41 protein-coding genes are annotated in these 46,532 nt (G+C 50.4%); 21 read left to right on the top strand and 20 right to left on the bottom strand.

The window, feature by feature from the left end; translation table 11 throughout:
* Window positions 1-18: 18 nt before the first annotated feature.
* The 4 genes from cysS (at window position 19) to rarD (ending at window position 4,705) form a co-directional block, all read left to right on the top strand.
* Window positions 19-1,533 (top strand): cysteine--tRNA ligase, encoded by a 1,515-nt coding sequence (gene cysS / locus QUF18_RS05880; RefSeq protein ID WP_289386014.1) that lies wholly within the window; start codon window positions 19-21, stop codon window positions 1,531-1,533.
* Complete coding sequence (locus QUF18_RS05885) at window positions 1,515-2,003, top strand: GFA family protein (protein WP_289386015.1); 489 nt, start codon at window positions 1,515-1,517, stop codon at window positions 2,001-2,003. Before cysS ends, QUF18_RS05885 begins: the two co-directional genes overlap by 19 nt.
* A 46-nt stretch (window positions 2,004-2,049) precedes the next feature.
* Window positions 2,050-3,663 carry a citramalate synthase gene (gene cimA, locus QUF18_RS05890; protein WP_289386016.1) on the top strand — a complete coding sequence of 538 codons (1,614 nt, stop codon included), beginning with the start codon at window positions 2,050-2,052 and terminating at the stop codon, window positions 3,661-3,663.
* A gap of 118 nt (window positions 3,664-3,781) precedes the next feature.
* Window positions 3,782-4,705, top strand: a complete 924-nt coding sequence (gene rarD, locus QUF18_RS05895) for an EamA family transporter RarD (protein ID WP_289386017.1) — start codon at window positions 3,782-3,784, stop codon at window positions 4,703-4,705.
* A 53-nt stretch (window positions 4,706-4,758) separates the two neighbouring features.
* Here rarD and QUF18_RS05900 read toward each other — a convergent pair whose 3' ends face one another.
* Window positions 4,759-5,364 carry an LOG family protein gene (locus tag QUF18_RS05900; protein WP_289386018.1) on the bottom strand — a complete coding sequence of 202 codons (606 nt, stop codon included), beginning with the start codon at window positions 5,362-5,364 and terminating at the stop codon, window positions 4,759-4,761.
* A 217-nt stretch (window positions 5,365-5,581) separates the two neighbouring features.
* Here QUF18_RS05900 and QUF18_RS05905 point away from each other — a divergent pair, with 217 nt between their 5' ends.
* The 4 genes from QUF18_RS05905 (at window position 5,582) to pssA (ending at window position 10,754) form a co-directional block, all read left to right on the top strand.
* On the top strand, window positions 5,582-6,850 hold the full coding sequence (locus QUF18_RS05905; RefSeq protein WP_289386019.1) for a LysM peptidoglycan-binding domain-containing protein: 1,269 nt from the start codon (window positions 5,582-5,584) through the stop codon (window positions 6,848-6,850).
* Between the two features lie 212 nt (window positions 6,851-7,062).
* Window positions 7,063-8,949, top strand: coding sequence for an ABCB family ABC transporter ATP-binding protein/permease (locus QUF18_RS05910; protein WP_289386021.1), 1,887 nt, complete (start codon window positions 7,063-7,065; stop codon window positions 8,947-8,949).
* Between the two features lie 282 nt (window positions 8,950-9,231).
* A complete protein-coding gene (locus tag QUF18_RS05915) occupies window positions 9,232-9,930 on the top strand; it encodes a phosphatidylserine decarboxylase (protein WP_289386023.1) in 699 nt (232 codons plus the stop codon).
* The gene (gene pssA, locus QUF18_RS05920; RefSeq protein ID WP_289386024.1) at window positions 9,930-10,754 is read left to right on the top strand and encodes a CDP-diacylglycerol--serine O-phosphatidyltransferase; all 825 of its coding nucleotides are present in this window, start codon (window positions 9,930-9,932) and stop codon (window positions 10,752-10,754) included. The genes QUF18_RS05915 and pssA overlap by 1 nt, the downstream gene beginning before the upstream one ends.
* A 50-nt stretch (window positions 10,755-10,804) precedes the next feature.
* On the opposite strand, the gene QUF18_RS05925 is transcribed toward pssA, so the two are convergent.
* The 3 genes from QUF18_RS05925 to purF all read right to left on the bottom strand — a co-directional run bounded on the left by QUF18_RS05925 (window position 10,805) and on the right by purF (window position 14,041).
* A complete protein-coding gene (locus QUF18_RS05925) occupies window positions 10,805-11,347 on the bottom strand; it encodes an AAA family ATPase (protein ID WP_289386025.1) in 543 nt (180 codons plus the stop codon).
* 311 nt (window positions 11,348-11,658) lie between these two features.
* A complete protein-coding gene (locus QUF18_RS05930; protein WP_289386026.1) occupies window positions 11,659-12,399 on the bottom strand; it encodes an SDR family NAD(P)-dependent oxidoreductase in 741 nt (246 codons plus the stop codon).
* Between the two features lie 67 nt (window positions 12,400-12,466).
* Window positions 12,467-14,041, bottom strand: coding sequence for an amidophosphoribosyltransferase (purF, locus tag QUF18_RS05935; protein WP_374806782.1), 1,575 nt, complete (start codon window positions 14,039-14,041; stop codon window positions 12,467-12,469).
* 388 nt (window positions 14,042-14,429) lie between these two features.
* Between purF and QUF18_RS05940 the strand changes: the two genes are divergently transcribed.
* Window positions 14,430-15,047 carry a TetR/AcrR family transcriptional regulator gene (locus QUF18_RS05940; RefSeq protein ID WP_289386027.1) on the top strand — a complete coding sequence of 206 codons (618 nt, stop codon included), beginning with the start codon at window positions 14,430-14,432 and terminating at the stop codon, window positions 15,045-15,047.
* A complete protein-coding gene (locus QUF18_RS05945; protein ID WP_289386028.1) occupies window positions 15,044-16,234 on the top strand; it encodes a DUF418 domain-containing protein in 1,191 nt (396 codons plus the stop codon). The genes QUF18_RS05940 and QUF18_RS05945 overlap by 4 nt, the downstream gene beginning before the upstream one ends.
* Before the next feature lie 69 nt (window positions 16,235-16,303).
* On the opposite strand, the gene QUF18_RS05950 is transcribed toward QUF18_RS05945, so the two are convergent.
* From QUF18_RS05950 to rpsF, 9 genes are all read right to left on the bottom strand, one after another.
* Window positions 16,304-16,864: a CvpA family protein gene (locus QUF18_RS05950; protein WP_374806784.1), complete on the bottom strand. Its 561-nt coding sequence runs from the start codon at window positions 16,862-16,864 to the stop codon at window positions 16,304-16,306.
* A 267-nt stretch (window positions 16,865-17,131) separates the two neighbouring features.
* Complete coding sequence (gene radA, locus QUF18_RS05955) at window positions 17,132-18,535, bottom strand: DNA repair protein RadA (RefSeq protein ID WP_289386029.1); 1,404 nt, start codon at window positions 18,533-18,535, stop codon at window positions 17,132-17,134.
* Window positions 18,536-18,650: 115 nt separating this feature from the next.
* A complete protein-coding gene (locus QUF18_RS05960; protein ID WP_289386030.1) occupies window positions 18,651-20,162 on the bottom strand; it encodes a replicative DNA helicase in 1,512 nt (503 codons plus the stop codon).
* A gap of 300 nt (window positions 20,163-20,462) precedes the next feature.
* Window positions 20,463-21,131 carry a hypothetical protein gene (locus QUF18_RS05965; protein WP_289386031.1) on the bottom strand — a complete coding sequence of 223 codons (669 nt, stop codon included), beginning with the start codon at window positions 21,129-21,131 and terminating at the stop codon, window positions 20,463-20,465.
* 273 nt (window positions 21,132-21,404) lie between these two features.
* Window positions 21,405-22,694: a cyclopropane fatty acid synthase gene (locus tag QUF18_RS05970; protein ID WP_289386032.1), complete on the bottom strand. Its 1,290-nt coding sequence runs from the start codon at window positions 22,692-22,694 to the stop codon at window positions 21,405-21,407.
* A 596-nt stretch (window positions 22,695-23,290) separates the two neighbouring features.
* Window positions 23,291-23,860 (bottom strand): 50S ribosomal protein L9, encoded by a 570-nt coding sequence (gene rplI, locus QUF18_RS05975; RefSeq protein ID WP_289386033.1) that lies wholly within the window; start codon window positions 23,858-23,860, stop codon window positions 23,291-23,293.
* Window positions 23,861-23,903: 43 nt separating this feature from the next.
* A complete protein-coding gene (locus QUF18_RS05980) occupies window positions 23,904-24,863 on the bottom strand; it encodes a DUF2232 domain-containing protein (RefSeq protein ID WP_289386034.1) in 960 nt (319 codons plus the stop codon).
* 148 nt (window positions 24,864-25,011) lie between these two features.
* A complete protein-coding gene (gene rpsR / locus QUF18_RS05985; RefSeq protein WP_022712184.1) occupies window positions 25,012-25,260 on the bottom strand; it encodes a 30S ribosomal protein S18 in 249 nt (82 codons plus the stop codon).
* A complete protein-coding gene (gene rpsF / locus QUF18_RS05990) occupies window positions 25,260-25,685 on the bottom strand; it encodes a 30S ribosomal protein S6 (RefSeq protein WP_289386035.1) in 426 nt (141 codons plus the stop codon). The genes rpsR and rpsF overlap by 1 nt, the downstream gene beginning before the upstream one ends.
* A gap of 482 nt (window positions 25,686-26,167) precedes the next feature.
* On the opposite strand from rpsF, the gene fabD reads away from it, so the two are divergent.
* The 6 genes from fabD (at window position 26,168) to QUF18_RS06020 (ending at window position 33,034) form a co-directional block, all read left to right on the top strand.
* Complete coding sequence (fabD, locus tag QUF18_RS05995; RefSeq protein WP_289386036.1) at window positions 26,168-27,112, top strand: ACP S-malonyltransferase; 945 nt, start codon at window positions 26,168-26,170, stop codon at window positions 27,110-27,112.
* Window positions 27,113-27,249: 137 nt separating this feature from the next.
* Window positions 27,250-27,987, top strand: coding sequence for a 3-oxoacyl-[acyl-carrier-protein] reductase (gene fabG, locus QUF18_RS06000; protein ID WP_122004778.1), 738 nt, complete (start codon window positions 27,250-27,252; stop codon window positions 27,985-27,987).
* 449 nt (window positions 27,988-28,436) lie between these two features.
* Window positions 28,437-28,673: an acyl carrier protein gene (locus QUF18_RS06005; protein WP_113942744.1), complete on the top strand. Its 237-nt coding sequence runs from the start codon at window positions 28,437-28,439 to the stop codon at window positions 28,671-28,673.
* Between the two features lie 287 nt (window positions 28,674-28,960).
* The gene (fabF, locus tag QUF18_RS06010; protein ID WP_289386037.1) at window positions 28,961-30,223 is read left to right on the top strand and encodes a beta-ketoacyl-ACP synthase II; all 1,263 of its coding nucleotides are present in this window, start codon (window positions 28,961-28,963) and stop codon (window positions 30,221-30,223) included.
* 554 nt (window positions 30,224-30,777) lie between these two features.
* A complete protein-coding gene (mltG, locus tag QUF18_RS06015; protein WP_289386170.1) occupies window positions 30,778-31,986 on the top strand; it encodes an endolytic transglycosylase MltG in 1,209 nt (402 codons plus the stop codon).
* Between the two features lie 124 nt (window positions 31,987-32,110).
* A complete protein-coding gene (locus QUF18_RS06020) occupies window positions 32,111-33,034 on the top strand; it encodes a YicC/YloC family endoribonuclease (protein ID WP_289386038.1) in 924 nt (307 codons plus the stop codon).
* A 64-nt stretch (window positions 33,035-33,098) separates the two neighbouring features.
* Here QUF18_RS06020 and QUF18_RS06025 read toward each other — a convergent pair whose 3' ends face one another.
* Window positions 33,099-33,494: a PRC-barrel domain-containing protein gene (locus tag QUF18_RS06025; protein WP_289386039.1), complete on the bottom strand. Its 396-nt coding sequence runs from the start codon at window positions 33,492-33,494 to the stop codon at window positions 33,099-33,101.
* A 376-nt stretch (window positions 33,495-33,870) separates the two neighbouring features.
* On the opposite strand from QUF18_RS06025, the gene gmk reads away from it, so the two are divergent.
* Window positions 33,871-34,530, top strand: a complete 660-nt coding sequence (gmk, locus tag QUF18_RS06030) for a guanylate kinase (RefSeq protein ID WP_289386040.1) — start codon at window positions 33,871-33,873, stop codon at window positions 34,528-34,530.
* 52 nt (window positions 34,531-34,582) lie between these two features.
* Here the strand turns inward: gmk and rsmA are convergent, their stop codons facing one another.
* The 6 genes from rsmA to lptF form a co-directional block, all read right to left on the bottom strand.
* Entirely contained in the window at window positions 34,583-35,410 is an 828-nt protein-coding gene (gene rsmA / locus QUF18_RS06035; RefSeq protein WP_289386041.1) for a 16S rRNA (adenine(1518)-N(6)/adenine(1519)-N(6))-dimethyltransferase RsmA, read from the bottom strand.
* Window positions 35,411-35,464: 54 nt separating this feature from the next.
* Window positions 35,465-36,508, bottom strand: a complete 1,044-nt coding sequence (gene pdxA / locus QUF18_RS06040; RefSeq protein ID WP_289386042.1) for a 4-hydroxythreonine-4-phosphate dehydrogenase PdxA — start codon at window positions 36,506-36,508, stop codon at window positions 35,465-35,467.
* 129 nt (window positions 36,509-36,637) lie between these two features.
* Window positions 36,638-37,591 carry a SurA N-terminal domain-containing protein gene (locus QUF18_RS06045; RefSeq protein ID WP_289386171.1) on the bottom strand — a complete coding sequence of 318 codons (954 nt, stop codon included), beginning with the start codon at window positions 37,589-37,591 and terminating at the stop codon, window positions 36,638-36,640.
* A 570-nt stretch (window positions 37,592-38,161) separates the two neighbouring features.
* Window positions 38,162-40,507: an LPS-assembly protein LptD gene (locus tag QUF18_RS06050; protein ID WP_289386043.1), complete on the bottom strand. Its 2,346-nt coding sequence runs from the start codon at window positions 40,505-40,507 to the stop codon at window positions 38,162-38,164.
* Window positions 40,507-41,595, bottom strand: a complete 1,089-nt coding sequence (lptG, locus tag QUF18_RS06055; RefSeq protein WP_289386044.1) for an LPS export ABC transporter permease LptG — start codon at window positions 41,593-41,595, stop codon at window positions 40,507-40,509. The genes QUF18_RS06050 and lptG overlap by 1 nt, the downstream gene beginning before the upstream one ends.
* Complete coding sequence (lptF, locus tag QUF18_RS06060; protein ID WP_289386045.1) at window positions 41,592-42,797, bottom strand: LPS export ABC transporter permease LptF; 1,206 nt, start codon at window positions 42,795-42,797, stop codon at window positions 41,592-41,594. Before lptF ends, lptG begins: the two co-directional genes overlap by 4 nt.
* Before the next feature lie 278 nt (window positions 42,798-43,075).
* Between lptF and QUF18_RS06065 the strand changes: the two genes are divergently transcribed.
* The 4 genes from QUF18_RS06065 (at window position 43,076) to QUF18_RS06080 (ending at window position 46,518) form a co-directional block, all read left to right on the top strand.
* On the top strand, window positions 43,076-44,563 hold the full coding sequence (locus QUF18_RS06065) for a leucyl aminopeptidase (RefSeq protein WP_289386046.1): 1,488 nt from the start codon (window positions 43,076-43,078) through the stop codon (window positions 44,561-44,563).
* 211 nt (window positions 44,564-44,774) lie between these two features.
* Window positions 44,775-45,383, top strand: coding sequence for a hypothetical protein (locus QUF18_RS06070; RefSeq protein ID WP_289386047.1), 609 nt, complete (start codon window positions 44,775-44,777; stop codon window positions 45,381-45,383).
* 131 nt (window positions 45,384-45,514) lie between these two features.
* Window positions 45,515-45,964 (top strand): DNA polymerase III subunit chi, encoded by a 450-nt coding sequence (locus tag QUF18_RS06075; RefSeq protein ID WP_289386048.1) that lies wholly within the window; start codon window positions 45,515-45,517, stop codon window positions 45,962-45,964.
* Entirely contained in the window at window positions 45,964-46,518 is a 555-nt protein-coding gene (locus tag QUF18_RS06080) for a hypothetical protein (protein ID WP_289386049.1), read from the top strand. The genes QUF18_RS06075 and QUF18_RS06080 overlap by 1 nt, the downstream gene beginning before the upstream one ends.
* Window positions 46,519-46,532 lie beyond the last annotated feature (14 nt).

A 46,532-nucleotide genomic window follows, 5' to 3' on the forward strand; every position in this document is an offset into this window, starting at 1 on the left:
TCTTATGAGGGAAACCCGATGTCTGCCACAGAATTGCGTTTATATAATACGCTGACCCGCAGGAAAGAGGACTTTGTTCCGATCGATCCTGATCATGTGCGCATGTATGTCTGCGGCCCTACCGTTTATGATTTTGCCCATATCGGCAATGCGCGTCCTGTGATTGTATTCGACGTGTTGTTCCGCCTGCTGCGTCATGTTTATGGTGATGCGCATGTGACCTATGCGCGTAACCTCACCGATGTGGACGACAAGATCAATGCGCGTGCGGTGCGCGACTATCCTGATTTGCCACTTAATGAAGCGATCCGTAAAGTGACTGAAAGCACGGCGGCGCAGTTCCAGAGTGATGTGACAGCACTTGGTAATTTGGAGCCTTCCAGCCAGCCGCGTGCAACGGAACATCTAGAAGAAATGCGTCAGCTGATTGAGCGTCTGATTGAGCGCGGCCATGCCTATGTGGCGGATGATCATGTGCTGTTTGCGGTTAAATCCATGACAGGTGAACATGGCCCCCGCTATGGCGCGCTTGCCCGCCGTTCGCTGGATGAAATGATTGCCGGTGCGCGTGTGGACGTGGCTTCCTACAAGCGCGACGAGATGGATTTCGTGTTGTGGAAACCATCGAAACAAGGCGAACCGGGCTGGCCGTCTCCGGCGGGTATTGCGGTGAATGGTCGTCCGGGCTGGCATATTGAATGCTCCGCCATGTCGATGGCCAAATTGCTGGAGCCGTTTGGCGGCGGTCTGAAATGCGATGATCCGTTGAAGAATACTTTCGATATTCATGCTGGCGGCATTGATCTGGTATTTCCACATCATGAAAATGAAATTGCCCAGTCATGCTGCGCCTTTGGCTCAGAACGTATGGCCAATATCTGGATGCATAACGGTTTTCTGCAGGTCGAAGGTCAGAAAATGTCCAAATCTCTGGGCAATTTCATCACCATTGACGATGTGTTGAAATCGGAACTGCCGCAATTGGCGGGTGTTGATGCACCGGAGAGTTTCCGTCGTCGTTGGACAGGTATGGCCGCACGTCTTTCCATGTTGCAGACCCATTACCGTGAGCCGATCAACTGGACACAGCAGCGTCTGCAAGAATCCGGTGATGAACTGGCCAAGTGGTATCAAATTATTACTGAACAACAAGCTGAGCCGGATGCTGCAAAGGCTTCGGTCTTTGCTGATGCCGTTGGCGATGATCTGAATACTTGGGCAGCGCTCACCGAGTTGCGCAAAGCCTATAAGCAGGGTGATGTGCGGGCACTGGTTTCCGGCCTCAATCTGCTTGGCCTTTATGATGCACAATTGCTGGCTGAAGCTGCACAATATTTGTTCAGCAATGCGGCAGATGTCGACACAGCGGATGTTGAAAGACAGGTCGCTGAGCGTCTGGCATTCATTAACGGGAAAAATTGGGCGGAAGCTGACCGTATTCGTGACTCATTGCTGGCACAGAATATTCAGCTCAAAGACGGCAAAGATCCGGTTAGCGGAGAACGGGTGACAACATGGGAAGTGAAACGCTGAGTGAAATACCCGACGCAAGCGGCGGCTGCCAATGCGGTGCTGTACGCTTTCGCGTGAAAGGGCAGTTGGGCAGTGCATCTATCTGCCATTGTCGCATGTGTCAGAAAGCCTTTGGCAATTATTACGCGCCGCTGGTTTCCGTTGAGGAAGGCACATTGGAATGGACACGCGGAACACGCAAATTGTTCCGCTCATCCAACCATGTCGAGCGCGGTTTTTGTGCGGATTGCGGTACGCCGCTGACCTATGAAGCGCCGGACGGTATCGCATTGTCGATTGCCGCCTTTGATCAGCCGCAAGAGATTGTGCCGGTGGTGCAATGGGGGCTGGAAGGCGAATTACCCTATCTGGATCAGCTCAGCACTTTGCCTGCACATACCACAGAGGCTGATCCGGAAAGCATCGAATTTGTACGCACATTGGTGTCTTACCAGCACCCTGATCACGATACAGAGACGTGGCCGAAGTAAGCGACAAACAAGGCGCATAAATACGGATATGGAGGATATAAGAACAATGAAAAAAGAGCGTATCTATATTTATGATACCACCTTGCGCGATGGCCAGCAGACACCGGGAGTTGATTTTTCTGTTGCTGATAAGAAAGCCATAGCCGCCATGCTGGATGATTTCGGCATGGATTATGTTGAGGGTGGTTATCCGGGTGCAAACCCGACAGATACGAGTTTTTTTCAGCGCAAACATACCTCACGGGCAAAATTTGCTGCCTTTGGTATGACCAAGCGTCCGGGCGTTTCCACCTCCAATGATCCGGGCATGTCTGTGCTGCTGCAAGCTTCGAGTGATGTTATCACCTATGTTGCCAAAAGCTGGGACTATCATGTGCATCTGGCACTGGGCTGTACGCTCGAAGAAAATCTGGAATCGATAACGTCTTCGGTCACAGCTGCCCGTATGGCAGGTAAAGAATGTATTGTTGATTGCGAGCATTTCTTCGACGGTTTTAAAGCCAATCCGCAATATGCATTGGCCTGTGCCAAAGCTGCCTATAGTGCCGGTGCACGTTGGGTGGTGCTGTGCGATACCAATGGCGGCACGCAGCCGAGCGAAGTCGGCGATATCGTCAATGCCGTTAAAACTGTTGTGCCGGGGGAATGTCTCGGCATTCACGCCCATAATGATACCGAACAGGCCGTTGCTGTATCCTTGGCGGCAATTGATGCCGGTGTGCGGCAGGTGCAAGGTACGCTCAATGGTATCGGCGAGCGCTGCGGTAATGCCAATCTTGTCACGCTGATCCCGACATTGATGCTCAAGCCCTATTGGGCAGACCGGTTTGAGGTTGGCATCAGTTTGGATGCATTGGCAGGTATCACAAAACTGTCCCGTACTTTTGATGATATTCTCAATCGTGCGCCCAACGATCAGGCAGCCTTTACCGGCAGTTCTGCTTTTGCCACCAAAGCCGGTATTCATGCCTCAGCTCTCCTGAAAGAGCCGAAGACTTACGAACATATCCCGCCGGAAATGGTTGGCAATCATCGCCGTGTGATGGTCTCCGATCAGGGCGGCAAATCCAATTTTATCGCTGAACTTAAAAAGCGCGGTATTCAGGTGGCCAAAGACGACCGGCATTTGGATACACTGATCGCGCTGGTCAAAGAACGTGAAGCCGAAGGCTATGCCTATGAAAGCGCTGATGCGAGCTTTGAACTGCTGGCACGTCAGCAACTCGGCGCTGTGCCGCAGTTTTTCCGTGTTGAAGCGTTCCGTTGTATGGTCGAACGCCGCTATGACAGCAATGGCTGCCTGAAAACTGTGTCGGAAGCGATTGTAAAAATCATCATTGACGGTGAAGAGCACTTGTCAGTAGCTGAAGGTCATGGTCCGGTTAACGCACTTGATCTTGCACTTCGTAAAGATCTGGGGCGTTATCAGGAAGAGCTGGCCGATCTCGAACTGGTGGATTTTAAAGTCCGTATCCTCAATGGCGGTACAGGGGCGATCACCCGCGTTCTGATCGAGTCGCATGATGCAAGCGGTCAGCGCTGGCGCACAGTTGGTGTATCCGATAATATTATCGACGCATCCTTTCAGGCGCTGATGGATTCGGTTGTTTATAAGCTGATGAAAAACCGCGAGCTTGCGGGACATATAGCAGCAGAATAAAATTTGCCGTTTGCGGATGAGGTAAAACGGGAGTACCGATTGTTACAGATAAGAATGTAATGAACGGCTCCCGCTGCCTATACTAGGCCCGAGACCGGAAATCTGAGGACAACTTGTTATGAATGACCGGTCTCAACAGGCGATGCCGGAAGCAACGCGCGGGTTTATTTTCGCGATGCTGGCCTATGTATTTTGGGGGCTTTTCCCGTTTTATATGAAGGCCGTCGCCCATATTCCGGTTGTAGAGGTGCTGGCGCACCGTGTGATCTGGTCATTGCCGGTCGCAGCCGTTATTCTGGTCTTTATGGGGCGCACCAAAGATGTCGCCGCGGCTTTGCGTAATCCGCGCACACTGATTATGGCCTGCCTGACAGCCTCGTTGATCACACTGAACTGGGGCGTTTATGTCTGGGCGATCTTCAATGATCACGCACTGGATGCCGCGCTCGGCTATTATATCAACCCGCTGGTCAATGTGCTTCTCGGTGCAGTTTTCCTCAAAGAACGCCTGAACAGAGCGCAGCTGATTGCCGTATTCCTTGCCGCTGCCGCTGTTGTGTTGTTGACGGTAGAGCAGGGCGGCTTGCCTTGGGTGTCGATCATTCTGCCACTGTCCTTCGGCTTCTATGGCTTCTTCCGCAAATCTTTGCCGATCGGCCCGTCGCAGGGCTTTATGCTGGAAGTGATCATTCTGTTCATTCCGGCTAGCGCTTATGCAATCTGGCTCTATTCTCAGGGGCAGGATCACTTTGTAGCCGGTACGTCTTCCGACGTTGTTCTGCTGATGCTGGCCGGTGTTGTCACCGCCGTACCGCTGATTATGTATGCGACCGGTGCGAAACTGCTGCGCTACACCACGCTGGGGCTGATGCAGTATATTACGCCGACAATGCTGTTCCTGATCGCTGTTTTCGCTTTCAAAGAACCGTTTAATACAACGCAGCTTTATGCTTTCGCGCTAATTTGGGCAGGTTTGATCCTCTATACGTGGTCGATACTCAAAGAGGCGCGTGCGGATAAAGCGATTGCCGCTAAATCTTAATCAGACACATAAAAAAGCCCCTCACTGAGGGGCTTTTTGCTTGTGTACTCTACTTACATGCGGGCAATGATCTCTTCATCACCGGATGCATCGCCTTTGGCAGCTGCATCAAAGATGTAAGGAATAATTTCTTCAACAGTATCAAGCATTTTCGGCTGTACGCGATGGCCGGTATGGATAAAGCCTTCGCTACGCATATGATCGAGCATCGCGATCATCGGCTCCCAGAAATGATTGATATTGGCAAATACCATCGGTTTTTTATGATGGCCGAGCTGGGCCCAAGTCATCATTTCCACGATTTCTTCAACAGAGCCAATGCCGCCCGGCAGTGTGACAAATGCATCCGAGCGTTCAAACATCAGCTGTTTACGCTGGTGCATGTTTTCCGTGATGATCTGCTCATCAAGCATTTCATTCTGCTTGCCGTCAGCTTCTTTATTGAGAAGGAAAGTCGGGATAATACCGGTGACTTTGCCGCCGGCTTTAAAAGCGCCTTCAGCAACAGCACCCATAATTCCTTTTGTACCGCCGCCATAGATCAGGCGAAGGTCGTTTTCTGCAATGGAGCGGCCAAGAGCCAGTCCTGCTTCCCGGTAAACGGGATTATTGCCGGTTGAAGAACCGCAATAGACACATATTGATCGAATCTTGCTCATTGTTTCTTTTTCGCGCGCGCGCTGTTTGCCGTCAAGTTTTCTGCACCATATCGCGTAATATGTGACAAGAATTTTAGCGCCGATATGTGATATTCTTGCTGAGACAGTAAAAACACGCTAGTTGTTGGTTCTGTGCTGATAATTCGTTTGGATTTATAAGCAGACACAACATGTTATAATATTTTTTTAAGCTCGGTGTTAAAAGGGGCGACCCCGTATGCAGAATAGTCGTTATGCGCTTGCCGGTTTTGCTGCCGTTGTTATCATCGGCGGTCTGGTCGCTTATTGTAGTATGGCACCGCAAAAAACGGAACAGCCGCAACAAGCGCCTGTGGCTCAGCCAGCGCCCGCTGATAAACCGGAAACCAAAACAGAGGCAGCACCAGAGGGTAAGACTGAAGCTGCGCCTAAAGTTAAAACTGAAACACCTGCTGAAACGAAACCAGCCGAGCCGGAAAAACAGGCTGCAACACAAGCTGTAACAGTACCAGTTTTTGATGTGTTACGCCTTGAAAGCAACGGTTCTCTGGTAATTGCCGGTAAAGCTGCACCAAATTCTCAGGTCGATCTTCTTTCCAAAACCCGTGTCCTTGGTTCTACTAAGGCTGGTGAAAATGGCGATTTTGCGATTATTCTGGATCAGGCGTTGAAGAGCGGTGATTATCAGTTGGTATTGCGTGCGACCAGCGGAGAAAATTCTGTTGCCACGTCGCAGCAGACCGCAATCCTCTCCGTTCCGGCCACACCGGAAGGGCAGGTTCTGGCATTGGTTGAAGAACCGGGTCAGGCGAGCCGAATGATTACCACGCCGCAGGCAATCCCGGTTGCACAGCAGCCGGAGGGCTCCGATGTGCCTGTTGCACAGCACGGCAACACTGCACCATATTCTGTTTTGCCGCCGGAAAGTGTGCAGGGCGGTTCAGCTGCAGGAAAAGAGAAAAGTGATATTAGCATTGCTGTAGAAGCCGTTGAGATTGAAGGCGCTTCCGTCTTTATCGCAGGGCATGCACGTGGCGGTCAGACGGTCAATATTTCAGCCAATGAACTTCTGCTTGGCACCGCAGTCATTACGCCTGAAGGGCGTTTCCTGTTACAGACACAGCAGCCTCTTGCCGTCGGGGATTATATTATTCGCGCCGATCTGATGGATAAAGGCGGTAAAGTTCTGGCAACAGCGCGTGTTCCGTTCCGCCGCGAGGCTGGAGAGAATATTGCGGCCGTTGCACCAACTGTTACCACGCAGCCTGAAGTGCAAGAGACAGAAGCACAGCCTCTTGAAAAAGCGGAAGGCTCGGTGATTATCCGTAAAGGCGATAATCTCTGGACAATTTCCAAGCGCACTTATGGCAGCGGTATGCGCTATACAACTATCTATCTGGCAAATTCGGATCAGATTAAAAATCCGGATCTGATCTGGCCGGGGCAGGTCTTTGTTATGCCGAAAGAGCCTTTGAATAATCAGGATGTGCAGCAGAAGCAGCCATAAGGCGATCAGCTAAAACTTATGCAGCGCATCAATCGAGATGCGCTGCATATTCCATCCCAAGGCGTTTTCACAACATTGTGCAGGAGTTTTGTTCGTATCATGACAGCAGACATGATAGGACAAGCATAAATCCGCAGACAGCATTGCGGAAACAGTAATGCTTAAAGAATAAGGACGACGACAGCGGGTCGTCCATGGCGTTAAAAGAAATTATGAAAAAACAAAAAACAGTCTCAGCAGAATCTGGTCAAACTCTGAAAACATTGGCGAAACTCTGGCCCTATATGTGGCCAAGTGAGCGGCATGATCTCAAAATGCGGGTCGTATGGGCGACTTTCTATTTGGTTATTGCTAAATTTGTGCTGATGCTGGTGCCTTATTTCTTTAAATGGGCAACAAATGCACTGGATGGTTCTTTCACGCCTGAAAGCTGGGTGCCGCAGATTTTTGTCGGCGCTTTGATGCTGGTCGTTGCTTATAATCTGGCGCGTTTGATTCAGGCTGGTTTCAACCAGTTGCGCGATGCGCTGTTTGCCAGTGTAGGGCAATATGCCGTGCGCCAGCTGGCCTATCGCACCTTTGTACATATGCACAAGCTGTCGCTGCGCTTTCATCTTGAGCGTCGCACCGGTGGTCTTTCCCGCGTTATTGAGCGTGGCGTCAAAGGCATTGAAACCATTGTGCGTTTTACAATTCTCAGCTCGGTTCCGACGCTTCTGGAATTCGCACTGACTGCCGCAATTTTCGGCTTCGCCTATGGCATCAGCTATTTGATCGTCGTGGCTACTACCGTCTGGCTCTATATGTGGTTCACAGTTAAGGCGAGTGACTGGCGCATCAACATCCGCCGTGAGATGAACGAATCTGATACGGATGCCAATACCAAAGCGATTGACTCATTGCTGAATTTTGAAACGGTCAAATATTTCGGTAATGAGGCGATGGAAGCCGAGCGTTATGACCGCTCAATGGCGCGTTATGAAAAAGCAGCAACTCAGACATGGACATCGCTTGGCTGGCTCAACTTTGGGCAGGCTTTGATCTTCGGCGTTGGTATGATGATCCTGATGGTGATGTCTGCCCGTGAAGTGCAGGCAGGCACGCATACGCTTGGCGACTTTGTGTTCATTAATGCGCTGCTGATGCAGTTGTCGCTGCCGCTGAATATGATCGGCTTTATTTATCGTGAAATTCGTCAGGGACTGACCGATATCGAGCAGATGTTTGATCTGCTTGAGGTTGAAGAAGAGGTGCAGGATAAGCCGGATGCACAGCCACTGACTGTCTCGCAGGGCGCAATCCGCTTCAATAATGTCAGCTTTGCCTATGATCCTGCACGCCCGATCCTGCGCAATATCAGTTTCGAAGTGCCGTCAGGCAAAACGATTGCTATTGTCGGCCCGTCCGGCGCGGGTAAATCAACAATCTCGCGTTTGCTCTATCGTTTTTATGATGTGCAGCAAGGCTCGGTTACGATTGACGGGCAGGATATCCGTGATGTGACACAGGTCAGTCTGCGTCATGCAATCGGTATGGTGCCTCAGGATACGGTGCTGTTCAATGATACCATCGCTTATAATATTCGTTATGGCCGCCCGAGCGCGACAGAGGAAGAGGTTGAGCAAGCTGCCAAACTGGCACAGATCGACCGCTTCATTCAGCTGCTGCCGGAAGGTTATCAGGCAATGGTGGGTGAGCGTGGGCTGAAGCTCTCCGGTGGTGAGAAACAGCGTGTCGCCATTGCCCGTACGATTTTGAAAGCACCGCCGATTCTAATCCTCGATGAGGCAACCTCGGCGCTGGATACGGCAACTGAGCAAGATATTCAGCAATCGCTCGATGTGGTCAGCCGCGACCGCACGACTCTGGTGATTGCACACCGCCTGTCCACAGTCATCAGCGCTGATGAAATCATCGTGCTGAAAGATGGTCAGATCGCGGAACGTGGCACCCATCGTGATTTGCTCTTGCAAAGCGGGCTTTATGCATCGATGTGGGATCGCCAGCGTGAGGCTGACGAGGCCGAGGCACGGCTGCGTCAGGTGCGTGAAAATGACGAACTGGGCATTGTCATTCGCGGTGCGCCTGCGGGTGAATGACAGAACCCTGCTGATCCTCTATGATGGGATCAGATATTCGCGCTTGCTGTGAATGAGGGTTACAAACAGAAGAGCGGTTCCGGTGAAGTATTGTCACCAGAGCCGCTTTGATTCCATAGAGACTGAGGGTTTAAAAGACCTTATAAGGTCTTCCGGTCTTCTTCTGTCCGCATTTTGTCAGCAGAAAGTATGAATATTATCAAATTTAGTGCGCTGATTGCGCTTAATCATTTTAAACGCTGTTATTTTGCGTTATTGAAGCGGAAAATCTGAGGAAAACCGATGAGCCTGTCCGATACTATTCGCAATACTTTCGTTCCTATCCATCGTGAGGGTTATCCCTTCATTGCGGCATTTTTTGTTGTGTCGCTCTTGCTGGGCTGGCTGTGGGAACCTTTGTTCTGGGTAGGGATGGTGCTGACCATCTGGTGCATATATTTCTATCGTGATCCGCTACGAATTACGCCGCTGGATGATAATCTCGTCATCAGCTCTGCAGATGGTAAGATTTCTGCGGTCGGCATGTGTGTGCCACCTGCAGAACTCGACCTCGGCACCGAACCAATGCTGCGTATTTGTGTGTTCATGAATGTGTTTTCTGTTCACATCAACCGTGCGCCGGTGCGTGGTAAAATCACTTCCGTCATGCATCGTCCGGGCAAGTTCCTGAATGCCGAACTGGATAAAGCAAGCACTGAGAACGAGCGCAACAGCGTGCTGATCGACAGTGAACATGGTACAGTTGCAGTCGTGCAGATCGCCGGTCTCGTCGCGCGTCGTATCGTTTGCTGGTCTAAAGCCGGTGAAGATCTTTCAACAGGTGAGCGCTTCGGTCTGATCCGTTTTGGTTCACGTAATGATATCTATCTGCCAAAAGGTGCTGTTGCCCGTGTGGCTGTCGGCCAGACTTCTGTGGCAGGTGAAACCGTTCTGGCCGAATTCAATGATGCGCGCACTGCGCCAACCGTGCGGATCGCCTGATGCTTGAAGCACCTTTTCCGCCGCTTGATCCGAATGGCAATACAGAGGGGCGCGGTCCGCGCCTTTCTGAAATCCCGATGCGGATTGTTATTCCCAATCTGATTACCGTTCTTGCGATCTGCGCAGGGTTAAGCGGTATTCGTCTTGCCATTGAGCACCGTTTTGAACAGGCCGTAGCCATGGTGCTACTGGCTGCTTTTCTCGATGGCATTGACGGACGGATTGCGCGGCTTCTGAAAGGTTCTTCCAAATTCGGCGCCCAGATGGATTCGCTGGCTGATATCGTCAATTTCGGTGTGGCGCCGGCATTGGTGCTCTATCTGTTTATGCTGGATCAGGCTGGTTCATTCGGCTGGATTGCAGCGCTGATCTATACAATTGCCTGTTGCCTGCGCTTGGCGCGTTTTAACGTCATGCTGGAAGACCCTAACCAGCCGGCATGGCAGGGTAATTACTTTGTCGGTGTTCCGGCACCGGCCGGTGCAATGCTGGTTCTGTTGCCGGTCTATGCCGGTTTCCTTGGCGTGATACCAAGCAAAGCTCTGGCCTATGGGACAGCAGGCTTTACAATTGTGATTGCGTTTTTGCTGGTCAGCCGCTTGCCGGTCTATAATGGCAAAACCGCAGGCAGCTTTATCCGCCGTGATTTTGTTGTACCACTGATCCTCGGCGTTGTGATCTATGCCGGTTTTCTGATGAGTTTCACATGGCAGACGCTGACACTGACCGCATTGGGATATCTGTTGTTCCTGCCATTCAGTGCCATGGCATGGAAGCGCCGCTTCGCGGCAGAAGAGCAAAAATCATCTGAAACGCAAGCGTAATCGATTTCAGGTAAATCAAATAAAGAGCCCCTCAATGAGGGGCTCTTTTATTATGCGTATATGTGACCGAGAATAAATTCAACTCGGGTTTGCACGTTGGCTTTGGGTAATTCACGAAGTGTAAAACCGTAGGCCTGATAGGTTCGCACCATGGCATCAAAAGTTCGTTTAGCTTCATCGGCAGATTGTTTGCGCTCTTCATCACCCTGATAAATCTCCGGCCAATGCGGGGCAATGAAGACTATCTTGTTATAGGCATATTGCTGCACTGCCTGATGTACGTGATCGGGCACAGAGACGCCAGAGAGCGTGAGATAACCGGCAATATCGGTCATGCCTCGGTCAAAGAAGTAAGGCCTGTCAGAGGCAATCTCTGTTGCTAATAAATGCGAACGCATTTCCCATGACAGCATCATCTCTGCAAAGAATGCCGGATCAAGCCAGGGCAGCGCTTTGCCGCCGATTTTAACCTGATCCTGAATGATATGTCGTCCGGCTTCCTGACTATGCTGATAGCCATGAGCCTTCAGGCTGTTGAGCAGAGTGGTTTTACCGGAACCTGGGCCACCGGTAACTATATAAAAATGATCCATCACAGATCCTTCTGTGTTCAGAAATTAAAAGGTTCAGATCGTCACGAGGGGAAAAAGCGGCAGAAAAATAAAAGCTATGCTTAGGTGCATGCGAAAAAGAACAGGCCGCGAGATAAAGTGAGTATTACAAAAGTGCTTTGAAAAATCTGGAAGAAAATAGACATCCGGCCGCTAAAATATATTCGGCCGGATGTGTTAAAACCTACAGCATAATTCCTTAAACTTGAAACAGTCTAAGGTAAAATTATGCGTAAATATAAAGTGTTAGAGCGACCTTTATGCGCCCGAGAGGACGCACGGCGCTCTAATGCTTACGACGGCATATGATAGTGCAGGAATTTATCCTGACGTACATCATAGAGTTGACCAGTAATAGTCAGAGCCGGATCAGCAAGCTGCACGATTTTAGCCGCCACATCTGCCGGATGCGGCAGGGTTTCCGGATCTTCACCAGGCATTGCCTTGGCACGCATAGCAGTGCGTGTTGCTCCCGGATTAACGGAATTCACACGCAGCGGCATTTGCTTGGTTTCTTCAGCCCATGAGCGTCCCATAACTTCCAAGGCAGCTTTGGAAGCCGCATAAGGAGCCCAGAAAGCGCGTGCTGTATGGGCAACGCCGGAAGACATAAGAATGGCACGTCCCGCATCGGAGCGGCGCAGCAGCGGGTCAACCGAGCGGATCAGGCGCCAGATGCTGGTGACGTTGGTGTTGATCACATTGTCGAAGACCTTGGCTTCAACATGGCCAACCGGAGAAATCGTGCCAAGCACTCCGGCATTGGCAACCAGAATATCCAATTTACCCCAGCGGTCATTGATCGAGGAGCCGAGCAGATCGAGAGCAGGCATGTCTTTAAGGTCGAGCGGAACGAGTGTCGCTGTATTGCCCATCGCCTGAATTTCATCATCCAGTTCTTCAAGGCCGCCGACAGTACGGGCAACGGCAATCACATGCGCGCCGCGTTTTGCCAGTTCCAGTGCCAGAAAATACCCGATGCCGCGGGATGCACCTGTTACCAGTGCAGTACGTCCGCTCAGATCAAAACTCATTACATCCACCCGTTTTAGTCTGTATAATTTAAAGGCGACTACGTTGCCATAGTCGCCTTATCTGATCTTAGCCGTTGCTGGAGAGCAATGCAAAGTTATGAATATTCGACAATTCTTCCTGATCGACCAGACGGGTCGGATAGTCACCCGTGAAGTAATGATCGGTGAACTGCGGTGCCTTCGGATTGCGTTTTTCGCCGCCGACAGCTTCGTAAAGTCCGTCGATGGAGAGGAATTCCAGCGAATCCGCACCGATATAATCGCACATGGCCTGCAGATCAGGATATTGATTGGCCAGCAGCTTGTCAGCATCCGGCGTATCAATACCGTAGAAGTCAGGATGGTGGATCATCGGGGAGGCGACACGGATATGCACTTCTTTTGCACCTGCATCGCGGATCATACGCACGATCTTCATGGAAGTGGTGCCGCGTACGATGGAATCATCCACCAGCACAACGCGTTTGCCCTCAATAATTGCACGGTTGGCTGAGTGCTTCAGCTTAACGCCAAGGGCGCGAATCTGCTGGGTCGGCTCAATAAAGGTACGGCCAACATAGTGATTGCGGATAATGCCAAGTTCAAACGGAATACCGCTGGCTTGTGCATAGCCGATTGCTGCCGGTGTGCCGCCATCCGGCACAGGCACAACAACATCTGCTTCAACCGGAGCTTCTTTTGCCAGATTAATACCCGCATTTTTGCGTGCGATGTAAACATTGCGGCCGCCGACAACAGAATCAGGACGGGCAAAATAGACATATTCAAACAGGCACAAGCGCTCAGGCTTGCGGTTCGGCGCTTTGATGGATGTTGTGGTGATGGAGCCATCCGGTTGTGTTTCACAGACAATGACTTCGCCGTTTTCCACATCGCGGATATATTTTGCACCGATAATATCAAGCGCACAGGTCTCGGAACAGAAAATCGGTTTGCCGTCGAGTTCACCCATGACCAGTGGTCGAATGCCAACCGGATCACGCGCTGCAATCAGCTTGGTGCGGGTCATAGCGAGGATCGAGTAGCCGCCTTCAAGCTGGCGAACAGCATCAACAAAACGATCGCTGGACGAGGCCAGACGCGAACGGGCGATGAGATGCAGCACAACTTCTGAATCAGAGGTGGACTGGCAGATCGCACCGGATGCAATCAGATGACGGCGCAGGCTCAGACCATTGGTGAAATTGCCGTTATGGGCGATAGCAATGCCACCGACTTCCAGTTCAGCAAACAATGGCTGCACATTGCGCAGCGCGGTTTCACCCGTTGTTGAGTAGCGCACGTGACCAATCGAAAGATTGCCCGGAAGCTGCTTCAAAGTCGCCGGATTGGTAAAATGGTCGCCGACCAGTCCCATATGGCGTTCAGAGTAAAAACGCCCTTCGTGGAAGGAAACGATACCAGCAGCTTCCTGACCGCGATGCTGCAAAGCATGGAGGCCAAGCGCTGTCAGCGTTGCGGCATCCTCATGGCCAAGAATGCCAAAGACGCCGCATTCTTCATGCAAGGCGTCTTCATCAATGGAAAATTTTGAGGAGTTATCAAACGCTTCTGTGCTGCTTTTCTCTCCGTGCTGAGAGGCAGAGATCATCTGAGAATGATCTGACGAAGCAGGGGCGGTTTCACCGGAATGACTGATCATAGCCGCTGGGCCTTTCGATTGCAGAGCAATTAAAAATGCTCTCTATCATAAGAGTGCTTTAGCTGCATAGTCCCTAAAAATCTTAGATTTTTAAGTCAGGAACTACAGAAGAGTAACAAGTCAGAGTGTGAGGCAGATATTGCAACTGCTATCTCTGATGAAAAACCGGATCGAACGTCAGGTCTGAACACATGGTGTGGTTGCTTGTTTTTGTTGTCTCTGATTTTCAGCCTCATATATGGCGATTGAGATCGGGACACAACAGTCAGGCTCAGATTTTAAACAATAGCACATTTTGGTCGCAGGCTTCGCGGGTTATTTTATCGCTTGCGAAATTTCGTAGACTACAATATTAAACCGAGCGCTCAGTCTAATTTAGAGGTGCGCTATGCGCGTGACAGATCCTGAAAAACATCAGGCAAAGAAACAGACGATACTCGATGCTGCAAAACTTTGCTTTGCAGAGCAGGGGTTTCATCAAACCAGTACGGCACAAATCTGCACTGCGGCGCAGATCAGCACCGGCAGCCTGTTTCATTATTTCCCAAGCAAAAAATCAATCATTGCCGCCCTCTTTGAAGAGGACCGGCAACAAACGCAGGAACTTGTTGCCACGTTGCGCGAGCAGGATGATCTGGTAGCAGCGTTGAATGCTTTTTTCGATGTAGTGCTGGATGTGGCTGGCGATAGTATCTTATCCGCATTGGCGCTGGAAATCGCTGCCGAAGCCGGACGTGATGCCGAAACCGGAGCCCTGTACCGCCTGAACGATAAAGTCATGCGTGAAGAGTTGGAATATCTTATCAGTGTTGGCATTGAGCGTCGTCAGATTGCGGGGGCGTTTCCTGCGGTCGTGGCGGTGAATTGTCTGATGATAATTGTGGACGGTATTTTTAACCGTGTTGCACTTGATCCGGCTTTCAAACCTCAGGAACACCGGTCTGCGCTCAGAGCTATGCTTTGGGGTGTGCTCGGACATACAGCGGATGCGGGAGCAAAATCATGACTTCAGCATCTCAGAAAGTAACGCGCATCGCAGATGTTGATGCGCTGCGTGGATTTGCCCTGCTGGGTATTTTGCAGGTCAATATTATGGCATTTTCATCTGTCATGTATGGCATACCGTCAAGCGGCACAGAGCAGAGTTTCGGGTTTAGTGACCTGGTTCATCTGTTTATCTCCACGATCTTCGAGATGAAATTCTATCTGCTGTTTTCATTTTTGTTTGGCTACAGCGTGACTTTGCAAATGCAATCGGCAGTGCGTGCCGGAGACGCTTTTGTTCCGCGCTTTTTACGTCGCCAAGCAGGGTTATGGGTGATTGGCCTGCTTCATGCGGTTCTGTTGTTCCATGGTGATATTCTTTCAACCTATGCTTTGCTCGGAGTAGTGTTACTGCTCTGGCGCAATAGTCCTGATCGTGCATTGGTCAAGAGTGCGATCTGGCTGATCGGCATAACCGCTGTGCTATGGGCTTCACTCGGCGTATTACTCTGGAATTATCCTGAACAGCCGGATACTGCGCAACTCTTGTCCGAAGCACAGCTGGCTTACACTGCCTATACCGGTAGCTTTAGCAGCGTGATAATGCAGCATCTCAATGAGTTGAAATTTATGTGGCTGATTTTGCTGCTGATACAGGCGCCTTGTGCTTTGGCAATGTTCCTGCTTGGCTTTCTGGCAGGAAAACATCAATTTCTGGCACAACCCGATCAGTACCGGCCATATCTGAAACCGGCAATCACAGCGGGACTGTTCATCGGTCTGCCTGCATCCTTTATTACTGCGCTGACTGCCTTACTGGCAGCCGGAACGCATTGGGAAATGTTGGGGCTGGCATTGAGCCTTGCAACCGCGCCTTTGCTGACCTTTGGTATTATTGCAATTATGTTGAAATTTTTCAGCACAGAGCGCGGCCTGTTCTGGCGTGATGCACTGGCACCGGCAGGACGCATGGCTTTGTCAAATTACCTGCTGCAATCTCTGATCTGTGGTTTCGTCTTTTATGGTTACGGGCTTGGCCTGATTGATCAGATCTCAGCTTTCATCAATGTTCTGATTGGCTTGGCAATTTTCGCATTCCAGCTTGTCTTCAGCCGCTGGTGGATGAAGCATTATTATTACGGGCCGTTGGAATGGTTGTTGCGAGCGCTGACGATTGGTCATTGGTCTGATTTGAAACGCAAAGCTTAAATCAAACACAACAAAAAAACCGCCGCAGAATCCTCTGCGGCGGGTTTTTCAAATGAGATAAGTCTTGGTTTAGTTTGCCGGTGCCGGTGCTTCATTCTCAGGCGTTGCCTGTGTGCCTGTATGCGGCTTGATGCGATCGATGAAAGTTTTTTCAGGATCTTCCGGCAGCATTTGTACCAGTTGCTCACCAAGGGAATCCAGCATTGGCTTGGATTTTGCATTGGTGATCCAGCTTGGCTGATCGGTTGTCACCAGCCAGTTGAAGAACAGCATGGCGACAACAACCAGCAGAACACCACGTGCTCCACCGAAGAGGAAGCCGAGCGTGCGGTCAAGCGCACCGATACGGCTGTCGATAATGAAATCCGCAATTTTCATGGTGATAATCGAAACGATAATCAGCGTGACCAGAAAAACCGAACCGGCAGCTGCAATATTCAGAATGGTTTCATTGCTGATATATGGCTGGAGATAAGGCACGACAGGCTTATAGAAGAAATAAGCTGCCAGCGCGGCCGCTGCCCAGGATGCGACCGAAAGGACTTCGCGCGAGAAACCGCGTACCATGGCGAGAATTGCCGATACGAGTGTTACCCCGATAAGAATTCCGTCTAGCAATGTAATCGGCATCCTGCCTTGTTCCTCTGTGTCGTTTATGCCTGTGGGGCATATAATTTTGTGCGGGGCATACTGCCCGCCGCTCTGCAATTTACAGCGTCTTCCGCGAGCGCGATAGGCTGCGACAATTCTGTCGCGGAAAAGTAACCCGAATATCTTTCACAAATCACTAATTCGGGAGCTGCTGTTGATTAAAAACAGCCATAGCCCGTAAAATCTGTGAGGTAAATGCGGTCAGTGATATTTTGCCACATGATTTATACAAACGGTATTGGTCGATTAATCTCGATTTTGCGCATTCTTGCCGGGGCCGGAGGCTGCAATCTGTGCCACCAGATCGGGCAGGGAGCCGGTTTCGGTTAATGTGAAATTGCGTGGCTTCGATAATTCACCACCTCCAACGGGCAGCACTGCTTGCTTGAAACCGAGTTTCTCCGCCTCTTTGATGCGCTGTGCTGCATGAGCCACGGCACGCACGGCACCCGACAGGCTGACCTCACCAAAATACACGCTGTTGGCAGGCAGCGGAATACCGGCAAGCGAAGAGACCAGTGCAGCCGCCACAGCCATATCGGCTGCCGGTTCGGAAATGCGATAGCCACCGGCCACATTGAGATAAACATCATGCTGGCCGAAACGCACACCACAATGGGCTTCAAGAACCGCAAGGGTCATGGACAAGCGGCTGTTATCCCAACCGACAACAGCACGGCGCGGTGTGCCAAGTGTTGACGGGGCAACAAGTGCCTGAATTTCAACGAGAACAGGGCGCGTGCCTTCCATGCCGGCAAAGACCGCAGCTCCCGGCGCTTTCTCATTGCGCTCACCGAGAAACAGCTCTGACGGGTTGTTAACTTCACGCAAGCCCTTGTCAGACATTTCAAACACGCCGATTTCATCGGTCGGGCCAAAACGGTTTTTGACAGTACGCAAAATGCGGTAATGATGTCCGCCTTCACCCTCAAAATACAACACGCCGTCAACCATATGCTCAACCACACGCGGGCCTGCAATCTGGCCTTCCTTGGTGACATGGCCGACCAGCACTACAGCAGCGCCGGTTGATTTTGCATAGCGGATCATGGCCTGAGCGCCAGCACGAACCTGCGTCACCGAGCCCGGTGCGCTGTCCGCAGCATCTGTCCACAGGGTCTGGATGGAATCAATAATCACCAGATCAGGACGTGGCTTGGTATCAATAGTGGCGAGAATATCCTCGACATTGGTTTCCGCAGCCAGTTCCACAGATGTATCGGCGGCATGCAATCGCTGCGCGCGCAGGCGAATCTGCGCTACCGCTTCTTCACCCGACACATAGATGATGCGGTTGCCGCGTCTTGCTAAAGCCGCAGCAGCCTGCGTGAGCAGCGTTGACTTGCCGATGCCCGGATCGCCGCCCACCAGCAAAGCAGAACCGCGGACAAAACCGCCGCCGGTTACACGGTCGAGTTCACTGATGCCGGATTGAATGCGCGGCGCTTCTTCAATCTCGCCGGAGAGGGTGGTGAGCGCAACGGCACGGCCTTTGCGCATCGCCATTTTACCCGGACCTGAGCCGATGCCGCCGGATGTACCTTCTTCGACAAGTGTATTCCACTCGCCGCAGCCGTCGCATTTGCCTGCCCAGCGGGAATGCGTGGAGCCGCAATTCTGGCAGATGAACTGAATCCGGTTTTTAGCCAAACTATTATCTCTTAAAGCATGTCGCAGCAAAATGGGATCATGTAGCGTCCGTGAGCATGCGACAATTAAAGGAATCTCGAGCGAGCGTCACGGTTGAGATTGAACGCGACACGCTCTAGTGATCGTCATATTGTTCTGGCAGATAGGTACCTTCGGCCAGATCGGTAAAGCGGGTAAACTCCGACTGGAAGGCCAGCTTAACAGTACCGGTAGGACCGTGACGCTGCTTGGCAATAATCACATCCGCGGTGCCTTTAACCTTCTCGAACAGCATTTTCCATTCGTCATATTTCGGGTCGAATTCATCACGCGGTTCAAGGTTTTTAACGTAATATTCCTCACGGAACACGAAGATAACAACGTCCGCATCCTGCTCGATGGAACCCGATTCACGAAGATCGGAGAGCTGCGGACGCTTGTCTTCACGGCTTTCTACCTGACGGGAGAGCTGTGACAGCGCAATGATCGGCACGTTCAACTCTTTACCCAAGGCTTTGAGACCTGTGGTGATTTCCGTGATTTCCTGTACGCGGTTTTGCGAGGACGCTTTGGAAGAGCCGGTCATCAGCTGAATATAGTCGATCACCAGACAATCAAGGCCGCGCTGACGCTTGAGGCGTCGCGCACGCGCTGATAGCTGCGCAATAGAGATACCACCGGTCTGGTCAATATAGAGCGGAATACGCTGCATGGTCTGCGTGCAGGCGATCAGCTTTTCAAAATCGGTCTCGGAAATATCACCACGACGGATTTTCGAGGAGGAGACTTCAGTCTGCTCGGAAATAATACGCGTTGCCAGCTGTTCAGCCGACATTTCGAGCGAGAAGAACCCGACAACACCACCATTGGTGGCCTTCATCGAGCCATCAGCTTGTTGTTCACCCTGATAGGCTGCCGCAATATTGAAGGCGATGTTGGTGGCGAGCGAAGTCTTACCCATACCCGGGCGACCGGCCAGGACGATCAAGTCGGAAGACTGCAAGCCACCCATTTTGCCATCCAGCGAGTGGATGCCGGTGGAAACACCGGAGAGATGGCCGTCACGCTGGAAAGCAACGCCTGCCAGATCAATCGCGGTCTTAACCGCTTCATTGAATGGCTGAAAACCACCATCATAGCGGCCGGTTTCGGCCAGTTCGAACAGGCGGCGTTCGGCATCTTCAATCTGTGAGCGCGGCGCCATATCAACCGGCGCGTCAAAGGCGACATTGACCATTTCTTCGCCGATACCAATCAGCGAGCGGCGTGTTGCCAGATCATAAATCGCGCGGCCATAATCTTCGGCATTGATAATCGTTACTGCTTCGGCAGCCAGACGAACCACATATTGAAACACCGTCATGTCGCCGACTTTATCATCGGCAGGCAGGAAGGTTTTCATCGTCACAGGGTTGGCCATTTTGCCGACGCGGATGAGTTCTGACGCCAGTTCATAAATACGGCGATGGAGCGGGTCGTAAAAATGCGGCGGCTTCAGAAAGTCTGAAACGCGGTAAAATGCATCATTATTAATCAGGATCGCACCAAGAAGTGCCTGTTCCGCTTCGATATTATTCGGGGCTTCGCGGTAAAGCGAATTTTGAGTGTCCCGTGTATCTTCAAGTTTGTGAACCGTCGCGTCAGCCATAAAGTTCTGAATCCTTTGCCGCAATCAGCGGGAATTGTCCGGCACTAAGCCAGACATCAGAGTCTGTTAAAATATGAGTGTAAACAATCTGCCGGTGCAGTTGAAGCGGCTATACCATGATTCACAATGATTCACAGGCCAACACTGTGGAGAGCCTGTGCACCTTTAGAGCGCCGTGCGCCCTCTTGGGCGCAAAAAAGGTCGCTCTAACATTTTATATTTACAGCATAATGTTACCTTAAATTGATTCAAGTTTAAGGAATTATGCTGTAAAAACGGTGTGCTAAACTGATATAAGGATCAGTTTCCGGACATCAAGACTGACTGATGATAACGGATACGCAGCTGGCCGGTCAGCAGGAAAATATAGGCGGCAAGCTCACTCAGTTCTTCCAGATTTTGCGCGGCAGCACCGGTCAGGCCGGTTGTAAGGCCAAGATGCTCTTCTGCAGCGGTTGAAATCATCATGCACAGCGTTGCCAGTAAAAATTCGATCCATGGCAGACCGCCGGAGCGCTGCAAAGGGTTGAGCAATGTCTGGGAGCCGTTTTTGAGCATCAGCACAACCATTAGCAAAATCGATGTGATCAAAGCAGGCATAATAGCCGGTTTGTACCAAAGCTGACGGGAAGAGAAAAACGGCCCTTCTTCAGACATGCCAATCGGATCAAGCAGCGTTGCGCCCCAGCTGAGTTCACGCATAGCGCAGATAAACCAGATCAGTGCTGCACCACGCCACAACCATTTCCAGTCAGGCGAACCATATTTTTGAAAAATCAGTGCCTGTAACATGCCAAAAAACAACACAGCAGCCTGCGCATTTTCAACCGGACCATTCTCCCACGAGACCCATGAGGGCAAGATAAGCGCCAGCGGATAAGATACGACTAGGATCAATAAACCGATAGCTAAGGATATCAGTGTGGTTTTGTTCAGCCGTGGTTGTAGTTTGACATTCGCGCTGGGCATTAAATTCTTATCCTCTCAGATATTTCTAATGAGAGAAATGTCTGATGCAGGATAACAGTACAACCATTGAGGCTTCACAAACTCTTGATAAAACCTTCATGAGTTATGAGGTGTAATTAATTTACAACAAAGGAATGGAATAAAGAGATTCCCCGCTTAGAGCGCCGTGTGCCGTGTGCCATGTGCCATGCTTGGCACACAAAGGTCGCTCTAACACTTTAAAGTTAGAGCATAATTTTACCTTAAACTGATTCAAGTTTAAGGAATTATGCTCTAGTGCCTCAATTGTGCAGCCGTATTTTCATTGGCATAACGCTCCCTTACAATTTTGAACCGGCAGCTCTCCAGTTTTTTCAGGCGTTTCTCCTCTTGTTCAATGTAACTGCGGGTAAGAGGCACAGCATCTTGCCGGTGCGCGAGCTGAATTTGAAACACCATCATATTTTGCCAGCGGAATGCGGATTCTGAACCGGCAAGATAAAACTCCCACATCCGGCAGAAGCGCTCATCATAGAGAGCTTTGGCTTTGTCGCGATTGACGATGAAGGCTTCACGCCATGCTTTCAGCGTTTCTGCATAATGCAGGCGCAAAATCTCGATATCGGTAATGACCAGACCGGATTGCTCAATATGCGGCAGTACCTCTGACAATGCGGGTATATAGCCGCCGGGGAAGATATATTTACGGATAAACGGATTGGTTGATGAAGGCTCATCACTGCGGCCGATAGAATGCAACAGCATGGAACCGCCGGGTTTCAGCAGCCGTGCAACCTGCCGGAAAAACTCTGCATAATGGGTAACACCCACATGCTCAAACATGCCTACAGAGCTGATCTTGTCGAATTGCTGATCAAGGTGCCGGTAGTCCTGTAGTAAAAAGCGTGCCTGATGGTGCAGCTCTTGCGCTCTCGCCCGCTGATTAGCGATCTGGTATTGCTCCTGAGACAGCGTAACGCCGGTCACATCCGCATCGAGCATTTCCGCGAAATAAAGTCCGAGACCACCCCAGCCGCAGCCGATATCGAGCAGCTTGTCGTCAGGGTGAATTTGCAGTTTGGCGGCAATATGCCGTTTCTTTGCCAGTTGCGCATCAGCGAGGCTGGATTTTGGCGTTTCAAAATAGGCGCAGGAATATTGTTTGTCGGGATCTAGAAACAGGTCATAGAGATCGCCGCTCAGATCATAATGGCGCTGCACATTCTTAGAGGAGCGGGACAGAGTATTCATCTGTTGCAGCGGGCGAAAAATCTTGCGTAATTTGGCCAGCACGCGCATCCACGGTTCTTTGGCAGCAATCGCGCCGGTATTTTCAAAGACCAGTTGCAGAAAGCTGTAAATATCGCCCGTTGGAAAGCTGATCTCGCCATCCATAAAACATTCGCCGAGCTTCAGTTCCGGATCAAGTGCAATGGCGCGTTCCGCAGCCTTCGTATGGAAAACCAGAACAACATGCGGCGGCGAACCATTACCATAGGTCTCCATGTGATTGTCCGTATAATGCACTTTGAGATCGCCGCTTGTGATCAGCTTGTTCAGAACGGAATGCAGCATGCCACTCATTGCTTTTCCTTCTCCGCTTTGGAGCATATCCTGAAAACTGCGAAGCTCTATGTAAGGCAATCAGTTCACTAAAATGATTGTTAATCCTGCTTCGACCGGAACAAGATACGCATAAATTTCACAAATAGAGCATTTCCAAAGTGTTCCCGTTTCAACCGGAAACGCTCTCGAAGTAATAATGAATATGCGGATGAAGCAGAAAAATGGTGCCTGTATCCGCTAAAATATATTGCGTTTAAATGCTGGCAGCAGATGTTGTTAGTGCATCTCCGGCAAAACTACGAAGTGGTTTTACGTTGGATATTGCGTAAAATTAAACAGTTGCATCGGCTCCAACGTTTCAGTCTTAACTTGATCCGCTGTATGTAAAAATCAGAGCGGCTATTGAGCACGTGATAATAAAACGCGCTTTTGAAATATGAACTGCTTTAAAAGAATAGCGGGTTTTCCTGTTCTGGAAAGAGCGGGAACATAAATAATTATCAACGGGCTGATCATTTCCCCGTGATAAACGAAATAAATATTGGGCAATAAAAAAGGCTGCACCGGAGTTCCGGTGCAGCCTTTCAGATACGAGACCTGTAAGAAAACGCTGATTATGCGTTTTCTTCGTCGTCGAAATCTTCGTCTTCTGGTTCGTCTGCAAGAGGCTGTTCTTCGATGCCGTAGATTGCAGCAGCAGTCGACAGATCTTCACCTTTTTCCTGACGCAGAGCTTCTTCAGCAGTACGTGCAATGTTGATGGTGATTGTAACGGAAACTTCCGCATGCAGAACGATCGAGATTGTGTGAATGCCGATTGTTTTGATTGCGTGGTTCAGGTCAACCTGGTTGCGGTTTACCGAGAAGCCTTCTGCGGTCACAACATCAGCGATATCGCGTGTGGAAACCGAACCGTACAGCTGACCGGTTTCACCAGCCGAGCGAACAACGATGAAGCTTTTGCCGTTGAGCTTGTCAGCAACAGCCTGAGCTTCGTTCTTGCGTTCCAGATCGCGGGCTTCAAGCTGAGCGCGCTGGGATTCAAAACGAGCCATGTTGGCTTCGTTGGCACGAAGTGCCTTACCCTGCGGGAGCAGGAAGTTACGGCCGAAACCGTCTTTAACAGTAACAGTATCACCCATCTGGCCGAGGCGGGCGATGCGTTCAAGCAGGATAACTTTCATAGGTCTATTCCTTAAGTGTTTAAGTTCTGAATGTGTGGTTATGTTATGAATTCTGAGAAGGATCTTTGGAGAGCGGAGCGCCGCGCGATGTGTCGAGCAGCCCGAAGACCAAAAATACCAATGCAGAGAATGCGAAGATGATGAGTAGAAAATAGGCAAGCCACAGCGCAAACGGACGCCATGTGGCACCGCGTGTCCGCCAGTGAATAATTGCTAAGCCTGCCATGATGAAGCCAGCGGCCAGCGCACCGGCAAAAGTCGTGGCAATCATGCTTGCAGGACCTGACAGGAACATGGAACCGGCAAAAGTCAGTGCAAAGATCAGCAGAGCAGGGCGCGGCATACGCAGTGTCGCAGGCCAGTTATCACGCGGACGGCGCAACACGCCGGAGCGTTCAGTGATACGCAGTGCCAGATAGAAATTTGCAGTCAGGAACATCAGGCTGGTAGCGGCCTGAATAGCTGGCAGACCAAACAACAGGAACTGTTGCAGCATGGCACGGAAATCGTCACTGGCGCTGAATTCAGGATCAGAAGCCTGCAGACTTGCAATCATCGCGCCGGTCAGTTCCCTCACCATTTCTTCGCCATAGCCGATAATAGCGCCGACAATGATAAAGCTGACAGCAATCAGAAGAGCGAGACGGAACATAATGTCCGGCAGCGGATACCAGACCAGTGCATCTTTTGGCCCGCCCAGTTCCTGAGCAGGACGCGCAAGACCGGCAAGATAGGCGCCGGTTGCAGCAGGGATAAAACTGGTGAGGGCAATCAGAACCGCAACCATCGGGGCGGCGAAAATCGCAACAGCAATACTGGCTGTGGCAGCGGCAATCAGGCCGGCAGCAGTGCCCCAGCCAAGTGCGGCGATAAAAATAGGAAGAGGGGTGAGGACATAGAGAACCATAGCAAGGCCGGATTGAACCAGCACACCAGATGCCAGCAGCGCGGCTGCAAGGCCCGCCAGAACTCCGGTTCCGATATGTTTGCTGTTGTAATTCATCTTAATCCTGCTGTCCTGCCCGGAGGTTTCCGGTTGCAGTTAGAGAACGATCGCTCCAGCGCTCTGTTCCCAACCTGACCTTACGGCCACTTAATCATTTATTCGAAGAACAATTCGGGATGTGAGAACACACCCCGAATCAGAAGTCTTATTTCACTACATATGGCAGCAGGCCGAGGAAACGTGCACGCTTGATCGCTTTTGCGAGTTCGCGCTGTTTCTTCTGGCTTACAGCTGTAATGCGGGAAGGAACAATCTTGCCGCGTTCAGAAATGTAACGCTGCAGGAGTTTGATGTCCTTGTAGTCGATCTTTGGTGCGTTAGGACCTGTGAATGGGCAGGTCTTACGGCGACGGTGGAACGGACGACGGGTCGGGATCTGATTGATATCAACCATTATTCTTCTCCTTCGCCAGAAGTTTCATTGTCGCGTGGACGACGTGGACGACGCGGACGATCATCGTCGCGACCAAAACGGTCTTCACGTTCACGACGGTCATCACGACGGGTCAGCATAGCCGACTGGCCTTCTTCGTGTTCTTCAACGCGAATGGTCATGAAACGAAGAACGTCTTCGTTAATACGCATCTGACGTTCCATTTCAGCAACTGCAGCAGCAGGAGCATCGATGTTTACCAGTGTGTAATAAGCTTTACGGTTCTTCTTGATACGATAAGTCAGAGGACGCAGTCCCCAGCTTTCGATTTTCCCGACTTTACCACCATTAGCTTCGAGAACGCCTTTGTACTGTTCTACAAGTGCGTCTACCTGCTGCTGCGAGATATCCTGTCGGGCAAGGATCACATGTTCATAAAGAGCCATTGTCTTGCCTTTCTTCCAAAATCCACTGTCCGTATCAACGGCTAAGCCTCTGCGACTTGTCTATTCCATGTAAAACGGAGAAGAAAGGACGCGAGTCGAGACGATCGAGAGCGGAGACACGGGAGGTTGAAATAATACTATTTCTCCGGATGTTTAAATCCGGCCTCCGTTCAGCCCCCAGCTGATGCCGGACAATGATGTTGTGCCTATTAGTGTCTTTTGGGAAAAGTTGCAACCGTTAAAGTCATTTTAAACGGCCTGTGAATATGGCAATAGAAATACCTGCGATTTACTTTTCATTGCAGCGCGATAGCATATTCCTGCGCTAAAATACCGGTTTCCCCAGTGAAAGCTTGACTTGAAACGCGCTGAAAGGCACATGCCTTCGCAATTATAGATAGTTTTCTGTCGTAACGCGTGTGGCATTATTATATATAGGCGCAAGTTATGACATTCGACGGATATTTGAGAGAGAGGCTTTCATGACTGTAGCATTTACATTTCCGGGACAGGGCAGTCAGGCTGTCGGTATGGGCAAGGCCTTGGCTGAGACCTATCCGGAGGCACGCGCTGTTTTTGAAGAAGTTGATGATGCGCTCGGTGAGAAACTCTCAACTCTGATGTTTGAAGGGCCGGAAGACCAACTGACCCTGACCGCCAATGCCCAGCCTGCCTTGATGGCGGTCTCCATGGCAGTGATGCGCGTGCTGGAATCACAGGGTCTGAAACTTCAGGATAAAGTTGCCTATGTGGCCGGTCATTCGCTCGGCGAATATTCGGCACTGTGTGCAGCCGGTACATTTACGATCTCCGACACAGCGCGTTTGCTGCGTATTCGCGGTAATGCAATGCAGGCTGCTGTTCCTGTTGGTCAGGGCGCTATGGCTGCGATTATTGGCCTTGAACATGCTGATGTTTTTGCGATTTGCGAAAAAGCCGCTGCTGAGGGTTCCTGCCAGATCGCCAATGATAATGGCGGCGGGCAGCTGGTGATTTCCGGTTCCAAGGCTGCTGTTGAACTTGCTGCGAAGCTGGCATCAGAAGCAGGCGCAAAGCGTGCAATTATGCTGCCGGTATCGGCACCGTTCCATTCCAGCCTGATGGCACCTGCTGCCAATGCCATGCGTGAAGCGCTGGCAAGCGTTAATAAGCAGGCTCCGGTTGTGCCGGTCATTGCCAATGTGCGCGTTGCGCCGGTTAAAGACCCTATTGAAATTGCCGATCTGCTGGTTGAGCAGGTGACAGGTCAGGTGCGCTGGCGTGAAACTATTGAGTGGTTTGCCGCTCATGAAGTGACCACATTGTACGAAATCGGCTCCGGCAAGGTGCTGACCGGTTTGGCGCGCCGCATCTCCAAAGATGTGAGCGGTGTGACTGTCGGTACGGCTGAAGAGATTGATGCGTGCCTGCAAGCTTTGCTTGCGTAAGTAAAATCTACAAGCTTTGCTTGCGTGAGTTTAAAAAGCAGACGCTGCTTGGTTAATCGCACAGATTTTGATGTGTTGAAAATAATGGTATAAAAGGCGGATTAAAATTGTCCGCATATCAGATTCAAGAGGATTTCATGTTTGATCTGACTGGCCGTAAGGCTCTCGTAACCGGTGCAACCGGCGGAATTGGTGAAGAAGTTGCGCGCGCTCTGCATGCTCAGGGTGCAATCGTTGCTCTGCACGGTACCCGCGTTGAAAAGCTGGAAGCGCTGGCCAATGAGCTTGGCGACCGCGTTCATATCTTTCCTGCCAACCTCTCCGACCGTGAAGAAGTGAAGGCGCTGGGTCAGGCTGTGGAAAAGCAGCTCGAAGGCGTTGATATTCTCGTGAACAATGCCGGTATCACCCGTGACGGCCTGTTCGTGCGTATGAGCGATGCAGACTGGGATGCCGTTATTGAGGTTAACCTGACGTCCGTGTTCGGCCTGACCCGCGAGCTGACCCATCCGATGATGCGCCGTCGCTTTGGCCGCATTATCAATATTACATCGATTGTCGGTGTAACCGGCAATCCGGGACAGGCAAACTATTGCGCTTCCAAGGCCGGTATTATCGGCTTCTCCAAGTCGCTGGGGCAGGAAATTGCTTCGCGCAATGTGACTGTAAACTGCGTGGCTCCGGGCTTTATTGAGTCGGCAATGACCGATAAACTCAATGAGAAGCAGAAAGAGACAATCATGTCTGCTATCCCGATGAAGCGCATGGGGCAGGGCTCGGAAATTGCTTCGGCAGTTGTTTATCTCGCCAGCAATGAAGCTGCTTACGTGACAGGCCAGACCCTGCATGTAAACGGCGGCATGGCGATGATCTGATGTAAAACCAGCTGGATTTGTGTATAATCCGGCTGATGATGTCTAAATTAAAAGGGCATAAAAAGCTGATAATGCAGTCATATTGCCCTTTTTCTGCTGTTTTGTAAGGATTGGCACTGTTTCAGTGTGGCGGATTGTCGAATTGGACTTTGCCAAATTGCAGAACCGTGATAATGCCCCGCATATTGTTGTGCTGCATATTTTGTGCATCGCGGCGGCGGTAGTGATAAATAGCATTGCGCTTCATCGGCGCAGCAGGTAAATCGCTGCAACTGAAATATATTGTATAGTCTGTCTGAAACGCATTTCTGTTTGAGGCATTATGCAGTAGGAATATCCACGGGATAGTTTCATTGTGACAATCGTCATAATGTCAGGCTATCTTAAAACTTGATTACAATCAGCCATGCCGCTACCAAGGCTATGGTATTAACAGGTCGAGGTCCGACATGAGCGACACCGCAGAACGCGTCAAGAAAATCGTTGTTGAACATCTGGGCGTAGATGCCGAAAAAGTAACTGAAGGCGCAAGCTTCATTGATGATCTGGGCGCAGACAGCCTGGACACCGTTGAGCTGGTAATGGCTTTCGAAGAAGAATTCGGTGTAGAAATTCCTGATGATGCAGCTGAAACCATCCTGACCGTTGGCGATGCTGTTAAGTTCATCGATAAAGCAGCTGCCTGATTATTGTTATAATCGGCATGCAGATATCGGGCCGGAAGATCATATCTTCCGGCCCTTATCGTTTGAACTAAGCTATAGATTTAAACAGTCTGTGAGCCGGTCATGCAGTTCTATTTGCGGGGCTGTAATTAAATACTCCACAAAAGCACTGTAACAATCTATTAATTCTGCGTAATTCTAACGCTTGATCGATTCCGGTCGGGATATTACGCAGTTGATTAATCTGCGCTGCCTGCAACTGATATTAAATCAGTGAGAGACAGGATCAGCCGCGGGGAAGGATACATATGAGAAGAGTCGTCGTTACCGGTCTTGGCCTGGTGTCACCTTTGGCTAATGGTGTTGAAGAAACCTGGAAGCGTTTGCTCGCTGGTCAAAGCGCAGCGCGTCGGGTAACCGAATTCGAAGTTGACGACCTTGCTTGTCAGATTGCCTGCCGTATTCCTGTCGGCGATGGCACAGATGGTACATTCAACGCCGATCTTTATATGGAGCCAAAGGAACAGCGTAAGGTTGATCCTTTCATCGTCTATGCGGTCGGCGCTGCCGATCAGGCACTGGATGATGCCAACTGGCATCCGCAAAGCGATGAAGACCAGATCCGCACCGGCGTGCTGATCGGTTCGGGTATCGGCGGTATCGAAGGTATTGTTGAAGCCGGTTACACGCTGCGCGACAAAGGTCCGCGCCGTGTTTCGCCTTTCTTCATTCCGGGTCGTCTGATCAATCTGGCTTCCGGCCATGTATCCATCAAACACAAATTGCGCGGTCCTAACCACTCTGTGGTAACAGCTTGTGCAACCGGTACGCACGCTATTGGCGACGCGGCCCGTATGATCGCTTTCGGCGATGCGGATGTGATGGTTGCCGGTGGTACAGAATCACCAATCAGCCGTATTTCGCTGGCTGGTTTTGCCGCCTGTAAGGCGCTGTCCACCAAACGCAATGATGATCCGACAGCAGCATCCCGTCCTTATGACGATGACCGCGACGGTTTCGTAATGGGTGAAGGTGCAGGCGTTGTGGTTCTGGAAGAGCTGGAACATGCGCTGGCACGTGGTGCGAAAATCTATGCGGAAGTGATCGGCTACGGCATGTCCGGCGATGCTTATCACATCACTGCGCCAAGTGAGAACGGTGAGGGCGCACAGCGCTGCATGGAAGCAGCGCTTCGCAGCGCCAAAATCACACCGGATGCGATTGATTACATCAATGCGCACGGTACTTCGACCATGGCAGACACACTGGAACTGGGTGCTGTTGAGCGCGTTGTGGGTGACTCGGCCTCTAAGGTTTCGATGTCCTCGACGAAATCTTCGATCGGTCACCTGCTCGGTGCAGCCGGTGCGGCGGAAGCGATTTTCTCGACATTGGCAATCCGCGATAATATCGCGCCTGCCACGCTCAATCTCGACAATCCGTCGGTCAGTACCAAGATTGATCTGGTGCCGCATAAGCCGCGCGCCCGTCAGATTGATGTTGCTGTGTCGAACTCGTTCGGTTTTGGCGGCACCAACGCATCGCTGGTTCTGCGCCGCTATCAGGCCTGATAGAGCGAAATCGTTGATTTAATAGAAGGCCGCTTTCTGAGAAGGCGGCCTTTTGTTGAAAAGTCCTTATTCTGTTTCATTCAGACGGAAATAGCTCTGAAATATGAGTTCTTTCTGTCGAAACCTGTGTTCATGGGTTGCGATATCCGTGCTTTTGCCGCAATTATTGTGCCCAATAAACATGAAGACTGTTTGCTGCTTGTTTGCAGATAATGGCTCAAATCTGAAACAGTTCAGCAATTTGGTGGCGGGTTTTCTTTGAAAACTGCACCAATGCAATAAAATACCAATCCGGAGCAGCGCTGTATTACAAAATAGCGTCAATGTTCCGGTTAAACCGGAGTGAAAGTGTGACGTCAGACCAATCATCTGAAAAAAAATCTGCTGGCCAGCCTGTTGTATCTGATGGTGCTGATCAGAATAATGCGTCACCATCTTCGGCAGAAAATGCAGTTTCTGAAAATGCATCCAAGCCTGTTACATCTGATGAAGCGGTTGTTGTAGCGCCGGTTTCACCGGAAATCGCTGAAGCACCGGCAGCACCTGCGGCTGCCATGGAGCCAGTTGCAGCACCTGTTGCGGCACCGGCACCGCAGCCTGAATCGGAAGTCGCGGCAGCACCTGCACCGGAAGCTGCAAGCGGTCCGATTGTTCTGAAATCAGCCAGTGAAGCTCTGCGTCCGGAGCCCGGCACACCTCCGCCACTGCCGAAAAAGCGTAAACGCTCGCGTCATGCCCGCAGCCAGATTGTGGTTTTCGCAAATTTCATGCTGTCTCTGCTGGTGTTTCTGGTTATCGGCATGGGTGCATTGTTCTATTTCGGTAAAGTACAGTTCACATCCGAAGGGCCGCTGGAACAGGATTCGACATTCTTTGTGAAGCGCGGCAGCGGGATTGTTGAGATTTCCGATCAGCTGGAGCGCGCTGACCTGATTACTGATGCTCGTATTTTCCGCTATGGTGCGCGTGCTTATGGCATGGAAAAGAGCATGAAAGCGGGTGAATACGCTATTCCGGCTCATGCCTCGATGCGAGACATTATGAATATCTTTGCTGAAGGTAAGTCGCTGATGCATCAGGTGACTATTCCTGAGGGGCTGACCGTTCAGCAGATTTTTGATCGTATTTCCAATAGCGAGCTGCTCTCCGGCAATCTTCCGAAAGAACTGCCGGCTGAGGGCAGTCTGATTGCGGACACGCTGAGCTTCACACGCGGTACGACACGCGAAGAAGTGGTTACGCGTCTGAAAACAGCACAGGCCAAACTGGTTGATGAAGTTTGGGCAAAGCGCCGTGATGGTCTTCCGGTAAAAGACAAGAACGAGTTTGTGACACTGGCTTCGATCGTTGAAAAAGAAACTGGTGTGGCATCGGAACGTCCGCATGTGGCTTCGGTTTTTGTAAACCGTCTGAATACGGGCATGCGTTTGCAGTCCGATCCGACGATTATTTATGGTATTTTCGGCGGTCGCGGTAAGCCATCGGATCGCCCGATCTATAAATCGGATATCGAAAAAGAAACGGCCTATAATACCTATATTATCAAAGGTCTGCCGCCGACACCGATTGCTAATCCAGGTCGTGATGCACTCGAAGCTGTTGCCAATCCACTGGATACAAAAGACCTGTATTTCGTGGCAGACGGTACTGGCGGGCACATCTTCGCGGCAACGCTGAAAGATCATAATGATAATGTGCGTAAATGGCGTGATATTGAACGTCAGCGCAAAGAAGGTGCCACTGGCGCACCGGCAGCACCATAACCACATAGTTGTTATGGATTTGCTGTTTCAATAAATATTACAATATGGTGCCGTCCGGTTCTCCGGACGGCATTTTTGCAAAAGCTGCTATAAGCATATAAGCGGCTTGGAAATGGACTTGAACATGACAGTACAGAGCATGACCGGCTTTGCCCGTCACACGGCAACATTCACACCGGAGAATGGTGCGGAGACACGGATCAGTTGGGAAATCCGCTGTGTCAACGGCAAAGGGCTTGATGCGCGTTTTCGTACGCCCAATGGCTTTGATGATCTCGAGCAATTATTACGCGCTGCGCTGGGGCGTGTGTTCTCGCGCGGGTCTTTTCAGGTCAATGTGACTGTTGAAGAACCGGAAGCGCAGGTCAAACTGGTTATCAATGAGGCATTGCTGAGCAAGGTCATGCAGACCGCACTGCAATTGCAGAACCAATATGGTCTTGCTCCTGCCAGTGTCGATGCCGTGCTTAATCTCAAAGGTATTCTTGAGCCACCGCAGACAGAGGCAGATGAAGCGGCGAAGGCTGCGCTAAAAGCCGCGTTATTGTCGTTCTTTGATGAGGCGCTGGAAGCTCTGAAGCAGATGCGCTTGCAAGAAGGCAAACGCTTGTCTGATCTGCTTGGTGGTCATGTTGATCGCATCGCGGAGCTGGCTGTTCTGGCGCGTCAGGATGGTTCGCGCAGTGCAGATGCCATTCGTGAACGTCTTGCGGGGCAGGTGGCTCTGTTGCTTGAGGCCGTCAACAGTAATCGCAGTTCTGCACTTGTGCTGGATGAGCAGCGCCTGCATATGGAAGCTGCGTTTCTGGCAACCAAGGCCGATATTCAGGAAGAGCTTGACCGGTTGGATATGCATGTGGCGGCAGCACATAAACTACTGACGGATGGAGGGCCTGTTGGCCGTAAGCTCGATTTTCTGTCGCAGGAATTTAATCGCGAAACCAATACGCTTTGTTCAAAATCCAACGCAGCATCGATCACGGCGATTGGTCTTGAATTGAAAGCGGTTGTCGATCAGTTCCGTGAGCAGGTTCAGAACCTCGAATAGATGTGGTTATAAAATTAAAAAAGCCCTGCATGTAGCAGGGCTTTTATTTGAATGGTACAAGAGGTTAGCGACCCCAGCGGCCTTCATATTTAAATTCAGGTGCGGTTTTCAGCTGATCCTTGGTCGCGGTCATTGTAGCGATCCATTTTTTATCGGCTTCGATATAGTCGACCTTCACAGCGGCTGGTTCGACGATCACATAGCGCTCTCCCATACCGAGAAAGCCACCCACAGAAATGATATAGCCGGATAATTTACCATCGGAGATAATCAGATCCTTGATCTCACCGATATTTTCATCTTCAGCATTGGTAATATTCAACCCGACAAGATTATAGCTCAGCACATCAGTCGGCTGCGCGGTAACGAATAGCTCAGGTGTCGTTGTTACTGCGGTCTGGGCGTAAGCTGCACCCATGAGAGTGCCGGATGCGACAAGTGCGATAATAAGACGACGCATGATCTTCTCCAATTTTTTAATTTCAAGTTACTAAAATAAAACGCAGCATTGTTGATATTGTTCCGAAATTTTTATGAGAGAACATTCTGCTTTGGTTTGAATGTACGATTTAAGCCTGATTTTACGGGCAAAAAATTTGAGGCAAAATCTCAATTGGTAAAACTTTAATAACTAAAAAAGATAGACAATAGCGGGATTATAGATAACAACGCAGACATGGAACCGGCAGGGTGATATCAGTCGTGCCGGAGTGCATCCGCAAAAGCGGAAACCGTTTTTGATAAGATGCATATCCGTATTTAAAAGAGCATTTCTAACAAGCAGACTGAAACGGGAAATGCTTTTAGCGAGTTCAGAATCTGGAGCAGAATAGATTATGGCCATCTCCTTCGTGGAAAATGCTGTTGCACGGCGCGGTCTTATGTTGGTCATTTCCTCACCGTCAGGCGCGGGCAAATCAACGATTGCGCGACTGTTGCTTGAAGATCGTGACATGGATCTTTCTCTCTCTGTCAGCGTGACCACTCGTCAGCGTCGCGCCAGTGAGATTGAGGGTATTCATTATCATTTTAAAAGCGTGCGTGAATTCGAGCGTCTGCGTGACAGCGATGCGCTGATCGAATGGGCAGAAGTCCATAGCAATTATTACGGTACTCTGCGTGAGACTGCGGAAAATGCTCTGGCCGACGGCCGTGACATGTTGTTTGATATTGACTGGCAGGGTGCTGAGCAGCTTCAGGCTAAAATGCCTGCTGATGTGGTTTCAATCTTTATTCTGCCGCCGACCATGAAAGAGCTGCAGATGCGTCTCAACCGCCGTGCGGAAGACACAGCGGAAGTGATTGAGACCCGTCTGAACAATGCGCGTTTTGAAATCCAGAAATGGAGCAAATACGACTATATCGTCATTAATGAAGATTTGAACCAGTCTTATGCAGCGGTCAAATCCATTGTTATGGCAGAGCGTTTGCGCCGTGATCGTCGTCCGGGCCTGTTTGAATTCGTCAACGGATTGCTGGAAGAGCAACCTTCCTGATTTTCATTGAGTACATAAAGTAAAACCGCCGTAAGGCGGTTTTTTTTATAGCTCATAATTGATTGGCGAGATGCACAAACTCCTCAACGCTAAGCGTTTCCGCGCGGCGTGTCGGGTCAATACCTGCTTTGTTGAGCAGCGCTTCACCGCCAAGCGGTTTGAGGCTCTGACGCAGCATTTTGCGCCGTTGGCCAAAGGCTGCCTGTGTCACGCGCTCCAGCAGGTGCGGCGGGCATTCCAGCGGCTGTTCACGCGGTATCATATGTACCACGGCAGATGTCACTTTCGGCGGTGGTGTGAACGCCTGTGGCGGCAGATCAAAGGCGATTTTCGACTGGGTGCGCCATCCGGCCAAGACGCCAAGGCGGCCATAGGCATCGTCACTCGCATGAGCAACAATACGCTCGGCCACTTCTTTCTGGAACATCAGCGTCATCGAGCTGTAAAACGGTGGCCACGGATCACTGAGCAGCCAGCCAATCAGCAATTGTGTGCCGACATTGTAAGGTAGATTGGCAATGATCTTCGGCTTTTTTATCGGATCAGGAAACAGGGTGGTAAAATCCTGCTGCAAAGCATCACCGGAAATCACCCGTAAGCGTTCCGGATATTCGGCCGCAATTTCCTCTAAGGCTGGCAGACAGCGCTCATCACGCTCAATAGCCGTAACAATGCCACCCTGAGCCAGAATAGCGCGTGTCAGGCCACCGGGGCCGGGGCCAACCTCAATCACCGGCTGATCTTGCAAATCTCCGGCCTGACGGGCAATTTTAGAAGTCAGATTAAGATCGAGCAAAAAATTCTGGCCGAGCGATTTCTTGGCGTTCAGTTCATGACGTTCGATCACATCACGCAGGGGCGGCAGATTATCAATGCTCATAGAGTGTCTCTGTTGATTTTTTATCAGCGAGCCTGCCGAGGACAGGATTGCTGTTTATTTGGAAAATGTTTGATTATTCGCAGCCAATTCTGCTGCCAGTTTAAGTGCGGCGATCAGGCTGTCTGGTCTGGCAATGCCACGACCGGCAATATCAAAAGCGGTGCCATGATCGGGAGAAGTGCGGATGAAAGGCAGGCCGAGCGTCACATTCACAGTCTCGTCAAACGCCAGCGCCTTGGCCGGAATCAGCGCCTGATCGTGATACATACAAATGGCTGTGTCATATGTAGTTAGCGCCTGTTTGTGAAACATCGTATCGGCAGGCAAGGGGCCGCGGATATTCATACCTTCCGCTTTCAGAATCTCAACTGCAGGACGGATCACCGCATCATCCTCATGGCCGAGTGCGCCACCTTCGCCCGCATGCGGGTTGAGGCCGGAAACTGCAATACGCGGGTTTTTAATGCCAAATCGTGTACGCAGATCATGTTCGGTAATACGGATTGCTTCAAGAATTGCATCGGTGGTTAGTTGTTGCGGCACCTGATGCAGCGGAATGTGAATAGTCACCGGCACGACACGCAATTGCGGGCCTGCAAGCATCATCACGGGGCGGACTTCAGTTCCGAGATGGCGTGAAGCCAGATGGGCAAGAAATTCTGTATGCCCCGGAAAGCCGAAACCTGCTTCATAAAGCGGCTTCTTCGCAATCGGACAGGTTGTGACAGCGCTGGCCTGACCATTGAGAACATAAGTCGTCGCCCGCTCAATCGCCTCAATAATACCGGCAGCATTTGAAGCTTGCGGCACACCGGGCTTGTCTGTCAGGCGATTGGCAAGAGGAACAACAGGCAGATAATGGCAAAAACGCTGAACGGCTTCTGAAGGCTGGCAGATACTAAAAGGAATATCAAGGTCAAGCTGTCTGGCTCTCGCCGTCAGCAGCGCCGGATCGGCCAGAATGAAAAAGGGCGGCAGCGCATGTTTTTCGCGCAATGACCATGCAGCAAGCGCAATGTCGGGACCAATACCAGATGGATCTCCGATGCTCAGAGCAACCGGAGCTATGGAAGCCTCTCCATGATGCGGAAAAACCATTTTATGCTCCGGTCTTGTGTTGGGTAATGCGTAAAAACAGAGAAATAGAGCGGTTCTACAATTCAATTTTAACTGGAACCGCTCTAAAGGCGGATAATCGCGCAAGTGGTGTTTTGCGCGAAATATGGTTTAGCGATTAACGATTTTCGCTTTTTCGCGCAGTTCTTTCAGATATTTCTTGCTAATTTCTTCAGCCTTTTTCTCCTGATCGGAGTTGTTGCTTGTGCCTTCCATGGAGAAAGTCAGCTGAGCAACACGGTCATCAGAAACGCTGCGCTTGGCGCAAACAGCAAGGAATTCAACGCCCTTGTCGGTATCCTGCACCGCAGTCGCACGGCCAACAGCGGTGGCTTTCAGCTGTGTTGTCCATTCCGGCGGCAATTGCAGTTCAAGATGTTTGCCGAGGTCACGTACGGTCACATCCATCATGCCTTTTGTCAGCGAACGGGTATTCTCACAGCCGGAGAAACGGTTACGCAGAGCATTGGCTTCCTGACGGCGTTTGGCCAATGTGCCGGCTGAACGGTTTGCGGCAGGTACAACAAAAATCACCTGCTGGAGCGTGTATTCATTGGACGAAGGCTTCTTGCCACCGTCTTTCAGCATACGCTGTACCGCATCCTGCTCGGTCATCATACCTTCTGAACGGAAGCGGGCGCCGATGGCGCGGTTCCAGCCCATCTGTACCATAACGAAGGTTTTAAAATGCTTCGGCGTAATGCCAGCCTGATTCATCAGCTGATTAAGCTGTGCAATGCTCATTTTATTGCGCGATGCAAAGCCGGCATAGGCGGTTTCAACTTCCTGATCGGAGACGACAATACCGCGTGATTTCATTTCCACACGCTTGAGCATTTCTTCCACCAACTCGTCTTGTGCAATCTTGTTCAGATTGCCGGTACGACGTTGCAGCTTGAGGAACGCGGCGCGATTGGCGATATCAATATTGGTAATCGGGTTGCTGTTAACGATCACTTTAATTTCGGCGGCATGGGCTGCGCCGGTAAATTCTGTGATGCTGAGGGCAGTGAATGCAACTGTACCGGCAATCAATGCAGCCAGAATGCGTTTATTCATATTCATGCTCATGGTGGTAAGTTTCATACTGGTTTCCCGTTACGCTTTTCAGGATGCGCTCATCTCCGAATGCGGAAAAATAATAGATAAAACGCTCTGCTATGTCACATCCTGTCAGGATTTTCGTTCTTGTATAAATGAGCAGGTGCAGTGAAACAATCTCTCATATGATGAAGAACGTATGAAAACTGCAAATTTTAATCCCGTTATGCCTGTTTTGTGTCATTTAGGCTGAAGAAACGACATATCCAATCTTTGTATTCTCTAGAGCGTGTTGTGTTTAATCGTACCCACTGCGCTCGCTCTAGATTCTTTTAATTGTCGCATGTTCGCGGTAGCTCAAATGAATACATTTGAGCCAGACATGCTTTAGCCATGCTCATATGAACAGAGTCTCTCTGCAATTTGCATGATGTATAATGATCACTATACATGGAAATGGCTTTAAACTGTAAATCGTACGATTTTATGTTGCGTTTGTGGCTCGTCACTATGCTGATTGAATGATTGAAAGAGCGTGAATAAAATTACGGCTCGCATAGAGCGAGCCGTAAAAGTATATTTTGTGGTTTGTAATCAGAATGAATTACCAACTTCGCCCAGTGTACGGAAGGAGATGTTAAATCCGACCGAGTGGGAAATCTTGTCCTGACCAGGGCTGCGTGTCTGGATATAGGCCATGGAATAAGTGAAGCACTCATCATCATAGGCGAGACCAGATTGCGCTTTTACCAGCGTTTCTGAGACAATATCATAGGTGCCTGAACCAAAGACGCGCCAGTTTTCCTTGAAACGGGTTGAGCCGCTCAGGCTGACTTCCTGACGGTTTTCTTCAAAACCATAGTCAGGTTGTTTGGTAATATAGGCATATTTCACAGAAGCTTGAACAATTTGTCCGGTATGACTGGCTTCGACTTCACCGCGGCGAATATCGAGATTATCCTTGTCAAAGCGACCACGGGCAGCAAAAGCGAGACCGGTATTATTGGACATGCCGAGCATAGCCACATAATCGGAGCGCTTACCTTCGAGACCGGAATCTGCACCGGCACCAACAAAGTCACTTTCCGCAAAAGAGTTCAGGCCGCCAAGCTGGAAGGACTGCCCCGCCAGACCATGTATTGACCAGCCATTGTTCATATTGCCGGAATAGCGCAGACCCAGATTGGCACGCGTGCCGCCTTCAACACGGTCATAACCGGAGAATTTATCACGAGCGAACAGGCTGGTAGCGTCAAAGACAAAGCTCTGGGCATCTTCATTCGGCAGACGACCTGCATAAGGTTCGTCATTACGAACAAAAATCTGCGCTGTTGGCTCCAAAATCTGCGTCATGCTGGTGGATGAGAACAGGATCGGCCAACGGACTTCAAGACCGGCAGTCGCCATGCCACGGAAGGCTTGTGAACGAATTTCATCCGAGGTGCGCAATGTATCATTGGTGCTGATACCAATGGCATCACCGCGCAGAGCGAGAAGAGGGGTAATAATAATTCCCTGTTCTGTGATGAAAGTCCGCTTCCATTCTGCTTCTGTTGTCAGGCGGGCGCTTGTGCCTTTGATGCCGCGCATAAAACGGGGAATATTATTCTGAAGTATGATATCAGATGTCTCACGATAAATGCCCTGCAGATTGCTGGTAATTGTCAGCTCGCCGCCATAAACAGAACCCGGAACCGTGTAGAGATAGTCAACGCTTGGCAGCACCCAAGGCTGTTTTGTATCAACGGCATTCTCACTGCCATTGAGTACATCTTCCTGAACCTTGAATTTATAGAGGTTAATATCAAGGTGATTGCGGCCGGATATACCACGCAGATAAACATTCGACGTCAGTGTTTCAGAACCGTAGCCGCTGAGCTTGTAAGTGCGGCTGAAATTTTTGTCGGTCTGCGCAATCACATCCCAGCCGAAACTCCAGCGAGGATTGATTTTGAAATCACCTTTAGAGGAAGCCATGGCGCGCATGCGTTCCTGAGCGTCAACCTTATCAGAGCTGAACTGACCCGGATTCGCCTGATAAATACCCGCAACACGAATATTGTAAGTACCGTTTTCAAGGCGATGGCGCCACTCGGTTTCACTTAAGAAACCCTGTTTGCTTAAAGCTGTGCCATAAGTGGTGATGTCGTAATTCGGTGCCAGATTCCAGAAATATCCGCCGCGTACACCAAAGCCAAGCTCGTCTTTATACATAAAGCTCGGGAACAGAAAACCGCTCTTACGTTTGGTGGACGGGTCGGCGATTTCAAATGCGGGGAGGGCAAACAGCGATTTGCCGAACATTTCAAAACGGCCGCCTTCAAAGCGGACTGTTTTCTTGGTGCCGTTCCAGATAATTTTCTTGGCTTTAACCTGCCAGAGAACCGGTTTGTCCGGATCTGTGGCGCAGGCGCGACAAGCTGTGTACACGCCATTATTAAAGGTCGTAACTTCGCCGAGGCTGCGTTCTGCACTTTCAGCGGCAAAACGTGTGTCATCAACGGTTTCAACGCGCAGGCCATTCACAAAGCCATCGCGGAAATCGTCTGTCACATCCATTTCATCGGAATAGATACGGTTGCCATCTTTTTCGACAATTTCAACATTGCCTTTAGCAACCATGCGCTTGGTTTTCTGATTGTATACGACCTGACGCGCAACCAGACGGTTGCCATCATATTCAATCTGAACATTGCCCGCAGCAGTCACTGTATTCTGGTCGCGATCGACAATCAGATTGTCGGCCTGCAACAGCATTTTAGCATCAGGATTGGTCTGATACTGACTGCCGAACTCACCAGAAGGCATTCCTTCCTGACTATACGCCACGGAAGACAGGGAAATTATTGCAGAGGTGGAAAAAATGCACGCCAGAGCGGTCCCGCGTGCGAGACGCGAGAGATACTCAGAAACTGTCGTGCGGGAGCTACTCAATCCCACTAACCATCCTCCTTATGGAGCAAAAAGGAGATTCCAAAAAATGTTGCAATCAATACCGGAACCCATGCTGCCACAAAAGGTGGCACGAATCCTGCCGTGCCAAAAGCTTTGGCAAGGACTGTGACGACATAAAGCACGAACCCGGCAATGATGCCACCCAGAATCATTGCTCCGGACTGGCCGGAACGAACAAATTTTAATGATACTGTTGCTGCGATCAGCGTCATGGCCATCAAAAGCGCAGGCAAAGCCAGTAAGGACTGGAATTGCATGTCAAATGCGGTGGCCGAAAAGCCGAAAGAACGGGCGACTTCGATTTTACGGGGCAATTGCACAAATGGAATCGTATCGGGTGAAGAAAGTTTTTCTTCAAGGAATTCCGGCTTTAATTGCGACGGAATTTTTGTGGATAAAAGCTCTTTAGGTTCCTGACCTTCGACAATATGCGTCACATTGGTCAGGCTCCAGTAGCCTTCTTTCAATTGTGCATCACGGGCGTCAAAACGCTCTTTGATTGTCTTGTCTTCATTGAAAACAAAGAAGCTGACATCAGTGAGATGTGTGCCCTGAGCGAGAATGCCTTTGGCGCCGATAATTGTTTCCTGACCGTCAGCCTTCTGACGTAGCCATGGATCACGCAGCGCAGTGACCTGATTAACATTGCCATTTTGCCATTGCGTGCTGATTTCCAGTGACTTTTCAAAGCCATAGGCTGCAAGCGGATTAATGATGAAAATGGTGATCAGGCCGAACAGAAAGGCTCCCAGACAAGCCGGCAACAGAAATTGCCATGCGGAGACACCGACAGAACGCGCAACAACCAGCTCATAACGACGGTTTAGCGAGATGAGGGTAGCCATTGCCGAGAATAGCGCAACAAACGGAATAATCTGCTGCATGATAAACGGAATACGCATGGCTGAAAGCCCCAGCGCAGCCCATACCGAATAATCGGGCAGGTTGGCCAGCTTGCTGGCATTTTCAGTGAAATCAAGCAGCAGCGACAGTGCAAATATACCCAGCAGGAAATACAGGGTGGTTTTTACATAGCGCATGAAGAAGTAACGTCCGAGCGTCCAACCGATCATGATTGACCTCCCGGTGTCTTATTGCGTCCTGCAAGGCGCTCCGTAATGCCACGGAACCGGGATGCCATTTGTTCTGAGATGTCCTGAATTTTATCTGACCAGGAGGCGGGCAGGCTGAGTGAGCGCCCGCTGAACAAGACATAGAGACAGAGAGCAGTAACACCAAGCGGGATCAGATACATGACGGGTATGAGAGCTGCATTTTTCTCTGCACGATCTGACACGAAATAACCTGCCCAATAAACAACGAGTGACAGCGAAATTGCTGAAAAGGACGCAGATACACGGGCTTCACGATGAGAACGTGCATCACCGGCCAGAACCAGTGCAATCATAGCGAAGACAAAAGGATAGAGCCAGTTTGACAGACGTTTGTGCAATTCAGCGCGATATTGCAATGGCTTGGTCTGAAAAGTCGGATCATTTTTATCTGGATTCATCAGATAAGACAGGTGACGGTCTTTGGCATACAGCACCATATCACCGCTTGCATCGGTGAACTGGCTGAGATCAAAAGCATACTGATCGAATTTAATAATGGAAACGCTGCCGGTTTTGACATCACGGCGCTGAATCTCACCATTATTCATCAACAGCACATCACTGCCGTTATTATTGGCAATGGTGCCGTTCAGAGCATAATAGACCAGATCAATATTAGGATCGCGAGAATCGGCAATAAACATACCGCCGATGCTGCCGTCAGTATTACGCTCTGCGATCTGTACATAGAGATTGTCGGAGAGTTTGCGGAAGTTGCCTTCCTGCACCACAACATTCAGCAGATCCGCGCTCGCATTGGCGAGCATGGAGCGCATATTATAACGCGCATAGGGATCGACAAAATTCGCAACCAAAAAGGAGGTGACAGAAAGCATTGCTGCAAACATCAGAATCGGACGGATAACAGCAGTGCGCGGGCTGCCGGAAGCATTGATAACGACCAGCTCGGAATCCTGATTCATGGTGGAGAGCGTTTGCGTGATTGCAATTACCAGCGCAAAAGGCATCACCAGCGGAATGACTGACGGAATAAACAGCGAGAAAAACTGAATAGCCGTCGCAAGAGACTGACCGCTGGAAGTCAGGAAGTTGATGCGCTGCAATACCTGTACAGTCCACGTAATGCCGATGGCCGCGCAGAACACGGCCAGAAACATTATCCCCACGCGGCGCAGGATGTATCGCTCAATCAGTTTCATGCGCTGAATTTACATCCTGAACCTTAGGGCTGAACCTGTTATTAATTGCAAGATATGCAGAGTTGATGTCGCCTTATAGTGAAATAATCTTAACGCGCAAACTCTTGTCATAATCTCAGTGTCTATCATAAATCCGTCTAGGCTAAAAATAGACGAAGAAATTAGGTTAACAAAACACTTATTCGTCAGAGACGATAATTTATGGCTTGTGGTTTAGGCGTGATAGCGCCACACAATAAATAAGTTATGCGACTCTGTTTTTACCTGTTGGAGTTATTATGTCCAAAAATCCAGTCATCAAGTTCTCGAATTTTTCAGAAAAGCTGAAAGATGTCGTGATTGTTCCTGTAAGCAAAGACGGTTCGGTTGCCGCTCAGGCTGCCCATGTTGGCGGTGAAGGCTTTGTCTCCGGGCTGATTACGAAAGCCGGTTTCAAGGGGAAGCTTGGTGCAACACTTGAAACTTATCTTGCAGATGGTGCTGGCGCAGAGCGTCTGGTGCTGGTTGGTATCGGCGATCCTGCCAAGCTGAAAAATGACGACTGGCTGAAAATCGGTGGTGCTGCTTTTGCAAAAGTTGGCAAATCGGCAGAAGCCAATGCGATTCTCGCCGTTGAAGGTCTGGAAATTTCCGCAGATGCGGCTGCAGATTTTGCGCTTGGTGCGCAGCTGCGTGCTTATCGCTTTGATAAATACAAGACCAAGAAAAATGAAGATAAAGCAGATAGCAAAGACGTTAAGCTGACCATTCAGGTTGCTGACGCTGCCGGCGCTGAAAAAGCCTATGTTGCTGCCGCTGAAATCGGTGAAGGTGTTTTGCTTGCACGTGATCTGGTCAATGAGCCTGCCAATGTGCTCGGACCGGTTGAATTTGCCGAAGAAGCAGAAAAGCTTGAAAAGCTTGGTGTGAAAATCACCATTCTCACCGAAAAAGAAATGAAAAAGCTCGGCATGGGCTCGCTGCTCGGCGTTGCACAGGGGTCTGTTCGTCCGCCGCGTCTGGTGGTTATGGAATGGAATGGCGGTAAGGCTAAAGACAAGCCGGTTGCTTTTGTTGGTAAGGGCGTTGTGTTTGATACCGGCGGTATCTCCATCAAGCCTGCGCTGGGTATGGAAGACATGAAGGGCGATATGGGCGGCGCGGCTGCTGTTACCGGCCTGATGCGCGCATTGGCTGGCCGTAAAGCCAAGGTCAATGTGGTTGGCGTGATCGGTCTGGTAGAGAATATGCCTGACGGGAACGCGCAGCGTCCGGGCGATATTGTCACCACCATGTCCGGTCAGACCATTGAAGTGATCAATACAGATGCGGAAGGCCGTTTGGTTCTGGCCGATGCACTGTATTACACTGCCAAAACCCACAAGCCACGCTTCATGATCAATCTGGCAACGCTGACCGGTGCAATTATAATTGCTCTGGGCACGCAGCATGCAGGTCTGTTCTCGAATGATGATGAACTGGCAGGTCAGTTGTTTGATGCCGGTCAGAGCAGTGGTGAAAAACTGTGGCGTCTGCCGCTGACCAAGGAATATGACAAGATCATTGATTCCAAGTTTGCGGATATGCGTAACTCGGCAGGTCGTCCTGCCGGTTCGATCACTGCGGCGCAGTTCCTCAAGCGTTTTGTAGGTGATACACCTTGGGCGCATCTGGATATTGCCGGTACCGCAATGGATTCGCCTGCCAGCGATTACAATGAATCCTGGGGCTCGGGCTTTGGTGTTCGTCTGCTGGATCGTCTGGTGCGCGATCATTACGAAGCGTAATCACACTCCAATTTCGAGAAAAAGCCGGTGCAATGCACCGGCTTTTTTTATGTTTGTCTATCTGCGCTCAACATTAATTGAAGTCGCTATGTGGATTTTTGATATGTTTTACAGCAAGTTTTTGTTAAGATGTCACAAATAATTCACTAAGCCGCTTTGTCACCCGCAGTCATTTCTACACGGGTAAAGCCTTCTTTATCCGGATAGTCCTGTGTTCCCATCTTTTTCTTCGCGCAGTTTTATCAGTCTGACAATCGGGCTGCTGCTGATCAATGCTTTGTTCTTTTATCTAGTCACCGATCTGAACAATCTCACAGTTGAGATGGGGGAAGAGGGGCTGCTGGAGAATCTGCAGCTGATCTATCTTGGTCTTGCAGCGCTTGCATTTCTGATCGGCGGTTTACGCAGTGAAGAGCCAGCACGCATGTTTGCCATTGGCATGTGTATGCTGATGCTGATTTTCTTCTTCCGTGAGCTTGAGGTTGAGCCGACTGGACCTGTTAGCGGCTATATCAAATCCCATGCTTTCCGCTGGCATGAAGCGATTTTGGTGATTGGCTTTGCTGCCGTTTATATTTTTCTCCATTCGGCCTATGTGCGTCCGGTGCTGCAATTTGTGTTCAGCCGCAAGGCATGGCCGTTCTATATGGCTGCTGTGCTGATCCTGCTTGGCGAAGTTTTCGAAAAGATGGATGGTTTTGCTTACAATGAGTTTTTTGAGGAAGTGCTGGAAAGCCTGAGCTATTTCATGCTGCTCTGCCTCGGTATCCGTAGTATCCTTGCCGCACCTGCTCAAAAACATGGTGCAAAAGCTGCATAATTCACAGTTTGCATAGTTTTTATGTATGAAACGGCCTGTCTGATCGACAGGCCGTTTTGTTTCTGGTTTAAGCTTTTATCCGGTATATTTAAGATGTGAGAGGTAAGGGGCGCTGTTCCCTGCATTCGCAGATGGCTGAAATTCTGTTTTATCATCTGACCGAATCCGTTCTGGATGAGGCTTTGCCAGGTCTGGTTGACCGTTCATTGGAGCGGGGCTGGCGCGTGACTATTCAGATGACTTCGGAAGAGCGGCGGGAAGAACTCGACCGGCTTCTATGGACGTGGAACAACACGTCCTTTCTGGCGCATGGCACCGATGTGCAGCCTAATGCCGAGCATCAACCCGCACTACTCACGACCACCACAGATAATCTGAACGGTGCGACAGTCCGCTTTGTTGTTGAAGGCGCTGAAATTGCCGGTGCGGAAAATTATGATCGTCTGGTCGTGATGTTCGATGGCCATGATGCGACCCAGCTGGCCAAAGCGCGAGAGCAGTGGAAGAGCCTGAAAGCCGCTGGCCACCAACTTACTTATTGGCAGCAAAATGCGGATCGCCGCTGGGAGAAAAAAGCCTGATGCGTGTGTTTTGTATTTTGCTGTTTCTTGGCGGTCTGGCAACCGGTGTAATCTGGCCGTGGGCGCAGCGTCATTTTGGCGGTGAACAAATCGGCACATGGCCGCTCTATCAACGCGAGACAGGTTATCAGACAGCACAAGTTTCACTGAAGCCTGAGGATGCGCCGTTACGTATTTTTGTCGATGCAATACCTATGCAGGGTGCAATCAGCGGGCAACGGGCATCCGTGCTCAATCTCGCAGTATCGCGCGGTGGTGTTCCGGTGCTGGCTGAGCGCCTCAGCTACAGCCCGAAAAGCGGTAATGAGCAGCGTGATCTTCCGCAAAGCGGTGCAGTGATCCGTCAGGACGCGAAAGATATGGAAACTCTACAGGCAGGTACCTACGAATTTAGTGTGCGTGCGGTTGAAGATGGCTTGTCACTGACACGGGCTGATCTGGTTTTGCGTCGCGGTGCGCCGCCGGTTGACGAGAATATTGTCACTCTGGGCGTAGTCGTTATGGTGGCAGGGCTCTACGGATTTATGCGTTTGCGCAGGCGTACCAAAGTTTGAAATACTCTAGAGCG

This window comes from Pseudochrobactrum kiredjianiae, from assembly GCF_030362795.1.
GTDB classification, from domain to species: domain Bacteria; phylum Pseudomonadota; class Alphaproteobacteria; order Rhizobiales; family Rhizobiaceae; genus Pseudochrobactrum; species Pseudochrobactrum kiredjianiae.

Coding starts and splice junctions, on each gene's coding strand:
- purF (WP_374806782.1), bottom strand. CDS start 14,041: ATGATCAGTCATTCCGGTGAAACCGCCCCTGCTTCGTCAGATCATTCT.
- QUF18_RS05930 (WP_289386026.1), bottom strand. CDS start 12,399: ATGAGTTTTGATCTGAGCGGACGTACTGCACTGGTAACAGGTGCATCC.
- rarD (WP_289386017.1), top strand. CDS start 3,782: ATGAATGACCGGTCTCAACAGGCGATGCCGGAAGCAACGCGCGGGTTT.
- QUF18_RS05980 (WP_289386034.1), bottom strand. CDS start 24,863: ATGAATTACAACAGCAAACATATCGGAACCGGAGTTCTGGCGGGCCTT.
- QUF18_RS05965 (WP_289386031.1), bottom strand. CDS start 21,131: ATGCCCAGCGCGAATGTCAAACTACAACCACGGCTGAACAAAACCACA.
- QUF18_RS06045 (WP_289386171.1), bottom strand. CDS start 37,591: ATGAATATGAATAAACGCATTCTGGCTGCATTGATTGCCGGTACAGTT.
- lptF (WP_289386045.1), bottom strand. CDS start 42,797: ATGAAACTGATTGAGCGATACATCCTGCGCCGCGTGGGGATAATGTTT.
- QUF18_RS06075 (WP_289386048.1), top strand. CDS start 45,515: ATGGCTGAAATTCTGTTTTATCATCTGACCGAATCCGTTCTGGATGAG.
- gmk (WP_289386040.1), top strand. CDS start 33,871: ATGGCCATCTCCTTCGTGGAAAATGCTGTTGCACGGCGCGGTCTTATG.
- QUF18_RS05925 (WP_289386025.1), bottom strand. CDS start 11,347: ATGGATCATTTTTATATAGTTACCGGTGGCCCAGGTTCCGGTAAAACC.
- rpsF (WP_289386035.1), bottom strand. CDS start 25,685: ATGGCTCTTTATGAACATGTGATCCTTGCCCGACAGGATATCTCGCAG.
- QUF18_RS05945 (WP_289386028.1), top strand. CDS start 15,044: ATGACTTCAGCATCTCAGAAAGTAACGCGCATCGCAGATGTTGATGCG.
- rplI (WP_289386033.1), bottom strand. CDS start 23,860: ATGAAAGTTATCCTGCTTGAACGCATCGCCCGCCTCGGCCAGATGGGT.
- QUF18_RS05915 (WP_289386023.1), top strand. CDS start 9,232: ATGAGCCTGTCCGATACTATTCGCAATACTTTCGTTCCTATCCATCGT.
- mltG (WP_289386170.1), top strand. CDS start 30,778: ATGGAGCCAGTTGCAGCACCTGTTGCGGCACCGGCACCGCAGCCTGAA.
- fabF (WP_289386037.1), top strand. CDS start 28,961: ATGAGAAGAGTCGTCGTTACCGGTCTTGGCCTGGTGTCACCTTTGGCT.
- rsmA (WP_289386041.1), bottom strand. CDS start 35,410: ATGAGCATTGATAATCTGCCGCCCCTGCGTGATGTGATCGAACGTCAT.
- QUF18_RS05905 (WP_289386019.1), top strand. CDS start 5,582: ATGCAGAATAGTCGTTATGCGCTTGCCGGTTTTGCTGCCGTTGTTATC.
- QUF18_RS05940 (WP_289386027.1), top strand. CDS start 14,430: ATGCGCGTGACAGATCCTGAAAAACATCAGGCAAAGAAACAGACGATA.
- fabG (WP_122004778.1), top strand. CDS start 27,250: ATGTTTGATCTGACTGGCCGTAAGGCTCTCGTAACCGGTGCAACCGGC.
- QUF18_RS05950 (WP_374806784.1), bottom strand. CDS start 16,864: ATGCCGATTACATTGCTAGACGGAATTCTTATCGGGGTAACACTCGTA.
- QUF18_RS05960 (WP_289386030.1), bottom strand. CDS start 20,162: ATGGCTGACGCGACGGTTCACAAACTTGAAGATACACGGGACACTCAA.
- QUF18_RS05885 (WP_289386015.1), top strand. CDS start 1,515: ATGGGAAGTGAAACGCTGAGTGAAATACCCGACGCAAGCGGCGGCTGC.
- cysS (WP_289386014.1), top strand. CDS start 19: ATGTCTGCCACAGAATTGCGTTTATATAATACGCTGACCCGCAGGAAA.
- QUF18_RS05970 (WP_289386032.1), bottom strand. CDS start 22,694: ATGAGTGGCATGCTGCATTCCGTTCTGAACAAGCTGATCACAAGCGGC.
- fabD (WP_289386036.1), top strand. CDS start 26,168: ATGACTGTAGCATTTACATTTCCGGGACAGGGCAGTCAGGCTGTCGGT.
- pssA (WP_289386024.1), top strand. CDS start 9,930: ATGCTTGAAGCACCTTTTCCGCCGCTTGATCCGAATGGCAATACAGAG.
- rpsR (WP_022712184.1), bottom strand. CDS start 25,260: ATGGTTGATATCAATCAGATCCCGACCCGTCGTCCGTTCCACCGTCGC.
- QUF18_RS05910 (WP_289386021.1), top strand. CDS start 7,063: ATGAAAAAACAAAAAACAGTCTCAGCAGAATCTGGTCAAACTCTGAAA.
- QUF18_RS06025 (WP_289386039.1), bottom strand. CDS start 33,494: ATGCGTCGTCTTATTATCGCACTTGTCGCATCCGGCACTCTCATGGGT.
- QUF18_RS06065 (WP_289386046.1), top strand. CDS start 43,076: ATGTCCAAAAATCCAGTCATCAAGTTCTCGAATTTTTCAGAAAAGCTG.
- lptG (WP_289386044.1), bottom strand. CDS start 41,595: ATGATCGGTTGGACGCTCGGACGTTACTTCTTCATGCGCTATGTAAAA.
- QUF18_RS05900 (WP_289386018.1), bottom strand. CDS start 5,364: ATGAGCAAGATTCGATCAATATGTGTCTATTGCGGTTCTTCAACCGGC.
- pdxA (WP_289386042.1), bottom strand. CDS start 36,508: ATGGTTTTTCCGCATCATGGAGAGGCTTCCATAGCTCCGGTTGCTCTG.
- QUF18_RS06005 (WP_113942744.1), top strand. CDS start 28,437: ATGAGCGACACCGCAGAACGCGTCAAGAAAATCGTTGTTGAACATCTG.
- QUF18_RS06080 (WP_289386049.1), top strand. CDS start 45,964: ATGCGTGTGTTTTGTATTTTGCTGTTTCTTGGCGGTCTGGCAACCGGT.
- cimA (WP_289386016.1), top strand. CDS start 2,050: ATGAAAAAAGAGCGTATCTATATTTATGATACCACCTTGCGCGATGGC.
- QUF18_RS06020 (WP_289386038.1), top strand. CDS start 32,111: ATGACAGTACAGAGCATGACCGGCTTTGCCCGTCACACGGCAACATTC.